At 64.1% G+C, this 49,159-nt stretch carries 47 protein-coding genes, 1 tRNA gene and 1 pseudogene (1 of these 49 running past the window's edge); 17 read left to right on the top strand and 32 right to left on the bottom strand.

Annotation, left to right across the window (positions count from 1 at the left end; genetic code table 11):
* Positions 1–399 precede the first annotated feature (399 nt).
* From ING15_RS15950 to ING15_RS15885, 14 genes are all read right to left on the bottom strand, one after another.
* Positions 400–1,086 (bottom strand): DUF6629 family protein, encoded by a 687-nt coding sequence (locus ING15_RS15950; RefSeq protein WP_206455824.1) that lies wholly within the window; start codon positions 1,084–1,086, stop codon positions 400–402.
* Between the two features lie 215 nt (positions 1,087–1,301).
* Positions 1,302–3,668, bottom strand: a complete 2,367-nt coding sequence (locus ING15_RS15945) for a heavy metal translocating P-type ATPase (RefSeq protein ID WP_206455823.1) — start codon at positions 3,666–3,668, stop codon at positions 1,302–1,304.
* Positions 3,669–3,732: 64 nt separating this feature from the next.
* The gene (locus ING15_RS15940; RefSeq protein ID WP_206455822.1) at positions 3,733–4,074 is read right to left on the bottom strand and encodes an SHOCT domain-containing protein; all 342 of its coding nucleotides are present in this window, start codon (positions 4,072–4,074) and stop codon (positions 3,733–3,735) included.
* A gap of 230 nt (positions 4,075–4,304) precedes the next feature.
* A complete protein-coding gene (locus ING15_RS15935) occupies positions 4,305–5,486 on the bottom strand; it encodes an NAD(P)/FAD-dependent oxidoreductase (protein WP_206455821.1) in 1,182 nt (393 codons plus the stop codon).
* 191 nt (positions 5,487–5,677) lie between these two features.
* A complete protein-coding gene (locus tag ING15_RS15930; protein ID WP_206455820.1) occupies positions 5,678–6,625 on the bottom strand; it encodes a bifunctional enoyl-CoA hydratase/phosphate acetyltransferase in 948 nt (315 codons plus the stop codon).
* Positions 6,618–7,832, bottom strand: a complete 1,215-nt coding sequence (locus ING15_RS15925) for an acetate/propionate family kinase (protein WP_332873847.1) — start codon at positions 7,830–7,832, stop codon at positions 6,618–6,620. The genes ING15_RS15930 and ING15_RS15925 overlap by 8 nt, the downstream gene beginning before the upstream one ends.
* Entirely contained in the window at positions 7,829–8,047 is a 219-nt protein-coding gene (locus ING15_RS15920) for a DUF2933 domain-containing protein (protein WP_206455819.1), read from the bottom strand. Before ING15_RS15920 ends, ING15_RS15925 begins: the two co-directional genes overlap by 4 nt.
* A gap of 57 nt (positions 8,048–8,104) precedes the next feature.
* Positions 8,105–9,334 (bottom strand): saccharopine dehydrogenase NADP-binding domain-containing protein, encoded by a 1,230-nt coding sequence (locus ING15_RS15915; protein WP_206455818.1) that lies wholly within the window; start codon positions 9,332–9,334, stop codon positions 8,105–8,107.
* 3 nt (positions 9,335–9,337) lie between these two features.
* Positions 9,338–11,137 carry a DUF3141 domain-containing protein gene (locus ING15_RS15910; RefSeq protein ID WP_206455817.1) on the bottom strand — a complete coding sequence of 600 codons (1,800 nt, stop codon included), beginning with the start codon at positions 11,135–11,137 and terminating at the stop codon, positions 9,338–9,340.
* A gap of 207 nt (positions 11,138–11,344) precedes the next feature.
* Complete coding sequence (locus tag ING15_RS15905; RefSeq protein ID WP_206455816.1) at positions 11,345–12,154, bottom strand: PRC-barrel domain-containing protein; 810 nt, start codon at positions 12,152–12,154, stop codon at positions 11,345–11,347.
* Between the two features lie 145 nt (positions 12,155–12,299).
* The gene (locus ING15_RS15900; protein WP_232845813.1) at positions 12,300–12,638 is read right to left on the bottom strand and encodes a DUF5676 family membrane protein; all 339 of its coding nucleotides are present in this window, start codon (positions 12,636–12,638) and stop codon (positions 12,300–12,302) included.
* Positions 12,631–12,978, bottom strand: a complete 348-nt coding sequence (locus tag ING15_RS15895; protein WP_206455815.1) for a YHS domain-containing protein — start codon at positions 12,976–12,978, stop codon at positions 12,631–12,633. Before ING15_RS15895 ends, ING15_RS15900 begins: the two co-directional genes overlap by 8 nt.
* A 3-nt stretch (positions 12,979–12,981) precedes the next feature.
* Entirely contained in the window at positions 12,982–13,446 is a 465-nt protein-coding gene (locus tag ING15_RS15890; RefSeq protein WP_206455814.1) for a phasin family protein, read from the bottom strand.
* Positions 13,447–13,569: 123 nt separating this feature from the next.
* Positions 13,570–14,184: an RNA polymerase sigma factor gene (locus ING15_RS15885; RefSeq protein ID WP_206455813.1), complete on the bottom strand. Its 615-nt coding sequence runs from the start codon at positions 14,182–14,184 to the stop codon at positions 13,570–13,572.
* Between the two features lie 274 nt (positions 14,185–14,458).
* On the opposite strand from ING15_RS15885, the gene ING15_RS15880 reads away from it, so the two are divergent.
* Positions 14,459–15,628: a cyclopropane-fatty-acyl-phospholipid synthase family protein gene (locus tag ING15_RS15880; protein WP_332873848.1), complete on the top strand. Its 1,170-nt coding sequence runs from the start codon at positions 14,459–14,461 to the stop codon at positions 15,626–15,628.
* A gap of 44 nt (positions 15,629–15,672) precedes the next feature.
* Here ING15_RS15880 and ING15_RS15875 read toward each other — a convergent pair whose 3' ends face one another.
* The gene (locus tag ING15_RS15875; RefSeq protein WP_206455812.1) at positions 15,673–16,995 is read right to left on the bottom strand and encodes an APC family permease; all 1,323 of its coding nucleotides are present in this window, start codon (positions 16,993–16,995) and stop codon (positions 15,673–15,675) included.
* A gap of 367 nt (positions 16,996–17,362) precedes the next feature.
* Between ING15_RS15875 and ING15_RS19990 the strand changes: the two genes are divergently transcribed.
* From ING15_RS19990 to ING15_RS15860, 3 genes are all read left to right on the top strand, one after another.
* Positions 17,363–17,893: an RNA polymerase sigma factor gene (locus ING15_RS19990; RefSeq protein WP_408628701.1), complete on the top strand. Its 531-nt coding sequence runs from the start codon at positions 17,363–17,365 to the stop codon at positions 17,891–17,893.
* A 205-nt stretch (positions 17,894–18,098) separates the two neighbouring features.
* Positions 18,099–19,016 carry a DMT family transporter gene (locus ING15_RS15865; RefSeq protein ID WP_206455810.1) on the top strand — a complete coding sequence of 306 codons (918 nt, stop codon included), beginning with the start codon at positions 18,099–18,101 and terminating at the stop codon, positions 19,014–19,016.
* Positions 19,017–19,300: 284 nt separating this feature from the next.
* Positions 19,301–19,963: an RNA polymerase sigma factor gene (locus tag ING15_RS15860; protein WP_206455809.1), complete on the top strand. Its 663-nt coding sequence runs from the start codon at positions 19,301–19,303 to the stop codon at positions 19,961–19,963.
* Between the two features lie 31 nt (positions 19,964–19,994).
* On the opposite strand, the pseudogene ING15_RS15855 reads toward ING15_RS15860, so the two are convergent.
* Positions 19,995–20,219: pseudogene (locus ING15_RS15855) on the bottom strand (IS3 family transposase); the annotation flags it as partial.
* A gap of 279 nt (positions 20,220–20,498) precedes the next feature.
* Between ING15_RS15855 and ING15_RS15850 the strand changes: the two are divergent.
* A complete protein-coding gene (locus ING15_RS15850; RefSeq protein WP_206455808.1) occupies positions 20,499–20,777 on the top strand; it encodes a hypothetical protein in 279 nt (92 codons plus the stop codon).
* Between the two features lie 139 nt (positions 20,778–20,916).
* Here ING15_RS15850 and ING15_RS15845 read toward each other — a convergent pair.
* From ING15_RS15845 to ING15_RS15830, 4 genes are all read right to left on the bottom strand, one after another.
* Positions 20,917–20,993 (bottom strand) — tRNA-Arg (locus ING15_RS15845).
* Between the two features lie 109 nt (positions 20,994–21,102).
* Positions 21,103–22,551 (bottom strand): sensor histidine kinase, encoded by a 1,449-nt coding sequence (locus tag ING15_RS15840; protein ID WP_332873846.1) that lies wholly within the window; start codon positions 22,549–22,551, stop codon positions 21,103–21,105.
* Positions 22,552–22,678: 127 nt separating this feature from the next.
* A complete protein-coding gene (locus tag ING15_RS15835; RefSeq protein ID WP_206455806.1) occupies positions 22,679–24,106 on the bottom strand; it encodes a dihydrolipoyl dehydrogenase family protein in 1,428 nt (475 codons plus the stop codon).
* A gap of 1 nt (position 24,107) precedes the next feature.
* On the bottom strand, positions 24,108–24,875 hold the full coding sequence (locus ING15_RS15830; protein ID WP_206455805.1) for a TVP38/TMEM64 family protein: 768 nt from the start codon (positions 24,873–24,875) through the stop codon (positions 24,108–24,110).
* Positions 24,876–25,244: 369 nt separating this feature from the next.
* Here ING15_RS15830 and gcvT point away from each other — a divergent pair, with 369 nt between their 5' ends.
* From gcvT to gcvP, 4 genes are read left to right on the top strand one after another with little or no spacing between them, the layout of a single operon-like run.
* Positions 25,245–26,384: a glycine cleavage system aminomethyltransferase GcvT gene (gcvT, locus tag ING15_RS15825; RefSeq protein WP_206455804.1), complete on the top strand. Its 1,140-nt coding sequence runs from the start codon at positions 25,245–25,247 to the stop codon at positions 26,382–26,384.
* A 12-nt stretch (positions 26,385–26,396) separates the two neighbouring features.
* A complete protein-coding gene (gene gcvH / locus ING15_RS15820; RefSeq protein ID WP_206455803.1) occupies positions 26,397–26,759 on the top strand; it encodes a glycine cleavage system protein GcvH in 363 nt (120 codons plus the stop codon).
* Between the two features lie 3 nt (positions 26,760–26,762).
* Positions 26,763–27,116: a VOC family protein gene (locus ING15_RS15815; RefSeq protein WP_206455802.1), complete on the top strand. Its 354-nt coding sequence runs from the start codon at positions 26,763–26,765 to the stop codon at positions 27,114–27,116.
* 16 nt (positions 27,117–27,132) lie between these two features.
* Positions 27,133–29,985, top strand: coding sequence for an aminomethyl-transferring glycine dehydrogenase (gcvP, locus tag ING15_RS15810; protein WP_206455801.1), 2,853 nt, complete (start codon positions 27,133–27,135; stop codon positions 29,983–29,985).
* A gap of 49 nt (positions 29,986–30,034) precedes the next feature.
* Here gcvP and ING15_RS15805 read toward each other — a convergent pair whose 3' ends face one another.
* Entirely contained in the window at positions 30,035–30,721 is a 687-nt protein-coding gene (locus ING15_RS15805) for a GntR family transcriptional regulator (protein WP_332873845.1), read from the bottom strand.
* Positions 30,722–30,833: 112 nt separating this feature from the next.
* Between ING15_RS15805 and ING15_RS15800 the strand changes: the two genes are divergently transcribed.
* The 8 genes from ING15_RS15800 to ltnD all read left to right on the top strand — a co-directional run bounded on the left by ING15_RS15800 (position 30,834) and on the right by ltnD (position 38,725).
* A complete protein-coding gene (locus tag ING15_RS15800; RefSeq protein ID WP_206455800.1) occupies positions 30,834–31,913 on the top strand; it encodes a 4-hydroxythreonine-4-phosphate dehydrogenase PdxA in 1,080 nt (359 codons plus the stop codon).
* A 101-nt stretch (positions 31,914–32,014) separates the two neighbouring features.
* Positions 32,015–33,001, top strand: a complete 987-nt coding sequence (locus ING15_RS15795; protein ID WP_206455799.1) for a TRAP transporter substrate-binding protein — start codon at positions 32,015–32,017, stop codon at positions 32,999–33,001.
* Positions 33,002–33,086: 85 nt separating this feature from the next.
* Positions 33,087–33,644, top strand: coding sequence for a TRAP transporter small permease (locus tag ING15_RS15790; RefSeq protein WP_206455798.1), 558 nt, complete (start codon positions 33,087–33,089; stop codon positions 33,642–33,644).
* Complete coding sequence (locus ING15_RS15785) at positions 33,641–34,924, top strand: TRAP transporter large permease (RefSeq protein ID WP_206455797.1); 1,284 nt, start codon at positions 33,641–33,643, stop codon at positions 34,922–34,924. The genes ING15_RS15790 and ING15_RS15785 overlap by 4 nt, the downstream gene beginning before the upstream one ends.
* A gap of 148 nt (positions 34,925–35,072) precedes the next feature.
* Entirely contained in the window at positions 35,073–36,338 is a 1,266-nt protein-coding gene (otnK, locus tag ING15_RS15780) for a 3-oxo-tetronate kinase (RefSeq protein WP_206455796.1), read from the top strand.
* Positions 36,328–36,975, top strand: a complete 648-nt coding sequence (otnC, locus tag ING15_RS15775) for a 3-oxo-tetronate 4-phosphate decarboxylase (RefSeq protein WP_206455795.1) — start codon at positions 36,328–36,330, stop codon at positions 36,973–36,975. Before otnK ends, otnC begins: the two co-directional genes overlap by 11 nt.
* Entirely contained in the window at positions 36,975–37,757 is a 783-nt protein-coding gene (locus tag ING15_RS15770; RefSeq protein ID WP_206455794.1) for a hydroxypyruvate isomerase family protein, read from the top strand. Before otnC ends, ING15_RS15770 begins: the two co-directional genes overlap by 1 nt.
* Positions 37,758–37,840: 83 nt before the next feature.
* Positions 37,841–38,725 (top strand): L-threonate dehydrogenase, encoded by an 885-nt coding sequence (gene ltnD, locus ING15_RS15765; RefSeq protein WP_206455793.1) that lies wholly within the window; start codon positions 37,841–37,843, stop codon positions 38,723–38,725.
* Between the two features lie 22 nt (positions 38,726–38,747).
* Here the strand turns inward: ltnD and rfbA are convergent, their stop codons facing one another.
* The 11 genes from rfbA to rffA form a co-directional block, all read right to left on the bottom strand.
* Positions 38,748–39,662 (bottom strand): glucose-1-phosphate thymidylyltransferase RfbA, encoded by a 915-nt coding sequence (gene rfbA, locus ING15_RS15760; protein WP_206455792.1) that lies wholly within the window; start codon positions 39,660–39,662, stop codon positions 38,748–38,750.
* A 64-nt stretch (positions 39,663–39,726) separates the two neighbouring features.
* Positions 39,727–40,560, bottom strand: coding sequence for a class I SAM-dependent methyltransferase (locus tag ING15_RS15755; RefSeq protein ID WP_206455791.1), 834 nt, complete (start codon positions 40,558–40,560; stop codon positions 39,727–39,729).
* 32 nt (positions 40,561–40,592) lie between these two features.
* A complete protein-coding gene (locus tag ING15_RS15750) occupies positions 40,593–40,970 on the bottom strand; it encodes a GtrA family protein (RefSeq protein ID WP_206455790.1) in 378 nt (125 codons plus the stop codon).
* 126 nt (positions 40,971–41,096) lie between these two features.
* A complete protein-coding gene (locus ING15_RS15745) occupies positions 41,097–41,843 on the bottom strand; it encodes a glycoside hydrolase family protein (protein WP_232845810.1) in 747 nt (248 codons plus the stop codon).
* Positions 41,844–42,007: 164 nt separating this feature from the next.
* Entirely contained in the window at positions 42,008–42,670 is a 663-nt protein-coding gene (locus ING15_RS15740; protein WP_206455788.1) for an acetyltransferase, read from the bottom strand.
* A gap of 13 nt (positions 42,671–42,683) precedes the next feature.
* Positions 42,684–43,304 (bottom strand): class I SAM-dependent methyltransferase, encoded by a 621-nt coding sequence (locus tag ING15_RS15735; RefSeq protein WP_206455787.1) that lies wholly within the window; start codon positions 43,302–43,304, stop codon positions 42,684–42,686.
* Positions 43,301–44,308 (bottom strand): glycosyltransferase family 2 protein, encoded by a 1,008-nt coding sequence (locus ING15_RS15730; protein ID WP_206455786.1) that lies wholly within the window; start codon positions 44,306–44,308, stop codon positions 43,301–43,303. The genes ING15_RS15735 and ING15_RS15730 overlap by 4 nt, the downstream gene beginning before the upstream one ends.
* Positions 44,308–44,997 carry a WbqC family protein gene (locus ING15_RS15725; protein WP_206455785.1) on the bottom strand — a complete coding sequence of 230 codons (690 nt, stop codon included), beginning with the start codon at positions 44,995–44,997 and terminating at the stop codon, positions 44,308–44,310. Before ING15_RS15725 ends, ING15_RS15730 begins: the two co-directional genes overlap by 1 nt.
* Entirely contained in the window at positions 44,994–46,049 is a 1,056-nt protein-coding gene (gene rfbB / locus ING15_RS15720; RefSeq protein ID WP_206455784.1) for a dTDP-glucose 4,6-dehydratase, read from the bottom strand. The genes ING15_RS15725 and rfbB overlap by 4 nt, the downstream gene beginning before the upstream one ends.
* A 134-nt stretch (positions 46,050–46,183) precedes the next feature.
* On the bottom strand, positions 46,184–48,229 hold the full coding sequence (locus ING15_RS15715) for a hypothetical protein (protein WP_206455783.1): 2,046 nt from the start codon (positions 48,227–48,229) through the stop codon (positions 46,184–46,186).
* A gap of 44 nt (positions 48,230–48,273) precedes the next feature.
* Positions 48,274–49,159 carry the 3' portion of a dTDP-4-amino-4,6-dideoxygalactose transaminase gene (rffA, locus tag ING15_RS15710; RefSeq protein ID WP_206455782.1) on the bottom strand. The gene runs 260 nt beyond the window's last position, so 886 of the gene's 1,146 nt are visible here — the last part of the coding sequence; its start codon lies beyond the right edge, outside the window; its stop codon occupies positions 48,274–48,276.

The following is a 49,159-nucleotide window of genomic DNA, read 5'->3' as shown; positions in this document are numbered from 1 at the left end:
GAATCGCGAAGCGCCTAAAACCACAAGGCACACTTTCCAACGCCATCATGGTGGCGTCGCCACGAAGGAAGAGGCCAGGAAGCACGATGCATTCGGGCCGCCTGCTCTTGTGCCAATCGCCGCGGACGATGCTCGACTGCGGGGCGTGCGACTATCCTTTAGACCCAGCACCAAAGGGTGTTTCCGGCCCATCGGGTATACAGACGCACGACCCCGCCCGGCGTTACAGCTGTCGCGTCTCTCACAAGGGGCTCGTTTATCGTCCAGATCCAATGGACCATACGGACGACAGGCCGCCGCCCCGCGCGGTCATATTGCCGCGCCGGAGCCGCCTCGAAAAAATCGATCGGAAAGTACGGCAAGAATGGATCCGCGGTTGGAGTCAGCGTTGACGCCAGCTCAAGCAAACAGCAACGGACATTCGCGAGCGCATTTGTTGCGCAGTATGATGTAGATCAGATGCAGCGTCCCGAGCCCCGCCAGAAGGCAGAAGAATGAGATATAGGCATAGCGCAGGAACCAGATATCCACGGCCACGACGGCGATGATGGTCAGCCCGAAATAGCGCATGTGCAGGTAGCGTGACATGAGCGGCGGCGCGATGATCAGGAACAGGTAAATCACATAGGTAACCCAGCGCGGCATCATGTAGTCGAGCAGCATGGTCCCCTCGTAGGCTAGCGAATCGCGGTTGACGGTGACGCTGATCCAATCGGGGTAGATGGCGTGCGGAATGTAGAGCGCCAACCCGAAGGCGACGCCGATCACGGTGAACGCAAGGAACAGACGCTTGCGCGGGCTCTCCGGCGGTTCCAATACGTAGACCGAAAACGGAATCCAGATCGGCCACATGAACCAGGTAAAGAAGATGAACCCCATCGCCCCCCAAAGCACGGTGAAGGAATCGCCGGTGTTCACCCCCCACCAGACATTGCCCTCCATGAACTGCTGGAAACCGGCGAAAAGCGGCATCAGCGCCACCGGCAGATAACGGGTGTTGATCTGAACGGCCTTCCAACTGGCGAAGGCGCCGCCGCCGACCAGAAACACGCTTGCGGCGAAGCTGACCGGGGCTGACAGGCACATGGGCGCATCCCTCCACAACCGACATCATCGAAAGGGCCAAAGCCGACCTGCCGAAGACCTGATACGCTTTTCCCGCGCCTTTTTGCTTGATTCAGCGCAACCTGCCGCAGCGACGGTGCGTCAAACCTCGCGCCTGCGTTCCAAGAGACCGAGGCCGATCAGCACGACCGCGCCGAGCGCCAAGACCCAGAGCATCCAGGTCCGCAGGTTCCACGTCAGATTTTCACACGCCGCAGCCGCAGCGAGTTGAGCACGACGGACAGCGACGAGGCGCTCATCGCGAACGCGGCGAAGATCGGTCCGATCAGGATGCCGAGGAAGGGATAGAGGATCCCCGCCGCCACCGGCACGCCGGCGGTATTGTAGATCATTGCGAAGAACAGGTTCTGCTTGATATTGCGCATGGTCGCCTGCGACAGCCGGCGGGCCCGCACGATGCCGTCGAGATTGCCCTTGACCAGAGTGATGCCGGCGCTCTCGATGGCGACGTCGGCGCCGGTGCCCATGGCGATGCCGACATCGGCCTGGGCCAGCGCCGGCGCATCGTTGACGCCGTCACCGGCCATCGCCACCTTGTGTCCCTCCGACTGCATTTCCTTGATGATGCGGGCCTTGTCCTCCGGCAGCACCTCGGCGCGGATTTCGTCGATGCCGAGCCGGCCGGCCACCGCCTTCGCCGTGCGCTCGTTATCGCCGGTCGCCATAATGATGCGGAAGCCTTGCTTGTGCAAAGCTTTCAGAGCGGCCGGCGTCGTCTCCTTGACCGGGTCGGCGACGCTGACCAGGCCGGCGATCTTGCCTTCGAGCACCACGAACATCACCGTCTCGCCCTGGTCGCGGCGCGCGTCGGCGGTTTCGGACAGGCGCCCGCCATCAAGCTCGAGATCGACCATCAGCTTGGCGTTGCCGAGCGCCACCGCCTTGCCGTCGACGACGCCTTTCACGCCCTTGCCGGTGACCGCCTCGAAATCGTCAGCGCTCACCATCTCGACGCCCCGCTCCTCGGCCCCGGCGACGATTGCCTCGGCGAGCGGATGCTCCGACCCCCTTTCGAGGCTCGCCGCCAACCTCAGCACCTCGGCTTCGTCATGACCGGCTTCCGGCAGCACCGCCACCAGCTTCGGCTTGCCCTCGGTCAATGTGCCGGTCTTGTCGACGATCAACGTGTCGACCTTGGCGAAGCGCTCCAGGGCCTCAGCGTTCTTGATCAGGACGCCGGCCTGGGCGCCGCGCCCGGTCGCCGTCATGATCGACATCGGTGTGGCGAGACCCAGCGCGCAGGGGCAGGCGATGATCAACACCGCGACCGCCGAGACCAGACCGTATGCGAGCGCGGGCTCCGGCCCCCAGATCGCCCAAGAGATGAAAGACAGGATGGCGATGCCGATCACCACCGGTACGAACTTGCCGGCCACCATGTCGGCGAATTTCTGGATCGGCGCGCGCGAGCGCTGGGCATTGGCGACCATTTCGACGATCTGTGAGAGCATCGTGTCGGCGCCGACGCGCTTGGCCTCCATCACCAAGCTGCCAGTGCCGTTAATGGTGGCTCCGGTCACCGGGTCGCCGGGCGTCTTCTCGACCGGCACCGGCTCGCCCGAGATCATCGATTCATCGATCGAGGAGCGACCCTCGACCACCTCGCCATCCACCGGCACCTTGTCGCCGGGACGCACCCTCAGCTGATCGCCAACCACGACCTCTTCGAGCGGAATCTCCTCTTCGGTCCCGTCGGGCCGGATCACCCGCGCCGTCTTGGCCGCCATGTCGAGCAGCGCCCGGATCGCCGACCCCGTCTGTTCGCGTGCTCGCAGTTCCATTACCTGGCCCAAGAGGACCAGCGTGACGATGACCGCGGCAGCCTCGAAATAAACGCCGACCGAACCGGTCTCGGGATCGCGGAACCCGTCGGGGAAGACCTGCGGGAACAAAACAGCCACGATGCTGAACAGATAGGCGGCGCCGACGCCCATCGAAATCAGCGAGAACATGTTGAGGTTCATCGTTTTGAACGACTTGTAGCCGCGCACGAAGAATGGCCAACCCGACCAGAGGATCACCGGTGTGCCGAGAACGACCTCGATCCATAGCGAGATCCGCTCACCGAACAGCTCCCTAAAGAATGTGATGCCCAGATAAGGCGTCATCGTCAGGATCAGCAGCGGCACGGTCAGCGCGGCGCCGACCCAGAACCGGCGGGTGAAGTCGACGAGCTCCGGATTCGGCCCTTCCTCACCAATTGGCACGCCTTTGGGCTCCAGCGCCATGCCGCAGATCGGGCAGTCGCCGGGACCGACCTGTTCGATCTCGGGATGCATCGGGCAGGTATAGATCGTGCCTTCCGGCATTTCCTTTCGCTCGGGCTTGCCGGACAGGAAACTTTCCGGATCGGCTGCGAATTTGTCGTGACATTTCTGCGAGCAGAAATAATAGGTTTCGCCGCTATACTCTCGGGATGGCTTGCCCTGGTCCAGAGCCACCGTCATTCCGCAAACCGGGTCTTTGACCGTCCGGTCATCCGGCGAAACACTGGCATGGCCATGCTGATGGTGACTGTGATCTTGAGGCTCGTGCTTGTTCATCGGGCTATCCTGGCGTCCTGGTCATGACGTTCTTTCTCCGCCGACTGGCGCGTATACGGCCGTCTCAATCAGCCAGCAGGCTCCGGCGCTCCTCGAATTCTTGCCGGTCGATCTCACCGCGGGCGAAGCGCTCGCGAAGGATATCGAGCCCGCGCTTGGTCGACGAAGGCGATCCGCCTCCCTGTGATGCTCCGCTGCCCGCCCAACGGACCGCGAGGACGATCAACACAACCAGGCCGCCCCAGAACAGGATCATCATCAGCGAACCGGAAATCATGTGTCCCCATCCCCCATCCCAACCGGGATCCCAGTAGAGCGACCGATCCGTCGAAGCTTGTGCCAAGGTCGGCAAGGAGGCCATTGCGCCCGCCATTACCGGCAGCGCGATTTTCAGTCGTTCCATCATCGAAATCTCCATCGCCCGCTCGCGGCGGTGCCTATCCCAATCCCCGTTCCGGGGCATTGTGTCTCTACAGACGGATCAGGATTTGCGGCGTTACAGCTTTCGTGACGAATCCGGCGCGAGGGGCGGGCGATCTCTGTCAGGCGAGGCTGTGTTCGTTGGCGATGCCGACAACCAGACCCTTCCGGCCCTTCAGATCGATGACTTCCATTTCGGAGCCTGCTCCTCTTTTGTCAGGATGGGGCGGTCAGACCCGTCGCGGCGTGGCCCACGCCGTGGCGACACCAGACGCAGTTACAGGCCGCATGGTCGCAACTGGGGTCGCCGAGCGGCGCCCGGTAGCGCCAGCGCGCGATCGGAAAGACCAGACGGGTCAGAACCGAGGGGCGGTAGAGCCGCCGCAGCTTCGCGGTCGTATCCACGCGGCTCAACCCCCGCAGCGCCCAGCGCCGGCCGCGCTCGCCCACGATATTGTAGATGAAGCGATTGCTGACGCCGGTCCTGAGCAACGGCAGAAGCTCCCGCTGCCACAGCGGCGTATAATCGACCCCCTCGAGCAGGCTGCGGGCGGCCAGAATGCCGGAGCGCAGGGCATAGCGCATGCCGAAACCGGCCAGCGCGTCCTGAAACCCCGCCTGCTCACCGATCACCGGATGCCCGCCCTGGAGGGCCGTGCGCGGCAGGCGGAAATTCGCGTAGCCGCCGAAGGGACGTGGATTGCGCATCGCCAGCCCGGTCTTGTCGGCGAAGAACGCGACGGTACGCTCGACATATTCCGCCTGGCGCTTGAAGCCCGTGAACATGCAACTCGCCACCGTGCCGCAGCCTTCGTGGATAAGGAGATAGGCGTAGCCGAGCGGCGCCAGCCGGTCGTTGAAGGCGATCCAGTTACCGTCTGGATGGTCGGTCTCGAAGACGTAACCGGTGGCGATGGCATCGGCGGTCCTTGGCCCGATCGCAAAAACGGTCGATCCTGTCGGGTCCTCGACCCGGTCGCCGAACCGCACCTCGACGCCGGCCTCGATGGCCTGCTCCAGAAGGCCCGAATCCAGGGTTCCGTTGTCGCCACCGCGCCGCACAAGATAATGGAAAGGACGGTCGCCGCAGACACGATACGAACTCCCCCAGGCATCGAAGGCGGTGCCGTCATGGATCGGATGACTGTCGAAATTTGTTTCGATGCCGGCCGCGCGCAGTTCGTCAAGGACGTCCCGGTCGTCGCTCCAGTTCTCCAGCCCTTGAAAGTCTCCATGGAATCGGTTGCCGACGCTCTTGTGCCATTCGCGCACGATGACCGGTCGGCCGGCGCGCGCCAGAACGATGGCGCAGGCAAGTCCAGCCGGCCCCGCGCCGACGATGGTTACAGGCGCCTCCGCCGACGCCATCCGAACGGCGGCTTGGTCATGGACGGTCATGACTGGCCCCCGGACGCGCCAGCGGCGGCGAGGCGCGGCGCCGCGACTTTCTGGTGAAGACTGCCGAAATAGATCGTCTTGCGCCACGCGAAGTCGCCCGGCCGCATCGATCCGGCTCGTCCTTCCGCCGACGGAAGAGCGTGACTGCCCGTTAATCGTCCGAGCTCTTTCACCGGCATGGTCGACATTTTTCAGGCTCCGATCGGCCCGCAGGCGGTTTCGGGCTGAGCCGCGCAGTGGATGGCCGACTCCGGCTCCGCGGCGCATTCCGTATCTGGCAGGCTCGGTGCCGACCGATGCGTCAGAACGGCGAGTGCCAGCCCCGCCAGCCGCGCGGCGGGGGGATCCGCGCGCGAACTCAGCACCACCGGCGCGGATAGGCCCATGACGAGACCCGCCGCTGTGGCGCCGGCCAGATATTCCAGGTTCTTGGCCAGGATGTTGCCGGAGACGAGGTCCGGGACCAGCAGGATATCGACGTCGCCGGCAACCTCCGAGACAATGCCCTTTTCGCGCGCGGCGTCCGCCGAAATCGCGTTATCAAAGGCCAGAGGTCCGTCGACGATCGCACCGGCGATCTGCCCCCGCTTGGCCATCAGGGCGAGGCAGGCAGCGTCAAGGGTCGATACGATCGCCGGATTGACCGTCTCGACCGCGGACAACACGGCGACCTTGGGTGTTTCGATGCCGAGGTGCCGGAGAAGCACGATGGCATTTTGAAGAATCTGCGCCTTGGCGTTGAGGTCCGGGGTGATGTTGATGGCCGCGTCCGTGATCGCGAGCAGCTTCGGATAGGTCGGGATATCGACCATGAAAACGTGGCTGACGCGCTGGCCTGACACCCGCAAGCCGTGTTCCGCGTCGAGAAGCGCCCGCATGAAGGCATCGGTGTGAATCCGCCCCTTCATCACGGCATCGGCCTTGCCGGTCCGAACCAGGTCGACGCCGGCTTGCTTGGCGCAAGCAAGGATCGCATCCCGATCACCGATGAGGCGGGGCTCGATCAGGCCGAGTGACGCGGCCTCTTGTACCGTCTTGAGGACGAGCCCCTGCTCGGCGGCAACCACCGCCACACGGATCGGCGCATGCGTCCGTGCCTGCTGGACGAGATCGTCAAGGGTCGCGGCCTGCCTAGCCATGAGCGCGCACTTTCGCTTCGGTGAAGAACACCCGCAGCAAATCCCGGGTCTGTCGCGCGATGATCAGTTCCTCGTCGGCCCTGAAGGCTTCTATCCGAACGCCGCTGGAATCCGCCGAAATGACGCGCGCCTGATTGGCATTGTGGCCGGCGTCGAGCCTGAGACCGAGATAGGCGAGCCCGTCGCAAATGCGGGAGCGGATCTCGGGCGAGTTCGCGCCGATGCCCCCGGTGAAGACAACCCGGTCGAGGCCTCCGAGAGCGGCGGTCAGACAGGCCAGATGCCGGCGCGCGTGGTGGCAGAAGTAGTCGATCGCCTCGGCGGCTTCCGGCACGGCCTGCCGGGCCAGCAGGTCGGCCATGTTGCGGCTGAGCCCGGACAGGCCGAGCAATCCGGACTCTTCGTACAAAAGACGCTGGACGCGCTCGACCGTCATGCCCCGCTCGGTGATCAGGTGGAGGACGATGCCCGGATCGAGGTCACCGCAACGGGTTCCCATCGGCAACCCCGCGACCGTGCTGAAGCCCATCGTGGTCTCGACGCTTCGCCCAGCCTTTACCGCGCACATCGAGGCGCCGTTGCCGAGATGCGCGACGATAATCCGTTCGCGCTCGACATCGACACCATTTCGGCGCAACGCATCGACCGCGTATTCATAGGACAGGCCGTGAAAGCCATAGCGCCGAATGCCCTCGCCGCGGAACTTTCGCGGCAACGCCATCAGTGTCGCCAGCCTCGGCAGACCGTGATGAAACGCCGTATCGAAGGTGGCGACTTGAGGAAGGCCCGGGGAGGCATTCCGCACGGCGGCGATACCGGCCAGATTATGGGGCTGGTGCAAGGGCGCCAGTGGCACCAACTCGCGCAACCGCGCCTCCACCGCCGCCGTCACGACGAGCGGGCAATCGCATTCCGGACCGCCATGGACGACCCGGTGGCCGACGGCGCTCGGAGGCGGTCCAGGCAGGTGCTGCCCGATCCCGTCCAGCAGCAGGCGCAGCGCCGTTTCGTGATCGGCAACATCTTTGCTCGCATCGATCACTGGCAAGCCCCGTGCGTCCACGGCACGAAAGTGGCCATTGGGTAGTCCGATGCGCTCGATGGCGCCCGACCAGAGCCGCTCCATCGGCTCGTCAGCCAAAAACAGCGCGAACTTCACGCTCGACGACCCGCAGTTGATCACCAAGATGGTTGGACCGGGGATCACGGATTCTTCTCCTCCATACCGGCGTCGCCTGTCACGCGGACGCTTTCCCCCGCAGCCGCGGTCGATGGGGCCTCGGGCTCTGAGTCCGGGTTCGTTTGGGAACCTTTGCGGTGGCTCTTACGATGGCCACCATGACCGCCGTGACCGAACATGTGCATAGCGATCATCCCGACCCCGAGCGCGATCCAGATCCAGTTGTCGATTACCCATTGCATCTCGATATCTCCTGTTGCCGAAACGGTTGACCTATGCTGCCGGACTGATCGGCTTCCTCATTGGTGAGACATCGTATGGCTGCCGCCCCGAGCGCCTGTCAGCCGATCCGGACCAACGTCGCGGTGTTCGCCCGCAAATGGATCGAGGGCGACTCGAAGATCACTCAGCTGGCTCTCGAGAGCTGACACAACGGAATCGACCGTGATGATCTGCTCGCTGTGAAATACGCCGGGACCGAACTGTCCCGACAGCATCTGACGCGCGATCTCAGCAGTGACGATCGCGGTCATCAATGCCTCGTTGCGTCCGACGACGCTCACCTCGATCGCTCGGGTTCCCTGCTTGGACTTACCGATGAGGCAAACAGCGACCGCGCAGATGTCGGAACCGATCCGCATGTTTCTCAGCAGCCAGATCGCGACGGTCCGCCAATGAGGCTGGCGCATTCGCCGCCCCAGTCCCGCTCGGACGCCGACCGCGAGGAGCCAAGTCAAAAAGCGGCTATCGAAGCACAACCATGTGGAGACCGAAGGCACGTTCAGCGTCGCCGGCAGAACCTGCTGGTCGGAAAAATTGAAGCGATAGGCCGTACTCGCGAAGCGCTGTCCCGGGAAACGAACACGCCGGCTTTCCGCGAAGCCGCGCACTGATAGACGCCGGCCTGCCTCCCGCACTTCGTATTCTGCGTCGAGGTTATCCAGCATCCAGCCGATGGCGGCCTTTCCATGCCTGTCGCCCAATCCGAGCTGAATGAAGACATCGATCCGATCCGTGCGGTCCATGGCCTTCACGGCGTGCGCCGCCATCAGATTGGTGAGGCCGGGGGCGACGCCGACGCTAAGCGCGGCCGTAGCGCCGTTGCGCTTCGCCAACCCATCAAGAGAACTCACTCGACGCAGGAACTCGTAGCCGGCCGTTACATCGAGATAGTCAACGCCGTGAGACAGGCACTGCTTGGCAAAACCAGTGTCCGCCTGATCGACGCTAACCAGGACCAATGCCACCCCGTCCAGCTGAGTGCCGAGATTCCCCGAATTCACGTCCAATACGCGTCCGGTGACGCCCTCGCCTATTCGGGCCGCACAGGCCGTTGCTTTAGCGAGACTGCGCCCGGCGATAACGAGGCGGTTCGGAAAGCCGGGAGCAAGCTGTTCGGCAATGAGCTGTCCCACCTGGCCGTAGCCACCGATCAATAAGATTTTGGCCGGCGTATCGGACGAGCCACGGTCGATCCGCGCGTCTTCGAAGGAGGTCTGTGTAGATGCCGTTGATTGTCGCGTCGTCATCGCTCAATCCTCGGCAACGCGTTCAGCCGACTGTCCATAAAGCAGGCTGAATGTCTGCTCGTAGACGCGGTCCCGCGCCTCGCGGGCGCCTTCCATCGCCTCGCCAACCTGCGCGATGAACGAGCGCTCGCGGTCGAGTAGCGGATGGTCCGGCGGCAGAACTGTCCGGTTCCTGGCGACGACATCGGCCAGAATTTCAACGCCCCGTATCGATGGATTGAAGGTTTCGGAAAACAGGTACCGGCTGGTCCGCATCGGGTGCAGCCATTTGAGCCATTCGGCGAGCCATGGGTTTGCCGCGACCTGGACCCAAGGGCTGACGAAATTGCGGTAAAGCGCCTCGTTGGCCTCGGACACCGCTGCCACCCGCTCGAACGCCTCGGTCTGTTGCGGGAATCTGAGGTCTGCGACCTGCCGCTCCTCGAACCTGACGGTGAATTGCGGTCTATGGCAGTCCGGATCGCCAGTGGGATTGTCGATCGTCATCTCATAGAGGCCCGGCGCCAGACCCTCGATGTCATCGAGGCTTTCCAGAATGGCCCGGTGTTCGAGTCGAGCAACCTTGGCCGAGACGAAGATGCCGAGATGGCCCACATGCGGATTGGTCATATAGACGATCCGTTGACCGGCCCTTTTGAGATCGTCGGTGTCGGCATAGACGGCCGGAATCCAGTCCAGCGCCTGTTGCGGCGGCGTGATGTTGTCGCCGTAGGAGGCAAAGATGACGAGCGGGTTCCGAATGCGGCGAAGATCGGCGACGCAGCCGTCGCAAATCCGTATGAGCCCCTTTTCCAGCTTGTTGCCGATAAACAGGTTTTCGACGATCGCCAGGATTTCCTCGCGGCTGAGGAAATAGAACCCGTTCCACCAGCGTTCGAACTCCAGGAAGCGTTCGCGCTCGGAGTCGACCTTGTGAAACAGCCCGGCATATTTCTCCCAGATGGCTCTTTCCGGTTTCAGACTCTCGAAATTCTGGGCGAGCCAGGCACCATCTAAACGGCCGTCGCTGAGATCGGCGGTCAAATGCGCGAGCCAGGCGCCGCCTAACAGACCGCCGGTCACCCGCATCGGATTGACGCCGGCCTCTCCCGCCCAATAGGAAAGCGGCGAGCCGTTCAGGACCGCCGGGCCGACGGTTCCCTCGCAGTCGGCCGAGAGCAGGGTAACGGCCCAGCCCGCTTGGCAGTTGCCGTAGAGTACTGGTGGTTTGCCCGGATGACGGCGGGCGACTTCTTCGATGAAGCGTCTGAGCGCGTGCAGCACGTCGGCCAGCGTCTGCCCCGGCGCGGGTTCGGGAAAGAACACCACAAAATACGCGGAATGCCCCTCATGCAGGGCCATCCCGACCGCGGAGTCGTGCTTGAACCCGCCAATCCCGGGTCCGTGTCCGGCGCGCGGGTCGAGAACGACGAGCGGCGGCTTTTCCGGGTCGACGCAATCGTCCCAGCAGTCCTCGCCCACTTCGGTTATGCGCAACAAGGCATAGTTGGCCGGATGCTCGAAGCGGCGCGCATCGAGGATCGTCTCGTATTTGAAATCCAGTAGCGGCGGCAGACCGGCCCGCTCATGCTCCAGCATGTTGTCGGCGCGCTGTCTGAGCGTGTCCCAGAACAGGATCGTCCGCTGCCAGACGTCGATGCCGTAGCCCCAGGCATCATCCGGCAACCTCACGTTGGCCGGCGCCGACGGCACCGGCGCCGTTTGCACCTCTTGCAGGTACGGCTTGGGTGGGTTTGACGGTCTTGTGGAGACCTTGACCGGCCGGCTCCGCTTGAGGGGCGTGACTTTGCTCGCCTGCTGCATGGAAATTCTCCGCTCGCATCTGCCTATCTATCAAGACGCGGACCGCGAGCATCCGTTACACGTCCCCGGACCGCTTGGACGTTCGGTCAGATTACGCGGGCGGCTTGCGATGGACTGGCTCCGCGAAAAGACATGAGGCGTGCGCGAACCCGCCGCGAACGAAGCCGGCGGCTGGTTCGACAGGCCAAGGCCGTGAGGCGTGCGCGCTTATTTCTCCAGGTTCTCGTCCCAGAAGCGATCCAGATCATTCCGCCAGCCTGAATCGGTTGTTTTGTCGAAGTTGCTTCGGTCCACGGTGGGCGCCTTTTCGAAGGCGGACCGCGCGGTGTTCAACACATACAGCTCATGATCCTCGGTGGCCCGAAGATCCTTCCACCGGACCGCCACTAGCTTTTCTCCGATACCGAGGAATCCCCCGCGGGAGGCGAGCACATAGGCGATGTTCTGCTTTTCGGGATCGAGCACGACGTCCTCGATCTCGCCCAGCTTCTCGTCATTCGCCGTGCGAATTTCTCCGCCGATCACGGTATCGGCACGCATCAGGCGCGACATCTGGGTAACCGGCTGCGCGGTCTGGATGTGGGCCCGGCGCCAGGCAACCCGCTGATCCGGATCATCCGCTTCGATGCCACCCAGTATCTGGTGCTTCTCGTAGGTGACGCGCATCGAGTCCAGAACCCGCTGGCAGGATTGCTCGTCACCATCCAGCGCATAGACGTAGGCGGCATCGCGTAGCGCGTAGATTTTCTGGCGCGGCGTTCCCGCCATCCCGTAGGCGGCGTAGTAACCGGGATAGGTCGATGGCGCCGCCATGCCGTAATCGCCGGGGGGAAGCACACCGAATCCAACGTCGGCCAGTTTCTGGTCGAACGCTCGCAGGTTTCCAAGGCACTGGCCTTCGACCTGCCGTCCTTCCGTCTCCTCGCCAGGCAGACTCTCGATATCGGTGGCCAAGGCGCTTGATGAAACCGCGAACGCCAATAGCGTCGCAGGCAACGTAAAACGAAGATTGTCCATCCTTCATTCTCCCATCATCGATTGCTGTGTCGTCTTGCGTGCTTGCGGGCAGAAAGAGCCGGATCGGTATTCCGCTGATCGCCGGCCTCAGGCGCGCCTGATACGCTTCCGATGGAAGCAGACCGACTTGTCTGGTCGCGGCGGATCAGGCACGGCCTCCTCGGCCGCCGCAGGCGGCGAAAAAATTGTAGAGCGGGCCGAAGACCAGGGCCACGTACCAGCCATAGGCAAAGCTCTCGGCCAGCCCCAGGAAGAAGCTCGGCCAACTCAGCCAGGTGAAGCCGGGCAGCAGGCGCAGCCAGCTCTCATACATCGCCTGACCGGGGAACAAGAGGTCAAAACCGACGCAGAGAGTGAACGTGACCGCGAGGAAAAGGCCCAGGCTCGTGCCGAGCGCGACTACCGGGAGTCGCGGCGCCGCGTGAACCGGTAGCGGCGTACCCGAGCGCGGTTTAATCATTGAAGAAACGGTTGCATCAGACATGGCTGTTCTCCAATTGAGGGCGTGAGTCTTTGGCGACGTGCCCGGTATATTGCTCGGGCGCGGCCTCGAAGATTTCGCGGCAATCGCGCGAGCAGAAGTAATAGACGCTGCCGTCGTGGACGCTCGGCTTGGCCCTGTCGGTGCGGACCGTCTTACCGCAGACGGGATCCACGTCCTTCAGCGGCGGAATCCAGCGCAAGCCCTCGGGCGTCGCTTGCCCTCCGCCATCGGAGCTGTCGGGGTTGGCATTGCCTCCGCCCATGACGTGCTTGCCGCAGCCGAGCCGCATCATCAGCACAATGGCCACAGCCCAGATCAGGAAGTAGACGAGCGCTTCCATCGATCACGCCCCCGCCGACGACCGGGCCGCATTCGTCTTCTCGGCTGCGCAACCGGGGCTCGGCGCGGAGTCCGCGCCAGGGGTCTTTGCCGAGGCCCCGGTCATACTTTCGGCCGCTTCGTCGGTCTGGCCCGCGCAGCTTTTGGAGGCGATCTCGACGAGAGCGCCGGCATGGGTGGCGAGCGCTTCAACCAATTCGCGAGAAGCCTCGGTTTGCCGCTCGAAGATGGCCTGCGGACGCGCCGTATCTCTCTTGCATTCGCCAGTCGCGTTCATCCGGGTAACACCGGATTTGAGCAACGCGGCCTGGCGCTCGGTGATCGCTCCGGCACTGTCGAGCATCAAATTGGCCATGCGCCGGATCGCCTCGATATTCCGCATCTGCAAAGCGATCATGGCTTCGAGGTCGAGCCCGCGAAAGCGCAGAACGGCGGGACTGGGCGATTGGGCTACGGATGTGTTCGGCATTGTCGACCCCTTTTCGACGGTCCATCAGGTCGCGAACGGGCGAGATCGCGAACGGGCGGCTTGCCGCCGACGCGATGGAGCGTTCGACCCGTTGGACAGATAGACGGTCGGAAAAGGCGTTCGTTACAGTTCGGTCGGATTTTCCATGATTTCGGCACGAACGATGCTGCCATGGGCGCAGTCGCAGTCGAGATAGCCATGAATCGGGCAGGTCCGGCAGGTCTCTTCCAGTCGCTGCCGAAGTGCCTGGCGGGCGCGGTGCAGACGGACGCGCAGATTGCTCTCGGTAATACCGAGGCCGGCGGCAATGCTTTCGCGGGATTCGCCGATCAGGTCGGCGCGCCACAGAACGTCCGCGTAGTCCGCCTTCAAGGTCGGAAGGAGCTTGTAAAGACACATGCAGACGATGAAATCGAGGTCGTCGCTGCCCTCCCCGCCAAGGCGCACGGATTCCTCAATCCGGTAGTCGGACTCGGACCGCCGTTTTTTCCCTTGGGCGCGATAATGATCGATCAAGGTCGTCTCGAGCACCCGGCGCATCCAGGCCCGAAGCTTCTCCGTCTCGCGCACATCGCCGAACCGCGTGAGCACTTTGACATAGAAATCATGGAGAACGTCGGCTGCCTCGTCCGCGTTGCCGAGCCGGCGCGTGAGGAAGCGCAACAGGTCCTGGTGAATCTCAACCATCACCGCGCGTACGGCGCTGTCCGACGGCTCATCGTCTCTATCGTGCGTCATTTCATCCTCTGCCCTCGACCACCGGCGCACCGCGTTCATTCCGTCCGTCGTCCCAGGCAAGGTCGACGACTGTAACGCGCGACCGAAGACGCCGTCTTTACCGAGCAATCACCGAGAGCGTCCCATCGGCGCCGACGTGATCGTTTCGACGTAACCACACGGTCAAATAGTTCAACTCCGGAACTATGGACCGCAAGGACAGGGCAAGACGATGTGGATGAGATCGCTGTCGTTATTTCTTCGCCGCCTGGTCAGGCGTGGGGCCTTGGTCGTCGTGGACCCTGACGGGTGCTCGGAACGATACGGCGAAGCGGCGTCGGATCCGGTCACCGTCCGGCTTCATACACGATCCCTACCGCGCAGGCTCCTCGTCAATCCGGATCTCGTCCTGGGCGAGGCCTATATGGACGGAGCGCTGACCGTCGACGGTGACGACATATACGGCCTGATCGAGCTGCTGCTGATCAATCTGGCTCAGCAGCCCGACGTTTGGCATTATCGGTGGCTCGCACGCCTTCGGCAATTGTCCCGAAACCTGGCGCAATTCAATCCCGCCGAGCGCGCGGGGCGCAATGTGGCGCATCACTACGACCTGTCCGGAGCGCTCTACGACCTTTTTCTGGATGCCGACCGACAATATTCATGCGGGTATTTCCGACATCCGGGCGACAGTCTGGAAGCGGCGCAGCAGGCCAAGAAGACGCTCATCGCCACCAAGCTCCTTTTGGAACCAGACCAGCGCGTCCTCGATATCGGCTGCGGTTGGGGCGGACTTGGGCTCCAACTCGCGCGAGACCACGGTGCCCGAGTGACGGGCGTCACGCTTTCGCGGGAACAGCATCGAATCGCCGAAGAGCGGTCACGGACGAGCGGTTTGGCCGATCAGGTCCGGTTCCGCTTGCAGGATTACCGCCAGGTCGAGGAGAGCTTCGACCGGGTCGTGTCGGTCGGCATGTTCGAGCATGTCGGCGTGCCGCATTACCGGGAGTTCTTTGACACCCTGCGTCAACGCCTGTCGGAAGACGGTGTCGCGCTGCTGCACACCATCGGCCGCGCCGACGGACTGAGCGCGACCAATCCGTGGCTCGCGAAATACATCTTTCCCGGCGGGTACAGCCCGGCGTTGTCGGAACTGCTCGCGGAAGTGGAACGGTCGGGACTCTACGTGACCGATATCGAGATTTGGCGTCTTCACTATGCCGAGACCCTTAAGGCCTGGCGCCAGCGGTTCGAAGCCGAACTGGACCGGGTGCGCGAGATCTATGACGAGCGTTTTTGCCGCATGTGGCGCTTCTACCTCGTCATCAGCGAACTGGCGTTTCGGCAAGGTGGCCACGTTGTCTTCCAGATCCAGCTTGCCAGGAAGCAGGACGCGGTCCCACTGACACGGGACTACCTGGCTTTACCGGAGATCCGCGACGACTCCGCCAGCAAGGCCGCATAGCGACGGTGCAAATGTCCCGGAGACCAATTGCGGCGGCTGCGATCCTATCGCGCATCCGGGCCGCCATGGTCTCCCGTGGCCGTCCAGCGCGACAGGAAGACGCGCTCATAGGCGAAGACCGCGGCGATGGCGGCGACAGCGATGGCCACGATGAGCGGGTCCGATTGCAGCTTCAAGGCGCCGAAGACGCCGAGCACGAGCGCGTCCAGGGAGATGGCAACGATCAGCACCCAGCCGCTGGCGCCGATCTCCTGGCGCAGGCGGCGGAACACGCCCCAGTGAATCAATATGTCCATCACCAGATAGAAGAAGGCGCCCAGCGACGCGATGCGGCTGAGGTCGAAGAACACTGTCAGAAACCCCGCTACCACCACCGTGTAGACCAGGGTGTGTTCGCGGATTGGACCAGACATGCCGAAATGGCTGTGGGGGATCAACTCCATTTCCGTCAGCATCGCCAGCATGCGCGAGACGGCAAAGACGCTGGCGAGCAGGCCCGAGGCGGTGGCGACGACAGCAAGCGCGATGGTGAAGTAGAAGCCATAGGGACCAAACGCCGGCTTCGCCGCCTCGGCCAGCGAATAGTCCTTGGCCGCGACGATCTCGTCGAGCGAGAGGCTGGAGCCGACCGCGAACGCGACGAGCAGATAGACCACCACGCAAATGGCTATGGAAAAGACGATCGTGCGACCGACATTGCGGTGCGGATCAACGATCTCGGCGCCGCTGTTGGTGATCGTGGTGAAGCCTTTGAACGCGAGGATCGACAGCGCGATCGACGCCGTGAAGCCGGCGATCGGGATAGCGTCCGACGATCCGGATGCCGGCTCGAAGCTGAATCCGCTTGCCGCGAGCGCGGCGATGCCGAAGACCGCGATGCCGCCGATCTTCAGGAACGCCATGACGACCGAGAACAGGCCGACGGAGCGGTTACCGGAAATGTTGACCAGATAGGCGAAGACGATCAGCCCGACGCCGAGCACCGGCACAAGGACATTGCCCGCGTCGAGATCGAACGGCCTCAGGACGTAGGCGCCGAAGGTGCGGGCGACCAAGCTCTCGTTGATCACCATGGAGAGCGTCATTAGCAGCGCCGCGGCCGCCGCGATGGCCCCTGGGCCGTAGGCCTTCTGCAAGATCATCGCGATCCCGCCGGCGGACGGAAAGGCGTTCGACATCTTCACATAGGTATAGGCGCTGAACCCGGTCACGATCCCGCCGGCGATGAAGGAGAGCGGGAACCAGGGTCCCGCCAGTTCCGCGATCTGCCCGGTGAGCGCGAAGATTCCCGCCCCGATCATAACGCCAGTGCCCATGGAGATGGCGCCGGTGAGGGTGATGCTGTTCGCTTGGTAATCAGATTTCATCATCTGCTCTACAGGGCCAATAATTTCTTTTCGTCAAGGCGGCGACGGCAGCCGGGCAACACATCGATCCGTGCTTTGATGGTCGTCTCCCCCGGTCGAAGGGGCCGGTCTGTCTCATATTCCGGAGTTTTGTGGCGGACGGGCGAGTGAGCTGCGCGACGGTATGTCGACGAGGGCTTGTCCTTCTGATTTCGCCAGGGGCGCGTCGCGCCAGCACCCCAAAGACGAGATCGGGTCGAGCGCGTTATAGCCGGTGTCCCGTCTGGCTGACCGCCGAGCCAGAGCGCTGCGCTGTCGCGCCTCCTGGCAGCGGCGAGGCTCGAGGTTCCGTGTAACGAACGCCTGTGTGTCTACGTCTTTGGTTGCGATGAAAAATTCCAGTAATCGCATCGATCCATCCGAACCACGGCTCGGAACAGACATCTTGGCTGCAAAGCCCGCGCAAGAAACCCCGATCGCTTCAAGCCTGAGCGACATCGCGAGTGGTCACGAATTTGATTCTGATCGAGCCGGGCATCAAATCGCGGAACCCTTGCCGTGCTATTGGCGACAGAACGCGTCTGCCGGCGGGCCGGACGGTGATCGCTCGACGGCAAATCGGGACATCGGCGGGCGACACGACAGTGGCGGCGGCAGCGGAGGCGCCGGGAACCCGGACGGGTTCGACGAGGCCGATTTGGAGGCCGACCTGCGACAGTTCGTCGAAACGCTTATCGATCTGTTGGATCCCCTTTACGCCGAGGTCGTCCGTCGCGCGGAACTCCTGGATCAGCCGCCAGCCAAGATCGCCCATGAGATGGGCGTCAGCGAACGGACGGTCGCTTCCCGTCTCGGGGCGGGGCGCCGCGCCCTGCTCTATCTCGTCATGCTGACCTTGCAACCGCCTTCGGACGCCTGAGCCAGGAATGGATCGCGCGGCAGCGGCCGCCAGGCCTCCTTCCGAAGCCGTCCATGCCGATGCGTCCACCCGGCTTTCAATGATCGAGCGCGCACGGGCCGGCTTGCGGCAATCGTTCACGGACCAATCGTCGTGCATCGGAACAACAACAAAATGAAATGGTGAACGAGTGACCGTCAGGACGATCGCGCAGATCATTTTCGTCATGCTGCTTTGGGCGGCTTGCTATCCTCTGATTACCATCGGCATCGAGTTCGCTCCGCACCTGACGTTCGCCGCGCTACGCGCGATTTTAGCGGGGCTGGCGCTGACCGGTCTGGCGATCGCGTTACGACGGCCGCTCCCCAGAGGACGGCGGGTCTGGGCAATGATCGCCGTCATCGGCGTCGGAGCCACCAGCCTTGGGTTCCTGGGCATGTTTCATGCCGCGGAGTTCGTCTCTCCCGGAATCGCCACGGTGATCGCCAACACCCAGCCGCTCTTGGCGGCCGTCCTGGCGGGTCTCGTTCTCAACGAGCGGCTGACGCCGCTCGGCAAGTTGGGGTTGATCCTCGGCTTTGTCGGGATCCTCGTTATCGCCTCCCCCCAATTTTTCGCGGGCGGACAGGCCAGTTACTTGATCGGCATCGCCTACATCATCTTGGCCGCGTTCGGCATCACGATCAGCAATGTGGTGATCAAGCGGATCGCGGGCGAAGTCGATGTTCTCATGGCGATGGGACTTCAAATGCTGATCGGCAGCCTTCCACTGGTTATCGCGGCCTGGAGCTTGGAGGACCCGACATCGATCCAATGGTCGTTTACATTCGTCGAAGCCCTGATTGTTCTCAGCCTGTTCGGATCCGCCCTGGTGTACTGGCTGTGGTTCTCGATCCTGCAGAAGGCCCCGCTCAACCGGGCGAACGCGTTCAGTTTCTTGATTCCCATCTTTGGTCTCACCATGGGCGCGCTGTTTTTCGATGAGCCTCTGGGCTGGCCGCAGTTCGTTGGAATCGCTCTCGCCATCCTCGGAGTCGGCCTGGTCACGCGTCACGGGACGCGATCCGAGACGTCCAGCAGACAGAATGCGCCGATTGGTCTCCAAGTTTCAGGCGGCGGCAGGCGCGAACCGCAGCAGACGTGATCAACCGTCGACGGGCTTCGGCGGCGTCCGCATCGGAGACCGCCACGGATATCGCCACCCTTTGACAGTCCTCGGGCTGCTTTTTTTCCGATGCGGCAGGCAGTTTTGATCCAGATCAAAGCGCCGGCATGCAATCTTCGCATGATCAATCTGAAATTGGTGCTCGGAATGCCTGCCCGGTCGCAGGAGAAATCCGGATCGCTTCTTGAGCGCTGATCCGAAGAGACTGAAGCGGAAAACGGCCATGTCCTCCCGACGCAGCAAATCAGGAAAGGCTTTGGAAGATGTTCGCAGCGGATCGCCGAAGTCTCGCACCCAATGTGAAGCCGGTTCAGCCCAATGATGCTTATGTGCCGGTAATGCCGGTCGTTACCGCTGCGCTGGCTGATCATCGTGGCGAGTTTCTGCGCTATCTCCTGCGCCGCCTCGGGGACAGGGATACGGCGGAGGACGTGCTTCAGAACTTCTGCTTGCGGGTAGTTTCCAGCAGCGTCGCCCTCAGAAAGAGGGAAAGCGTCATAGCTTGGCTTTATACGGTGCTGCGGTCGGTCCTCACGGATCACTACCGACGGGAGGCCGCGCGGCGGCGGCGGGAAGACAGCTATGTGCGGGAGCAGACCACGCTGGGCGAAAATCCTGACGAAATCGATCTCGAAGATATCCCTTGCGAATGTTTTCGCGAACTCCTTCCCGCACTGCGGCCGGACTATACGGAGATTCTGCGACGGGTCGATTTGGCCGACGAGCCCCGCGGAAAGGCCGCGGCGAATCTCGGCATTACACCTGGAAACGCCAGAGTCCGGCTGCATCGAGCACGCCAAGCTTTGCGCGAAGCAATGCGTGAGTGCTGCGGCAGTTGTTGCGAACATGGTTTCAACAGTTGCACATGCGGCGACCGTCACCACTCGACTGGCGCGACAGCGATGAGCCAAGTCGCCTTTTCCTGACCGATTGGATCGCCTGCTTCGGCCGTAATACCGCGGGCGCTTTGAACTGACGGTTCACCCGGTCGAGCGGACAGGGCGTGGCCTTGTCGCTGATCGTCGTCTTCACCGGCTTGCCGCGAATCACGCCCTTCAGACCTATCTGGCGCATCAGCCGAGCGACCGTGCAGCGGGCAACGTCAATGCCCTCGCGCTTCAACTGACGTCAGACCTTGCGAACCCCATAGACGCCGAAGTTCGCCTCGAAGACGCGGCGGATGTGTCGCCGGCACCCGCTACAACAAGACAGACCGGCCGAAGACGTCCGACCCCAACGTCACCCGCAAGGATTTCCGCGACGGGTCGTTCGACGAGCACGATCCGGGCAGCGGCACGCGGACGATCGAGATCTCGGGGACACTGATCCTGAAGGTCGGGGCCTCGACCATCACTATCACCGGCGGCGAGATCACGATCGCCACGCCCAAGCTGACGGGCGTGAAGACATAGGGACCCGTCAGCGACGTGGCGAAGCAAGGAGCTTAAGGATGGGACAGAGATGATGAGCTTCGGGATCGCGGTGAAGGCGCTCGACGTCGCCGGAGGCGCGCAGCTCGCCGGCCCGGCCGCGCCCTGGACGGTCGCGGGCCAGACCATCGTCACCCTCGGCGATCCCATCGAGCCGCATCCGCCAGCCCCGCCGCACACCGTCACGCCCCGGATGGTGGAAGGGTCGGGCTGGTTTACGGTCGATGGCGTGCCTGTTTGCCGCCAGGGGCATCTGGCCAGTTGCGGCCACGCGACGACGGGCCGGGACTGGTGGACGCTGCCGGAGTGAATGCGAACGATCAGCCCCGACATCAGCTTGCCTCAAGCCTCGCGCCGCGCCACAGCCGCGCCACACAATCTTCCGCAGACTAGACCGCAGACTAATTCGAAGCGCTAGTCTGCGGCATCTATCTAAGTCCTTGAAAAAATGGTGCGCCCGAAAGGATTCGAACCTCTGACCCCCAGATTCGTAGTCTGGTGCTCTATCCAGCTGAGCTACGGGCGCATACGAGGACGCCCGGAAGGGCGGCTCGCTCGTGTGGGGCTAGGTAGACGCTCGGGCTTTGGAATGCAAGCCTGCACCGGCCGCAAATTTGCAGCGGGAGGTCCCATCCTCAGACAACCGGCACGTCGGCTGCGGCCGCGCCGAGCGGAGAACGCCCCGGTAGCCGGATTTCGAAGCGGGCTCCCGGCGTCGTGCCGTCGGTGAGGGTGATGCGACCACCATGAGCTTCCACGATCTCCGCCGCGATCGCGAGCCCGAGGCCGGTCCCGCCGGAACGCACGGACCCCGTGAACGCCTTGAACAGGTTTTCCCGGGCCCGCTCGGGCAGTCCCGGCCCGGTGTCCTCCACGACGACCAGCGTCCCGCCATCGGCCTCCTGCCGCGCAGCGATGGTGATCCGTCGCACCAGCGAAGGCTGGCTCGCTTCGCTGCCCTCCAGCGCCTGAACGGCGTTGCGGCAAAGATTGACGAGAACCCGGTGGAATTGGTCAGGGTCCACCTCCACCTCCAGCGCGTCTCCCACCGCATTGACGAAATCGATGCCGGATTCGGGAGCCACCGCGATCCCCTCGAAGACGTCGGCAACCAACCGTTTCAGCCGCACCCTGCGCTTGACCGGCGCGTTTTCGACAGCGCGTCCGTAGGCCAAGACCGACTGGGTGTAGTTCAGGGCCCGGTCGAGGCTGCGCAGCAACATGGGCGCGACCCGCTGGACGCGCGGATCATTGAGGGTGGCCAGGCGGTCCGAAATCATCTGCGCCGAAGCCAGGATATTGCGCAAATCGTGATTGATCTTGGAAACGGCGAGGCCGAGATCGGCCAGATGCCGCTGTTGGCGCAGCGTGTCGGCGAGGCGGATCTGCATACCGGCGAGCTCCGCCTCGGCGACGCCGATCTCGTCGTCCCGTTCGGTCGGAAGGATGATCCGAGCGGGATCGGAGGGTTTCTCCCCGAACCGGATCATCGAGCGGGTCATCGCCTGGATCGGCCGGATGAGATAGGCGCTGATCGCCCCATAGACGAGGAGCGCGGCGAAAGAGGCGATCGCCAACGACAGAAGCAGGATATTGCGCGAATAGATCAGCATGTCGCGGCGCAGCGGGTACTCTGACATCACCACCTCGCCGACCAGCGATCCGTCGCCCACCGGGCCGAACACCCGCATTGTCCGGTCGCCGCCGGACAGAAGTGTATTAAGCGCGCCGGTTACCATCCGGAATGGATTCTGGTCACGGAGATCGATCTGCAGGTCGACGACGTCGAGGGTCTCCTCGCGGGCAAGCAGCCGCGAGACGTCGCCCTCGACGATCGCCACGAGTTTGGCATCAAGGGCCTTGAGCAGGCTCGCCTCCTGGTCGGGGCCGAGCACCACGTCGCCTTGCGGATTGTTCTGACTCGAGGCGAGGCCGGCGACCGCTGCGGTCTCGATCTTCGCCGAAAGCCACTCCTTGCGGAAATTGGCGATCGACGGAACGAAGATCAGCACTTCGGCGAGCATCACCGCCAGCATGGTGATGAGCAGAAGCCGCGTCGAAATGCGCCGCCGGACGACCGGCACGCGCGAAACCTCCGTCGATCGCTGATCGGCAGGTCGCTTCGGCTCTTCCGGCAATGCGATGCTAGTTCCTCTCGTTGCGGCCGCGCGGCGACGCGTGCGGGCCATGTCCCCGTCTCGCACAAACCGATCAGCCGAATCGGCTCAGCAAGCCGACGGCGCGGCGCACCAACGGACGCCGGGTATAGGGATGATAGTAGGAGGTAGCGACCCGTTTGCCAATTTCGGCGAAGGTCGGATAGGGCGAGACAAAATCGCGCAGGTCGGAAAGCTTGAGGCCCTGGCCGATCGCCAGGGAGAACAGATTGGTGAGTTCGCCGGCCGCCGCGCCGACGACGCCCGCCCCCAGCAGCCTGCCGCCGCGGCCGGCGACCAGCTTGACCAGGCCTTCGGTCTGTCGCTCGGTCTGGGCACGGTCGTTTTCCTCATACGGCCAGCGCAGTACATCGACCGTGAGCCCGCGCGCCGCGGCCTCAGCCTCGGTCAGGCCAACTTGACCCAGCTCCGGGTCAGTGAAGGTCACGTGCGGGAGCTTGCCGTGATCGGTCTTGATCGGCAGACGAAACAGGATCGCCCGGATGACGAGCCCAGCGTGGTAGTTGGCGACATGGGTAAATTGCGGACCGCCGGCAATGTCGCCGACGGCATAGACCCGTCGGTTCGAGCTGCGCAGATCGGCCCCGACCTTGATGCCGCGACGATCATGGTCGATACCCGCCGCGTCGAGGCCAAGGCCCTCGACATTCACCGCCCGGCCGACCGCGACCAGGAGATGGCTCCCCGCGATCGTCGCTTTCTCGCCGTTCTTGCGCGCGACGGCCAGCCGCACCGCCCCCTCATTTCCGTCGACACCCACCACCTTGGTGTGTTCCTCGACGACGACGCCCTCCGTGCGGAGGCGGTGAAGGACGACGGCGGCGAGTTCCGGATCGTCGTTTCCCAGCGCCGTCTCGCCTTCCACCACGGTGACCCTGGCGCCGAGCCGGCGATGGGCCTGCGCCATTTCCATGCCGATCGGGCCGCCGCCGATCACCAGGAGATGGTCCGGCCGCTCGGTGAGGGAAAAGATCGTCTCGTTGGTGAGATGCGGCGTCTCGGCCAGCCCGTCGATGGGCGGAACCAGCGGCGAGGAACCAGCCGCGACGACGAAGCGTCGGGCGCGAATCAGCTGGCCGCCGGCATTGACGGTATTCGGATCGATGAATTGCGCATCGGCCTTGATCACCCGGACGCCGAGACCCTCGAAGCGCTCGACCGAATCATTGGGTGCGATCGCCCCGATCACCCCGTCGACATGCGCCTTCACGGCGGCAAAATCGACCGTCGGATCGCCGGCCGATACGCCGAACAGCGGCGCGGCGCGGATCGCGGCGGCGTGCTTGCCGGCGGCGAGCAGCGCCTTCGAGGGGACGCAGCCATAGTTGAGGCAATCACCGCCCATCAGGCCGCGCTCGACGAGGACCACCGGCACGCCGAATGCGGCGGCCGCCGCGGCCGTGGTCAGGCCGCCCGACCCACCTCCGATGACGCAGATGTCGGGTGTCAGGATCTCGGTCATGTCAGCCTCCGCGCGGCTTCGCTTCGGCGGCGGTCGGGCGCCGTCCACGAAAATAGGTCTTCTTCAGGACCAGACCGAGGATCGCGAAGGCGGCGAGCCCGAGCAAGGCGATGGTCATCTCCGTCGTCAAGAGATCCGCGAGCTCGACATCCCCCTCGCCGACATTGACGAACGCCTGATTGATGCCGCTGCCGAGGAAGGCATAGACCATGGAGCCTGGAATGATGCCGATCAACGTCGCCATGACGTAGGTTCTGAGCGGCACGTCGAAAAAGGCTGGCGCGACGTTGACAGCGACGAAGGGCATGACCGGCGTCAGCCGCAGGACGAGGAGATAGGCGAAGGCGTCGTCACGAAAGCCGTCGGCGAAGCGCGCGATGGCGCCACCGGCGCGCTTGCGCAGCAGATCCCCGAAGGCGTAACGCGCGGCGAGGAAAATGAGGGTGGCGCCGATCGTGGCGCCGATGATGGTGAGGATTCCACCGAGAAACCAGCCAAACAGGAAGCCGCTTGCGACGGTGAAGATCGCCGCTGCGGGAAAGGCGAAAGCGACAAGAACGGCGTAGCCGACCACATATCCGACCGAGGCGACAGCCGTATTTTCCGAGACGAAGCGGCCGAGCAGCTCCCGGCTGGCGAGGAAGGACTCGAGCGACAGGTAGCCGTGCAGATCGAGGCTATAGGCAAGCAGCAGTCCGGCCGCGATGATCGCGAGAGGAAGGTAGCGCTTGATCGTAGACATCCACCCTGCGCCGCCGTCCGTTTCCATTCCGTCTCCTCATTCGCGCCGTCTGCCAAACGCACACGGCTGACACGTCGCCGGCCACCAATTTGCCGGTGACGCCATGTCATTTGGCGCCAACATTGCGCGCCACAGCCCATTCGCAAAGGGAAAAGACTCGATCACGTGACATCTCACGCCGTGTTGAAGACCGATAATGCCGATGACACCCCATCCGGTCCGGTTCACACGTGATAAATCGCCCGCGCCCATCCGCATGGACGGCCCCCGACAGGCGTATGGTGACACGGAGAATTTTCGGTTGGGCGGACCCGCCACGTTGCTGGGAAACGGGTAGCGAAATGGCGCCGATCCCGGCTATAGTGGCATCGGGTTCCAGGGCCGGAGGCAAGGCGTTTGAGTGAAACGGCACAATTGTTGAAGACGCCGCTGTTCGACCTCCACCTGTCGCTCGGCGCGCGGATGGTGTCGTTCGCGGGCTATGAGATGCCGGTGCAATATCCGACCGGCGTGATGAAGGAGCACCTGCATACGCGTGCCGCCGCCGGCTTGTTCGACGTCTCGCACATGGGGCAGGTAACGATCACGCCACGGTCTGGCGACATGCGCGATGCCGCGCTCGCACTCGAAACGCTGGTGCCGGTGGACATCGCCGGCCTCAAGGAGGATCGGCAGCGCTACGCGCTGTTCACCAACCCGGCCGGCGGCATTCTCGACGATCTGATGGTCGCCCATCGCGGCGACCATTTGTTCCTGGTCGTCAACGCGGCCTGCAAGGCCGAGGACATCGCCCACCTGACCGCCAACCTGTCGGACCGCTGCGAGGTCGCGCCGCTGACCGACCGCGCCCTCATTGCGCTGCAAGGGCCAAAGGCCGAGGCCGCGCTGAGCGCACTATCCACCGATGTCACCGCAATGCGCTTCATGGATATCAGGGCCGTTCAGCTCTGCGGGGCTGAATGCATCGTCTCGCGTTCGGGCTACACCGGCGAGGACGGATTTGAAATCTCCATCCCGGCGGACAGCGCGGAAGCGGTCGCGACGGCGCTGCTCGCCCATGAGAAGGTGGAACCGATCGGGCTCGGCGCCCGCGATTCCCTGCGGCTGGAGGCCGGTCTTTGCCTCTATGGCAACGATATCGACACGACCACGACGCCGGTCGAAGCCGCGCTCGAATGGGCGATCCAGAAGATCCGCCGCACCGGCGGCGAACGGGCCGGCGGCTTTCCCGGGGCGGACACCATCCTGCAACAACTCACCGATGGCGCGTCGCGTCGCCGCGTTGGTCTGTGCCCCGAGACGCGAACGCCCGTGCGCGGCGGCGCAGCGCTGTTTGCCGACGAACAGGCCGGCTCGCCGGTCGGCGCGGTGACCTCCGGCGGATTCGGCCCCAGCGTCGAGGGGCCGATCGCGATGGGCTATGTCCCCTCGCGACTCGCCGAGAGCGGAACGCGCCTCTTCGCCGATGTCCGGGGTAAACGTGTTCCGCTTATGGTCACCCCGCTTCCGTTCGTCGCCGCCAACTTCAAACGTTAAAGGACAGCCTGGATGCTGAAATTCACCGAAGACCATGAGTGGCTGCGGCTTGATGGCGATATCGCCACGGTCGGGATCACCACCCACGCCTCGATCCAGCTCGGCGACCTCGTCTTCGTCGAATTGCCGGATGTCGGGGCGAGCTTTGCCAAGGGCGACGACGTTGCCGTGGTGGAATCGGTCAAGGCGGCGTCGGAAATCTACGCTCCTCTCGACGGCGAGATCACCGAGGTGAACCCGGCGATCGCCGACGATCCGTCCGTCGTCAACAACGACCCGATGGACGCCGGCTGGTTCTTCAAGATGAAGCTCAAGGATGCATCGGCGGCCGATGCCCTGATGGATGAGGACGCCTACAAAAACCTCATTGCTTAGCCGATGGCCGTCATACGTATCGTTTCGAACATTGCCGTCGAATCCCCGGAGGCGGCGCGAAACTTCTATGTCGAGCTTCTCGGCCTAGAGGTTGTGATGGACCACGGCTGGATCGCCACATTGGCCGGCGAAACGCGTGCCGCGCCTCAACTGAGCGTTGCGTACGAAGGCGGATCGGGCACACCGGTGCCCGATCTTTCCATCGAAGTCGATGACCTCGACGTCGTTCTGAACGCGGCCCGCCGGATGGAATTGCCGATAGTCTATGGCCCCGTGACCGAGTCCTGGGGCGTGCGCCGCTTCTATGTCCGAGACCCGTTCGGCAAGCTGCTGAACATCCTGTCCCACGCTGAATGACCGCAGGGAGGCCTTCTTGCCCTTCACGCCGACCGATTACGACCCCTACGATTTCGCCAACCGGCGACATATCGGCCCCTCCCCGGCCGAGATGGAGGCGATGCTGGCGTTGCTCGGCGCCGAAAGCCTCGATGCGTTCATCGACGAAACGGTCCCCGCGTCGATCCGGCAGGAAAAGCCGCTCGAATGGGGGGCGGCGATGACCGAGCGCCAGGCGCTGGACGCGCTGCGCGAGACCGCCAATCGCAATCAGAACCTCGTGTCGCTGCTGGGCCAAGGCTATCACGGCACGATCACACCGCCGGTCATCCAGCGCAACATCCTGGAGAACCCCGCCTGGTACACGGCCTATACGCCCTATCAGCCGGAGATCAGCCAGGGCCGGCTGGAAGCGCTGCTGAACTTCCAGACGATGGTCTCGGACCTCACCGGCCTCGATGTCGCCAATGCCTCACTGCTCGACGAGGCGACCGCGGCGGCCGAAGCGATGGCGATGGCGCAACGGCTGTCGAAGTCGAAACGCACCGTTTTCTTCGTCGACGAGAACTGCCACGCCCAGACGATCGCTGTGATCCGCACCCGCGCCGAGCCACTCGGCTGGCAGGTCGAAATCGGCGATCCCTTCCAGGATCTGAAGCCGGATACAGTGTTCGGCGCTATCTTCCAATATCCCGGCACCTACGGCCATGTGCGCGACTTCACCGACGTGATCGCGGCGCTGCATGGCGAAAACGCCATCGCTGTGATGGCCGCCGATCCGTTGTCGTTGGCGCTCTTGAAGACGCCCGGCGAGATGAACGCCGACATCGCCGTCGGCTCGACCCAGCGCTTCGGCGTGCCGATGGGCTATGGCGGCCCGCACGCCGCCTATATGGCGGTGAAGGACGCGCACAAGCGCTCAATGCCCGGCCGTCTCGTCGGCGTTTCGGTGGATACGCGCGGCAACCGCGCCTACCGTCTGGCGCTGCAGACCCGCGAACAGCACATCCGCCGCGAAAAGGCGACGTCGAACATCTGCACCGCGCAGGTGCTGCTGGCCGTCATGGCGGCGATGTACGCCGTATTTCACGGTCCGGAAGGGCTGAAGGCGATCGCCCAGCGGGTTCACCAGCGCGCCGTGCTGCTGGCAAAAGGGCTGGAGAAGCTCGGCTACACTGTCGAGCCAGAGGCGTTCTTCGACACCATGACGGTCGAGGTCGGGCGGCTGCAGGGCGCGATCCTGAAATCGGCCGTCGCCGAGGGTGTCAATCTGCGCAAGGTCGGTACAGACCGGATCGGCCTCAGCATCGATGAGCGGACGCGCCCGACCGTGATCGAAGCCGTCTGGCGGGCCTTCGGCGGCGAATTCACGGTCGACGATTTCGACCGCGATAACCGCCTGCCGGAACCGCTGCTGCGCAAGACCGATTACCTGACCCATCCGGTCTTCCACATGAACCGCGCCGAAAGCGAGATGACCCGCTACATCCGCCGCCTGTCGGATCGCGATCTCGCCCTCGACCGCTCGATGATCCCGCTCGGCTCCTGCACCATGAAGCTAAACGCCACGGCCGAAATGCTGCCGATCACCTGGCCGGAATATGCCGAGCTGCATCCCTTCGTGCCCCCGGATCAGGCGCTCGGCTACAAGGCACTGATCGACGACCTGTCCGACAAACTGTGCCAGATCACCGGCTACGACGCCGTTTCGATGCAGCCGAACTCCGGCGCGCAGGGCGAATATGCGGGTCTCCTCACCATCCGCGCTTACCATCATACCAATGGCGATGATCACCGCGATATCTGTCTGATCCCGACCTCGGCACACGGCACCAATCCGGCTTCGGCGCAGATGGCGGGAATGAAGGTCGTGGTTGTGAAGTCGGACGAGAACGGCGACATCGATGTCGACGATTTCCGCGCCAAGGCCGAGATGCACAGCGACAATCTCGCCGCCTGCATGATCACTTATCCATCGACTCACGGCGTCTTCGAGGCCAGCGTCACCGAACTCTGCGCCATCGTCCACGAGCATGGTGGCCAGGTTTATCTCGACGGCGCCAACATGAATGCCCTCGTCGGTCTGGCCCGGCCGGGCGACTTCGGCGCCGATGTGAGCCATCTGAACCTCCACAAGACCTTCTGCATCCCGCATGGCGGCGGCGGTCCGGGCATGGGGCCGATCGGGGTCAAGGCGCATCTGGCGCCGTATCTGCCGGGCCATCCAACGACGGGCGGAAGCGAGGGGCCGGTCTCCGCCGCGCCCTTCGGCTCGCCCTCGATCCTGCCGATCTCCTGGAGCTACTGCCTGATGATGGGCGGCGCGGGTCTTACCCAGGCGACCAAGGTCGCGATCCTCAACGCCAACTACGTCGCCAAGCGTCTCGAGGATGCCTACCCGGTGCTCTACAAGGCCAGGAACGGCCGGGTGGCGCATGAATGCATCGTCGACACCCGCATCCTGCAGGAGTCCGCCGGCGTCAGCGTCGACGATGTCGCCAAGCGGCTGATCGACTGCGGCTTTCACGCCCCGACCATGAGCTGGCCGGTGGCGGGAACCTTGATGATCGAGCCGACGGAATCGGAGACCAAGGCCGAGCTCGACCGTTTCTGCGACGCCATGCTGGCGATCCGGGAAGAAGCCCGCGCCATCGAGGATGGCCGGATCGACAAGCAGAACAATCCGCTGAAGAACGCCCCGCACACCGTCGAGGATCTCGTCGGCGAATGGGACCGGCCCTATACGCGGGAGCAGGCCTGCTTTCCGCCGGGCGCGTTCCGGGTCGACAAATACTGGGCGCCGGTCAACCGCGTCGACAACGTCTATGGCGACCGCCACCTCGTCTGCTCCTGTCCGCCCGTCGAGGACTATCAGGAAGCGGCGGAATAACCCGAAGCCCTCACCATTATACGCCCGCTTCGAATGTGGCGGGCCGCGATCACACCACGTCCTTGACCCGGTCCCAGGTGTTCATCAGGTGCCGGGCGAGGATCGCCCCCAGCCGGTCGCCATCGCGGACCCGGAGCGCCTCGGCCATTTCCTCGTGCTCGGCCACGGCGTTCGCCCAAGCCTCGGGTCCCTGATTGCCGAGGAAGCGGATACGCTTCAGCCGCGACTGGATATTCGCCTGCACGTCGATCAGCATGTTGTTGCGTGACAGACGCGCGATGCTGGCGTGGATCTCCTGATTCGCCTTGTAGTAGGTCAGCCGGTCGCGCCTGGCGTAATAGCCCATCATCGCGTCGTGGATCGCGAGGAGATCGGCAAGGTCCTTGTCGCTGGCGCGCTTGCATGCCAGCCGGCCGGCGAGCTTTTCCAGTTCCGCCAAGACCTCCAGCATCGAGAACACATCCTCGGGCGTCAGCCGCCGGACGATGCTTCCTCGCGCCGGCCGGATATCGATCAGGCCCTCGCCCGCCAGAGTCCGCAGCGCCTCTCGAAGCGGCGTCCGCGAGACGCCGAGCGAATCGACCAACGCCGCCTCGTTGATCCGCGCGCCCGGCCTGAGATGTCCCTCGATGATCATGTCGCGGATGCGTCCGGCCACCTGCTCGTGCAGGGTCTGCCGCTGGATCAGGGGAGCGTCCGGATAGGCGATGTCATCTTCGACCGGCAGTTCTGTCACGGCGGCGCTCCAGCGATTGCAACGGACCCCTCATAACAAAAAAACCGCTTGCCCAGGCAAAAAGAAATATCGTATGCAATATTCAGTATCCATGTTGGGGCGGGGAAAACGCATGCAGGAGAAGTTGGTGGTCGCCTTCGCGATCGGAGACCCTGCCGGATTGAGCCCGGAACTGGCGGCGCGCCTGCTTGCCGAGGATGTGGGTGCGCCCGCGGTGAAGCTGGTGATCGGCGACCGCCGCGTGCTCGACATGGGTGCGAACCACGCCGGCGTGAGCCTCGACCTGCCAACCGTTTCTCTCGACGCATTGGGATCGGACAGGCCGGCGCGCTCGTGCTTCGTCGATCTCGGAAACTGCGATCCCGCCGCCATCGAACTCGGCACCGCCAGCGCCGATGGCGGGCGATCGGCACTGGCGAATTTCCGCTGCGCGCTGTTGGCGGCCCATGCCGGCCATGCCGACGCGGTGTTCTTCACGCCCTTCAACAAGCACGCCATGCGGCTGGCCGAATCCGATTACGTCGATGAGATCGGCTTCGTGAACCGCACCATTCACGCGACGCGTAACGGCAGCGAGTTCAACGTTCTCGACGAAGTCTGGAACGCCCGCTGCACCTCGCATATCCCGCTGTCCGAGGTTGCCGGCGCGCTGAGCGAAGAGCGCATCTTCGAGAGCCTGCGCCTGACCGTCGAGACCATGCAAGGAGCCGGGTTCGCGCGGCCGCGGATCGGCGTTGCGGCGCTCAATCCCCATGCCGGCGACGGCGGCAATTTCGGCACCGAGGACGACGCGATCATCCTGCCGGCCGTCGAGCGGGCAGTGTCCCACCAGATGGCGGTGACGGGACCGATCCCCTCCGACACCGTGTTCGTGCGGGCCCTGAAGGGCGAGTTCGACGCCGTGCTAACGATGTATCACGATCAGGGACAGATCGCGATGAAGCTGGTCGGCTTCGATCGCGGTGTCACGCTGATCGCCGGCTACCCGTTTCCGATCGTCACGCCGGCGCACGGAACCGCCTACGACATCGCCGGCCAGGGCATCGCCAATGCCGGCGCCGGCCGCAAGGCGATCGAGCTCGGGCTGATGCTCGCGGCCCGCAAGAATGAGGCGGAGGAGAATCCACCGCCGCCGCATCAGACCCTGGCCGCGCTTTTTCGCCAGGCTCTCGAACCATCGGCCGCCGCCTGAGACGCACGGCCCAATTCCACGCGCAAGAACGGCCGGAAAAGGCCGCGCCCCGGACGACCAGACCAAACGACAGTTTTTCAACGCAGATGGGAGGAAAGATTATGATGCACACCACGTTGAAGGCGCTTCTCGCCGGCGCCGCATTGCTGGCTACCAGCGCCGCCGCGCAGGCCCAGGAAGAGATCATCTTCGGCATCAGCGCGGCCAATGGTTCGCTGCAGGAGCGGACCGCCAGCGAATTCGCCAAGCGCGCCAACGAAAAGCTCGGCGACAAGGCCGTGGTCAAGGTGTTCGACTCCTCGCAGCTCGGCAAGGACAAGGACATGCTGCAGAAGATCAAGCTCGGCACCATGCACCTGACGCTGCCGTCCTCGACGATGCCGGAAATCGCCCCGGAATACGCGCTCTTCGACCTGCCTTTCATGGTCAAGGATCGTGACCACCTGGCGCGGATCGACGAAACCCTGTTCAAGGATGTGCTCGTCCCGGCCGCCGAGGCGCAGGGCTACCGCCCCCTGGCGATCTGGGAAAACGGCTTTCGCCAGATCACCAACAATGCCCGGCCGATCAATACGCCGGCCGACCTGGAGGGGCTGAAGATCCGCACCCCCAACTCGTCCTGGCGAGTGGCGATGTTCCAGGCCTATGGCGCCAATCCGACGCCGATGTCGTTCTCCGAGGTGTTCGTCGCCTTGCAGACCGGCGTCATTGACGGCCAGGAGAATCCGCTCACCAACATCGCCGCCGGCAAGCTCGACGAAGTACAGAAATATCTGTCGATGTCGGGCCATGTCTATTCACCGGCATACCCGACGGTCGGGATCGCGACCTTCGAGAAACTCGATCCGGAGGTCCAGACGGTGCTTACCGAGACCGCCAGGGAGGTCGCGACATGGGCGCGCGAACAGGGCGCGAGCGCCGACGGCGAACTCCTGCAGAAGCTGAAGGATGGCGGCATGGAAGTGAACGAGGCCGACCGCCAGGCCTTCGTCGACGCCTCCAAGCCGCTCTATGAAAAGTTCGCCTCCGAGGTCGAGGGCGGCCAGGAGATGATCGACAAGGCGCAGTCGCTCGCCGACGGCTCCTAAGACCGCCAGGCAATTCGGGGGCCGGCGGAGTCGGCCCCCTTTTTCGATCGCCCAGCCACCCACGCGCATCGTTGGAAAACCGCCCATGTCCCGGCTCGCCCGCTGGCTCGACATCGCCCTTCAAGCCGCGACTCTGTTCCTGCTCATCGTCCTCACCGGGGTCGTTCTCTTGGGCGTGACGTTTCGCTATTCCGGCAATTCGCTGATCTGGTACGACGAGGTCGCCTCGGTGCTGCTCGCCTGGATCACCTTTTCCGGCGCCGCGCTCGCCACCATGCGCAACGCCCATCTCGGCTTCAGCGGTCTTTTGTTCGCGCTGCCGCGGCCGAGCCGCACGATCCTGTTCACCCTCGTTGAGCTGATCTTCCTGGTCGTCTTCGCGATCATCGGTTGGGCAGGCTGGGCGATCCTCGATATCTTCGGCAATGAGACGCTGATCTCCGTGCGCTTCATTCCCCGCAGTCTCGTGCAGAGCATCCTGCCGGTCAGCGCCGGGCTGATCGTCCTGGCGCGTATCCTGACCCTCCCCGAACGTTACCGGGACGTTCAGGAAGGCCTCGATCCGGAGCAGCGCGAAATCGAGACCGAGATCGCCCGCGCCGAAACCGAACTCAACGCCATGCGCGCGGGAGAGCCGAAATGACCGAGGCGCTGATACTCCTGTTGATGTTCGTACTGATCGCCATCGGCCTGCCGATCGCGGTCGCGATTCTCGCCAGCGCCCTCGTGGGCGTGTTCATGCTGAACGGCTATCTCGGCTTTCTCAACGCCGCGCTATCAATCTTCGATGGCGCCACCAGCTTTCCGCTGATCGCCATCCCCCTGTTCATCCTCGCCGGTGCGCTGATGAACACCGGCGGCATCTCGCAGCGGCTGATCACCTTCGTTTCGGCGCTGATCGGCTTCCTGCGCGGCGGTCTGGCGATGGTCAATGTCGGCGTTTCGCTGTTCTTCGCCGAAATCTCCGGCTCGGCCGTCGCCGATGTCGCGGCGATCGGCTCGGTGCTGATCCCGGCGATGAAGAAGAAGGGCTATTCGCCGCGCTTCGCCGCCGCTATCACCTCCTCCTCCGCATCGCTGGCCATCATCATCCCGCCGTCGATCCCAATGATCCTCTATGGTGCCTTGTCGGATACCTCGATCGTCCGGCTGTTCGTCGCCGGTATCGTGCCGGGGCTGCTCGGCGGCTTTTCGATGATGGCCCTCTCCTATTATTTCGCCGTTCGCTATGACCTGCCGCGCGAGGAGCGCTTCAGTCTTCCCCGCCTCTGGGCGGCGACGAAGGACGCGGGCTGGGCGCTGATCCTGCCGGTGATCATCCTCGGCGGCATTTTCGGCGGCTTCGTCACCGCGACCGAAGGCGCCGGCCTCGCCGTCGTCGCGGCGCTGCTGATCGGCGGTTTCGTTTATCGCGAGATCAATCTGAAAAAGCTCTATCTGGCGCTGATCGACGGGGTGATCCAGACCGCCGTCGTCATGCTGCTGGTCGCCACGTCGGCGGTGCTCGGCCTCTATCTGACCGAGACCGAGATGCCGCAGCGCCTCGCCGCCAGCATCACCACCCTGACGACGGACAAGTTCCTAGTCCTGATGATCATCAACGTCTTTCTCCTGTTCGTCGGCATGGTCCTGCACGGCGCGGCGGCGATCATCCTGACGGTGCCGATCTTCATGCCGCTGGTCCACGAGATCGGCATCGACCCGATCCAGTTCGGCATCCTGTTGACGCTGAATATCGCGCTCGGACAGCAGACGCCGCCGGTGGCCAGCGTGCTGGTCACGGCGTGCTCGATCGCCCGCACCGACATCTGGAAGACGACGAAGACGAACCTGCCGTTCATCGGCGTGCTGGTCCTGATCCTCATCCTCGTCACCTATGTGCCGGCGGTGTCGCTGTCGCTGGTGGATGTCTTCTACGAGTAATGAATCCGTCGCCTGAATTCGTAGAAGGGCCGCTCCGATCCGGCCGTCGCACTTCCTTTGCTGAAAGGCTTGGCACCAGCAGCAAAGACGCGGTAGTTAGCCTCGCTGCGGTATACATTACCGAAGCTGGCGACAGAGGAGAGGGACGATGCTGCTCGGCTGCATAGGGGATGACTTCACCGGCTCGTCCGACCTCGCCAACACCCTCGCCAAGGGCGGCATGCGGGTGACGCAATACAGCGGGGTGCCGGGCCGACCCGCCGAGCCGGACGTCGAGGCCGGGATCGTCGCGCTGAAATCGCGCACGATCCCCCCGGCCGAAGCAGTGGCGCTGTCGCTCCAAGCGCTCGACTGGCTGGTCGGCCAGGGTTGCCGGCAGTTCCTGTTCAAATACTGTTCGACCTTCGATTCGACACCGGCGGGCAATATCGGCCCGGTGATCGATGCCCTGATGCAGCGCCTCGGCGCCGATCGAACCATCGTCTGCCCTGCCTTCCCGGCAACCGGGCGCAGCATCTATCAGGGACACCTGTTCGTCGGCGACCGGCTGCTCAGCGAAAGCGGCATGGAACACCATCCGCTGACGCCGATGACCGACGCCGATCTTCGCCGCTGGCTGGCGCCGCAGACGAAACAGGGCGTCGGGCACGTCGCCGCGACCACGGTGTTCCAGGGTGGCCCGGCGATCCTCGACGCGATCGACGGCGAAGCGAAAGCCGGGCGTCCGGTGGTGGTGGTCGACGCGATTCGCGACGAGGATCTCCTTGCGATCGGGCACGCCGCGCGCGATCTGCGGCTTCTGACCGGCGGCTCGGGCATCGCCCTCGGCCTGCCCGACAATTTCCGCGCCGAGAATCTGCTGGCGTCTGAGCCGTCCGCCTGGACCGGCTCTGACGGCCCGGCGGCGATCCTGTCCGGCTCGTGCTCGACGATGACGCGGACGCAGGTCGCGCGCTATGCGGAGACCGCCCCTGCCCTCGAAATCGTACCGGATAAGGTGATGGTGGGCGAGCAATCGCCTGACGGCGCCGTCGGTTGGGCGCTCGAACAGACCGACGGTGTTCCGCTCATCTACTCCTCGGCCGACCCGGAATCGGTCAAGGCGGCGCAGCAGCGTTTCGGCCGGGACCAGCTCGCCGCTCGCCTCGAGGAATTCTTCGCCGAAACTGCCCGCCGATTGTGCGCCGCCGGCGTTACCCGGTTGGTCGTGGCGGGCGGCGAGACGTCGGGCGCGGTCGTCGAGGGGCTCGGCCTCTCTGCCCTTTCTATCGGGCCGGAAATCGCGCCGGGCGTTCCGGCCGTCAAGGCGTCGGACCGGCCGCTCTGGCTGACCCTGAAGTCGGGCAATTTCGGCGACGCGGATTTCTTCCAGACCGCGCTGGGCGTCCTGAAAGGCGAGCATCATGACGGCTGAGGCACAGCTTCGCGAGACGGTCTGCGAACTGGCGCGCTCGATCTACGATCGCGGCCTGACCCACGGCGCCTCGGGCAATATCTCGGTCCGGATGCCCGATGGCGGCCTGCTGGTGACACCGACCGGCTCCTCCTTCGGCCGGCTCGATCCGGCCCGGCTCAGCCGGTTCGACGCGGCCGGGACGCTTGTCGAGGGCGACAAGCCGACCAAGGAGATGCCGCTGCACCGGGCGTTCTACGAGACCCGCTCCACCGCCGGCGCGGTGGTGCATCTCCATTCGACCCATTCCGTCGCCCTGTCGATGCTGCCGGACATCGACCCGGACAACATGTTGCCCCCCCTCACCGCCTATTCGATCATAAGGGTCGGCAAGGTGCAGCTATTGCCGTATTTTTTGCCCGGCGACGCGGCCATCGGCAACGCCATCCGCGGCCTCGCGGGGCGCCGCTCGGCGGTCATGCTGGCCAACCACGGTCCGGTCGTCGCCGGCAAGGATCTGGAATCCGCCGTTTATGCCGTCGAGGAACTGGAAGAGACGGCCCGGCTCGCGCTTCTCACGCGCGGGCTGCAACCGCGTGTGCTGACGCCTGAACAGATCGCCGGCGTCGTCACCGCCTTCGACGTGGAGTGGTCCTGATGATCCGCCTGTCCGCCAATCTCGGCTTCCTGTGGACGGAACTGTCGCTTCCCGCAGCGATCATCCGCGCCAAATCGGCCGGCTTCGACGCCGTCGAATGTCATTGGCCCTATGACGAGGACGCCGGAGCCGTACGGCGGGCGCTGGAGGAGACCGGCCTGACCATGCTCGGCCTCAACACCCGCAAGGGCGGCGCGACCGATTTCGGCCTTGCCGCCGTTCCCGGCCGCGAGACGGAAGCCCGGGCGGCGATCGACGAGGCCTTCGATTACGGCGCCGAGATCGGTGTCCGGGCCGTCCATGTCATGGCCGGAAAAACCCAAGGGGTCGATGGAGCGGGCGAGACGTTCGACAAGAACCTCGCCTATGCCTGCGACCGCGCCGCCAAACACGACATGACGGTGCTGATCGAGCCGATCAACCACCGCGATGCGCCGGGCTATTTTCTCTTCGAAATCGAGCAGGCGGCCGCGATCGTCGCGCGTCTCGATCGGCCCGAGCTGAGGATCATGTTCGACTGCTATCATACCCAGATCATGCAGGGCGATCTGACCCGGCGCTTCGAGCGCCACCGCGCCCTGATCGGCCATGTGCAGATCGCCGCCGTCCCGTCCCGCGCCGAGCCAGACGAGGGCGAACTCGCTTTCGAGCGGCTGCTGCCGGCTCTTGCGGCGCTCGGCTATGAAGGCTTTGTCGGCGCGGAATACCGGCCCCGCGGCTCGACCGACGAGGGGCTCGGCTGGATGGCGGCGTACCGCGCCGGCGGATCTGGCGAGCGTTAGGCGGCAGTCCTGAATTGCCGAAAGCGGAACCTGTTGTCCGCCAAGGCGCATGAAACAGAAGATGGGAGGGCGCTTTGGCGGCAATGAAGGTAGGTTTCATCGGCCTCGGCTCGATGGGGATGGGAGCGGCCTTGTCCGCCCTGCGGGCCGGCCTGACGGTCTACGGCGTCGATTTGTCCCCAACCGCCTTGCAGCGGCTCGAACAGGCGGGAGCCGCCGGCGTCGGCCAGGACGCCTCGGCCTTTGCCGGCGATCTCGACGCGGTCGTGCTTCTGGTGGTCAACGCCGCCCAATGCCGCGACGCCCTGTTCGGCGCCAACGGCATCGCGCCGCTGCTCAAACCCGGAACGCCGGTCATGGTATCCGCCACGATCTCCCCCGACGATGCCCGCCGCTTCGATGAGGATCTGCGCGCGGCCGGCCTGAAAATGCTGGATGCACCGGTCTCCGGCGGGGCGGCGAAGGCCGAGACCGGCGAGATGACGATCATGGCCGCCGGGCCGCAGGACGTCTTCGACACGCTGGAGCCGTTGCTCGATGCGATCGCGGCCAAGGTCTACAATATCGGCGAGACGATCGGGCTCGGCGCGACGGTGAAGATCGTCCACCAGCTTCTCGCCGGGGTCCATATCGCGGCCGGCGCCGAGGCGATGGCCCTTGCCTCCCGCGCCGGCATCGCGCTCGATCTGATGTACGACGTCGTCACCAACGCCGCCGGCAATTCCTGGATGTTCGAGAACCGCATGAAGGGGGTGGTCGAGGGCGACTACACGCCGATGTCGGCGGTCGACATCTTCGTCAAGGACATGGGTCTGGTGACCGAGACCGGCCGCTCTCTCAAATTCCCGCTGCCGCTCGCCTCGACGGCCTACGCGATGTATCTCAACGCCAGCAATGCCGGCTACGGCAAGGAAGCCGACAGCGCCGTCATCAAGACCTTCGCCGGCATCGACCTGCCGAAGAAGTAAGGCGCCTAGATAGAACGAAAGCCTATCCTGCCCGCTCTCCCGGTCCGCCTCTCGTCATGACGGTCGCATGATCTCGGGCCTCGATCGCGACGGTCTCCAGATAGTATCGGTATTCGCAATCAGGCATGACTTGAACGAGGGCCGCGAACGCCTCCAGGCTCAAGAACCCCCGCTGCAGCGCCGCTTCCTCAGGACAACCGAACTTGATTCCCTGGCGCCGTTCCACCGTCTCGATGAAGGCGGCCGCCTCCTGCAGCGCGGCGCTCGTCCCAGCGTCGAGCCATGCGAAGCCGCGGCTAAGGCGATGCACCTGCAGACGTTTCGCGTCCATATAGGCGCGGTTGACGTCGGTGATCTCGAGTTCGCCACGGGCCGACGGCTTCAGCCCGCGAGCGATCCCGACGACATCGCCATCGAAGATGTAGAGGCCCGGCACGGCATAATGGGAGCGCGGCTCACGCGGCTTTTCCTCCAGCGACAGGACCCGTCCGTCCGCATCGAACTCCACCACGCCATAATCCCGCGGATTGGTGACACGATAGGCGAAGATCAGGGCGCCGTCCCGGAACTCCGCCAGCGCCCGCGGAATGGCGTCGCCGCCGACGAAGATATTGTCGCCGAGCGCCAGCGTCACCGCCTCGCCGGCGATGAAGTCATCGGCGATGAGGAACGCCTGGGCAATTCCGGCCGGACGTTCCTGCACCCGGTATTCGATCGAAATGCCCCACTGCCGGCCGCCGCCGAGCAGCGCCTGGAAGCGCGGCCGGTCCTCCGGCGTTGTGATCACGCAGAACTGCCGTATCCCGGCCGCCATCAGCACCGTCAGCGGGTAATAGATCATCGGCTTGTCGTAAACGGCCTGAAGCTGCTTGCTGGCGACGAGCGTCAGCGGATAGAGGCGCGAGCCCCTGCCGCCGGCGAGAATGATGGCTTTCACTGACTCATATCCTTCCAGCCCGCCCGCCCGATCCGGCCGAAACGGGGATTTCCGTGCCGAGCCATCACCCGGGCCGGCGTGCGACGATCAGCCGCGAGCCTCCGGCCGGCGCATCGACTCCGGCCCGCAGCAAGGCGCGCTCCAGCGTTAGAAACGCTTCCAGCCCCCGGTTGACGGCTGGCGGCAGCCGTAGTTCGGCGGTTGGATCATACGCCTCTACCGATTGCCGCTTGAGGCGCGACAACGCCATCAGCGGCAACAGCAGCGATACGAAGGACGTACTTCGCACCACCGAAAAGCCCGCCGCCTCCACCTTCTTGCGAAGCTCTCTTGCCGAATAACGCCGCTCGTGCCTGGCATAATCGTCGGCGGCGCTCCACAGCCAACGATGCTGGGGTACCGTCACCATCAATCCGCCGCCCGGCTTCACTGCGCTATAAAGGTTCGAAAGAACGCCCTCATCGTCGTCGATGTGCTCGATGACATCGAAAGCTCCGACCACGTCGAAGGCCTCACGATAGGGCATCGCGCGCGCGTCCATCTGTACGAACTCGGCCTGCGGCACCCGCTCGGCGGCATGCTGGAGGCCGTCAACGAAAATCTCGCTGCCCGTCAGCCTGGCTGCGGGAAAGGCTTCGGCGATCCCCCTGAGCACATATCCCGTGCCGCAGCCGACCTCGAGAAACGAGGTCATGGCGGGAAAATACGTCTTCAAGGCCCAGACGAGCAGCCGATTGCGGGAACGGAACCAGAAATTCCGATCCTCCAGCTCGGCGAGCAACGCAAAATATTCTGCCTCGAACCCGCCGCCGGCCCGGGCCATGGCGGGCGCCCAAGCGCGAAAACCGTCGATCACCTCCGGCGTAAATCCGCATTGCGGGCAGGCGCCCCCATCCATCTGCCCAAGGGCTCCACAACGCGGGCAGGCAATCATGTATGTGTCTCGTCTTTGGGTGCCCGGAACACAAAGAGATTGAAGCACAGGAACAGCACCAGCGCGACGATCAGGATCGCCGCGGCCTGCACGATTTGGTGCGGATAGCCCAGGCGATCGACGAGGATGTACAGAAGCATGAAGTTGGTGCCATACCCGATCCCATGGACCGCCCCGTAACGCCAGAGCGCGGGCCAGACGCGACCATGATCCCGGAACGTCCAGACCCGATTGCCGAGAAAGCCAATGCCCGCACCCAGAAGATACAGGAGAGACATGGCAAGCTTCGGTTCCCACCCAAACGCCGTGATGATTAGATAGATCGCGTATCCGATTCCATTCGCGGCAAGGCCGACGAGGCCATAGCGCAGCAATTTCGAAGCGATATCGGCAGTCCGCGTTCGCCAGATTTCGCCAGTCGACGACAACCGGTTTAGGGCAGTTTCAGGCATCGGAGGTCCGATCCGCATCCCAGGTCCATTCTATCCGTCCAGCCCATTCTATCCGTCCAGCACAGCCAGCCCGAAACCCGAGCGGCCATAGCCGTTGCCATTGTAGAGCATGTATCGTTTGCCATCGTGGTCGAACACGAACGGATAACAGGTCATCTCCGAATCCCAACCGCTTTCGGACACGTCTATGACGGCACCCTCAAGATCCAGCGTCCATTCGCAGCCGTCCCCGCTGGCCGCGTGGCCGATCCGGTAGCTTCGCCCGGGCGCCCCGCGATAGGAGAACCACATGTCCCACTCGCCGGAATCGCGCCGAAGAACAGTCGGGCGAGAGAACGCCTGTGCCTCGCCCAGGCTGTACGGAACCGCCTGCCCCTCGCGGGCCCAGACCAGGCCGTCCGAGGACCTCGCGCGGTTGAAGACATGCAGCATCTCACCGTTGCCTGCGTCCCAGGCAACCGTCGAACCATACCACATGATGAAGCCCTCGCGTGTCGAGACGACCCACGGATAGGACAGGCTGATCGGATCCTGCGGGCTCGCGCCCAGCAGCGGAACATCGTCGGCCAGCAACAGTGTACCATTCTCCAGCCGGAGGCGCCCGATATCCCCCCGCCAATGACCTCCGGGCGGATTCTGCCAGCCCATAAAGAGCACGTAACTCTGGCCGTTCGCTTCGTACACGCAGCCGACGCTGACCCCGGCGGCGTAGAAGCTCTCGGGCGGACCATGCACGAAGAGCGGTTCGTCCGATGCGTCCACGACCCGTCGTTTGCGGATGTCGATGTCGACCATACCGACGGAGGACCGATTCTCCGCATCCCTGCCACTGTACAGGATCCGGAAAACGTCGCCGTCAAGGTGGATCGCCACAGGATTGGCGGCATGGCTTGCCAGCTTCGGATGACGCGATGTCGGCGCGTATAGACGCCCGAGTTTGGTCCAGCGCACGGCGTTTCTCAGATCTTCCGCAGCCGGCTGCTGGGGACGCGTGACCGGTCCGTTCCTGCCGCCATGTAGACGCCCCCTGGTTCGGCATCCGCCAGAATCAGCGCCCCTGCCCCGATGACGCAGTTGGCCCCTACGGCGACGTGGTCCCGAAGCGTCGCGTTCACGCCGACGAAGCAGCTTGAGCCGATCGTGACGCCGCCGGAGACCACGATATGGGACGCAAGGAAGGCGTGATCCTCGATTCGCGAGTGATGGCCGATGTGGTTGCCGCTCCACAACGTCACGTTGTTGCCGATGCTGACAAAGGGCTGGATCGTGTTGTCCTCCAGGATGAAGCAGTTGTCGCCAATCCGCCCCTCATTGAGGATGCTTGCGCGACTGCTGACATAGGAGGCCACGGTGTATCCCCGCGCCTTCGCGGCTTCGTACTTGTCCCGCCTTACGGCATTCAGCCTAGCATAGCTCAGCGCGACGAATAGCTGATACCGATCCGCAGGGAAAGCGCTCTCGATCTCTTCGAAGGCGACGAGGGGACAGCCGCAGAACCGATCGGCGCCCAGATACTCGCCATCGACCGTGAAGCCCACCACCTCATGGTCGGAATCCGTAGCGAAATAGTAGTGGGCGAGCTCGGCGATTTCGCCAGTGCCGAAGATGACGAGCTTGGTCATGAGATGCCGCCTGTCATGGTTGCCTGACGATGATCGTGAACTCGTAGAGCCCATAGTCATGAAGCAGGGCAACGTGTCGGGAGAACCGCCGCTTGCAGAGATCGAACAGCGCGCACGGATCCGCATAGTAGAGATACCCGCGCATCTTGTCGGCGTCGGAATAACTGGTCAGGCAATTGAAGGCGAAGCCGCGAGCACTCGTCCGATCCATGTGCTCGAGCGTGGTCTCGACGTAGCGCGTCCAAGCTTCATCCGTCTGATCCAGACGGACGTTGAAGATACCGCTGGCAACGGTGAAGTCAGCGATCCGGTCCGGCACGGCCGCGACTTCGAAACGCGTGGCGGGCATCCCGGCGAAACGGTTACGCGCGGCAACCACCATCTCGGGCGCGATGTCGTATCCGGCATAGTCGCAGCGGGGACAGCTGCCCGACAATTGATCACGAAGCGCTCCGTAGCCGCAGCCGAGATCGTTTAGAGAAAACGCACCCTCGGTATCGACAACCTTCAGCAACTGGCCAAACCGCAGGGTCTGACTGGTTTCACCGTTCCAATCCACACCCTGGGCGCGCTCGCCATGGACGGCGAGCTTGCCGGCATAGTAGTGAGCGATGGCACCGAGGTCATTCGTCATTCGGCGGCCCTCGACTCGCACATGTCGACCTTGGGCGAAGAGTCCGGCGCCAGGCCTTCGCGACTGTTGGAAGGCGCGGCCAGTCCGCCGCGATGGACGCTGCGGACAAGCGTGTAAGGCCGCCGCTTGGCTTCGGTATAGATCTTCGAGAGATAAATCCCGATGACCCCCATGAAGGAAATGATCAACCCGCCGATCAGCCAGATCGAGGCCATCACGGAGGTCCACCCGTCCGCGACCGTCCCAATTACCGCCCAGATCACGACAAGATAGGCGATATAGGCGGACGCCAGCATAAAAATACCAAAACCGAAATAGAAGATTCCGATCAGAGGTGCATTGCTGAAGGAAGTGATGGAGTCGATCAGGATGTGAAACTTGCGGGTTACCGAATAGGTGGTCGGACTCAGGCTGAGCTTGTCGATCCTTATCGATCGCTGGTCGAAGCCGACGATATGCCAAATTCCAGCCAGGAAGAGCTCTCGCTCATCGTATTGCAGCAGTGCGTCCACATAGCTACGGCGCATAAGCCGCGCCGTGACGATGTTGTGCGGCAGGTCGACGCCGGTCGCGGTCCGGAAGATGCGGTAGAACCAGTCCCCGGACCAACGCTCGAATATATTGCCCTTACGCTTCTTCTGGACGCCGAAGACGACATCGCAGCCGTCGTCGCACAGCTTCCGGGCAAAACTTTCGAGCCACTCCGGCTGCTCCTCCAGATCGCTATCGATGAGGAAGACGAGGTCGCCCCGGGCGTGCGCGAGCCCGGTCATCATCGCCTTATGGTGACCGAAGTTGCGCGACAGGTCGACGACGCAGACGCGCGGGTCTTCGTCGGCGAGTTCCAACGCAATCCGCAGGCTGTGATCCGGCGAACCGTCGTTGACGAGGACGATCTCGTAGTCGTCGCCGGCGAAGACGTGTGCCGCCTGCGTCGCCCGGCGATGAAACTCACCGATGTATTCGGCGGATCGATAGAGAGTGGCAACGATCGACAGTCGCATCAGGCCGTGGCCTTCATGAAGTTACGCGCCTCCGGTCCGCAGTTGAACAGGAGATCGAGCATCGTCACACCGTGGACGAACTCACCCCACAACTGCGGATATTCAGGGTAGCGGGAATAGTCGAACCACTCCACGCGCATGCTGCGCCGACGGAATTCGGCCTCGTCGAGGTATTCCTTTGCGGCCGGGCCGCTGACATAGATGTCCGCACCAGCCTGCGCGCAGATCGACGCCAGTCGCTCCGTCCGTTCCTCGGCGAGTTCATAGTCGGCCGAACGGGTAAGGCGCGTCGTGATGCCGAGATGGTCGCAGATCGCCTGCAGGAACGTCCGGTTGAGGTCGGACAGGTTGGATGCCGGGACGGCATAGAGCGGTTCAATAAGCGAAGCCACTTCGTCAAAGAAGGGCGCGCGCCTGTAGTTCGACCGCAGCGACTGGAAATGCGTAGCCGCCCAGTCGACCCCCTCGATCGCCGTCTCGCGGATCGTCTGATGGTATCGCCCCTTGCTCTCGACGGGAATGGTGAGCCAACGCACGCCCTGGGGGGTCTTGATCAGGTTGCGGTTGCGCCAGTCGCGGCGGGTAAACTGAACGTCGTCGTAGAGCACGAATTCGTCGACCGAGGCGATCAGGTCGAAATAGCCTTTCCACGGAATGTAGTTCGACTGGACGATCGCCACCCGCTTCATGCCACCGTCTCCGCACGAGCGGAATCAAGCCGGGCCTGCGCCTCGGCCACCCATTGGCGATTGTCGAGATACCACGCCACCGTCTGACGCAATCCGTCCGCGAAGCTCCGCTCCGGCCGCCAGCCCAGCGTTTCGCGCAGGCGGGCGGCACTCATGGCGTAGCGGAAATCATGCCCCGGCCGATCCGCCACGCGCGTCAGCAAGGTCCGGCGTGTCCGGCCTTGCGGATCGGGAGCAAGCGCGTCCACGCAGTCGCAGATCGCCGTGGCCAGGTCGATGTTGCGCCGCTCGCATTCGGCGCTGACATTGTAGGTCGTTCCAGGTTCGCCGCGTTCCATAATGAGGCGCAGCGCGGCACAGTGATCGGCGACGTGGATCCAGTCACGGACGTTCTTGCCATCGGCATAGATCGGCACCGGCTCGAACGCGAGGGCACGCTCGATGACCACCGGAATGAACTTCTCAGGAAACTGCCGCGGCCCGTAATTGTTGGTGCAGTTGGACGTCAGCACCGGCAACCCGTAGGTGTGGAAATAGGCCCGCACAAGATGGTCCGAGCCGGCCTTGGAGGCCGAATAGGGACTGTTGGGCGCCACGATGGAAGCCTCGGTGAACGGGGGGTCGTCCGCCTGGAGGGCGCCGTAGACCTCGTCGGTCGAGACGTGCAGAAAGCGGAAGCCAGCGGCCGCCTCGTCGGCCAGTGTGCCGTGGTAGGCGCGGGCGGCCTCGAGGAGGTTGAAGGTCCCCACGACATTGGTGAAGACGAAGGCCTCCGGCCCGGCGATCGACCGGTCGACATGACTTTCGGCGGCGAAATGCACGATCGCCCGCGGCCGGTGCTCGCGCAGGATCGTTTCGATCTGTTCACCGTCGCGGATGTCGCCCTTGATGAAACGATGGCGCGGATCGCCCGAAAGCGCGGACAGATTGCCGGGATGGCCCGCATAGGTCATCCGGTCGAGATTGACGACGGCTTCGTCAGACCGGGCCAGCCACTCGTGGAGAAAATTCGCGCCGATGAAGCCGGCTCCGCCGGTGACAAGGATGGTCATCGCGCGCTGCAATAGTCCTTTTTCGCTAAGATCGGCGCATGCTTGACGCTGCGCCCCCATATGCCGGATGCGGCGCGGCATGACAAGGCGCGGCCGGTATGCGCCGATAGCGCTCGGAACCGCGTTGCACCCCCTCAGGGACTGGTGGGAAAGCCGCCGAAGCCCCGCAGAAGCCACATGTCGCGCCATCCGGTCGGAAGCGAGGCGGTCAGCAGCGGCGGCAGAACCGAATTCCCCTCGCTTCGCTCGAGCGTCGCCTCGCAGCCCTGCGGCAGTGGATCGACCGCGATCGTGGCAAGGTGCTGGGTCGGGCGATAGAAGGCCGGCAGCAGAAACGTCACGGACCCCTTGCTGCCGCGCGCGACCGACGCCCGCAGGTCATGGTCGAAAGGCTGCCAGACATTGTCGGCCGTCGCATACCCGACCTGAGCGACATATTCGCCCGCCGGGCAGTTTTGCAGGGTGAGAACAAGCCGATCCGCCGCTGCGCGGACATCCCACTGCAGGCCCATGGTGGGCATCGCATCGGTCATGCTGTCAGGCCTTGCCGAAACCACATCGCGATGCCGCGGCGGCACCGGCACGGTGAAGACTCCCCGACGCCGCCCATCGACAGTCTCGACCCGCCAATTGGCTGCGACCGGCGCTCTTGGCGCGGCCAGCACCTCCTCCAGCTCGCCGCTCAGCGCCTGCTGCTGATACAGCAAAAGCGCACCATAACTGATGGCGGCCAAGGCGACGACGCCGGCTGCAAAAGCCGCGAACCGCCCGCCGACGCGCTTCAGGCCGCTCCAATCGAACGCGGCGGCGAAGAATGCCAGGATCGAGGTCACCCAGACAAACTCCAGGTGGAACACATGCCGAATCGAGAATTGCACCACCGGGAAGGCCAGAACCAGCGCGAAGATCACCGCAACGCCCAGCGTCTCATTGGGCCGGATAGCCATCTCCCGCCACAGAAACACCGCCAGGCCGGCAATGGCGAGAGGGATGAGCCACGCCTGACCCAGCGCATCGTATAGAAACGCCATATAGCGGCTTGCCGCAGGACCGTTGCGCACCGGGCCACCCGGGTCGAGGCCGGTGCGGTCCGTCGCCACGAGGACCGGAAAGGCCGTGACCCAGGCCGCCGATTTGAGGCCCTGGGTGGCGAGATCGCCCAGGAAATACGGCAGCCACCGGACCATGTTTGTGGTTGAATACTGCATGGCTTGCGAGACACCGTAATAGGGCAGCGATTCGCGATTATCCCACTCCGGATGAAGCGGTCGTTCGGCCGCGGCGATCGAGGACAGCGACAGCTCGTCGGAATAGCGATCGCCCAATCCGTAGACGGCCGGTTCGATCGCCAGGTAGGATCGGAACGGCTCGCTGAGGCCCTGGAGGACCAGCGAGCCGGCCCCGCCGACACCCGCGACCGACAGGACGGGCCAGGCCGACAGGATCATCATCGCGACCATCGCCGCCGCCCCCGCGCCGCGACGCGCCAAGGGCCGCAGCCCTGGGGCCACGAGGAGCGCCAGGACACCGATCGGCGCGAGGATGATGACATCGCCGCGAAAGCCGATACCGATGCCGATCGCCAGGCCGGCGAGCATGCCCCATCCCAATGCCCCGCGCAGCGATCCGGCGCGCATCGTCAGGATGACGAAGACAAGTGTCCAGACGAAGAAGGGAGCCTTGGAATAATCGCGGAACGAGGTAACCAGCGACAGGGCCACTGGCGAGGCGGCAAGCACGCCGCCGCCTACCAGCGCCAATACCAGCGGGAAAAACAGCCGAAGCAGGACGAAGGCACCGGCCGCATAGGCGCCGGTCGCAATGGCCACCAGCGGCCACAGCTCGGCATAGCCCAATCGCGGCGGATGCCAGAGCGCGCCGACCGCGTAGACGAGATAGAGCTGCAGGCGCGCGAACAGGCCCGGCGGCCCTATCGCTGCAGCCGCACCAAGAGCTTGGCAGTCGAACTCCCTCGCGCGCACGAGGACGAACTCTTTGAGCACATCCGAGACCGCGCCGGGATGGCCAAAGCCGAGTCCGCACCCCGCATAGACGACCTCGGGCGTGAAGTTCTGATAGAAGAAAAGATAGCCGGCCTGCCGGAGCGTGAGGACGCCCAGCGTTGCGCCAAGAGCAGCGATCAGGAGGGCCGCGATCCAATCCAGATAACGATGTGTCAAGGATGCGGGCGCGGGAGACGCTGTCCCTTGCCCCTGCGTCGCGATCAATCCAGCGCCTCACGCAGCAGTGCGGCGATCCGCCCAAGGTCGGTGTCGGCTAGGCCCGCGTGAAGCGGCAGCCGCAGCAGTTGCCGCGACGCCTCGGCGGTCACCGGCAGGTCCCCGACCGCTCGACCGAAGCGCTGTCCGGCTGGCGAATCGTGCAGCGGCACATAGTGGAAGGCGGACCGCACACCGGCCGCGGCCAGATGATCGATCACCGCCTGCCGGCCCCGATCGCTCGCCAGCATCACATAATAGATATGGCCGTTGGGCGTGCATTCCGCCGGCACGCCAGGACGGGACAGCGCACCCGAAGCCTCAAGCGGCGCCAGGAGTTCATCATACATCCGCCAGAGCCGGACGCGGCGCTCGGTGATGGCCCGGGCCTCTTCCAGCTGCGCCAACAGGAATGCCGCGACGATCTCGCTGGGCAGAAAGGACGATCCGATGTCCTGCCAGGTGTACTTGTCGGTCTCGCCGCGCAGGAAGCGGCTGCGATCGGTTCCCTTCTCGCGCAGGATCTCGGCGCGGTGCGCCAGCGACGCGTCGTTGACCAGCAATGCCCCCCCCTCGCCCGACACCACATTCTTGGTCTCGTGGAAGCTCAGGGCTCCGAGGGCACCGATGCTCCCGAGCGCCTGCCCGCGATAGGTCGCCAGCAAACCCTGCGCGGCATCTTCGACGACCGCGAGACCGTGTCGCGCCGCAGCCGCCATGATCGCATCCATCTCGCAGGCGATGCCCGCATAGTGGACGACGGCGATCGCCCGTGTCCGAGGTGTGATCGCCGCTTCGATCAGTCTCTCGTCGAGGTTCAGCGTATCGCGCCGAATATCCACAAAGACCGGGACACCGCCGCGCAGGACAAAGGCATTGGCCGTCGACACG

Source organism: Aurantimonas marina, from assembly GCF_017183135.1.
Lineage (GTDB): Bacteria > Pseudomonadota > Alphaproteobacteria > Rhizobiales > Rhizobiaceae > Aurantimonas > Aurantimonas marina.
This window is presented reverse-complemented; position numbering and strand designations above follow the sequence as displayed.

Coding starts and splice junctions, on each gene's coding strand:
- ING15_RS15950 (WP_206455824.1), bottom strand. CDS start 1,086: ATGTGCCTGTCAGCCCCGGTCAGCTTCGCCGCAAGCGTGTTTCTGGTC.
- ING15_RS15945 (WP_206455823.1), bottom strand. CDS start 3,668: ATGAACAAGCACGAGCCTCAAGATCACAGTCACCATCAGCATGGCCAT.
- ING15_RS15940 (WP_206455822.1), bottom strand. CDS start 4,074: ATGATGGAACGACTGAAAATCGCGCTGCCGGTAATGGCGGGCGCAATG.
- ING15_RS15935 (WP_206455821.1), bottom strand. CDS start 5,486: ATGACCGTCCATGACCAAGCCGCCGTTCGGATGGCGTCGGCGGAGGCG.
- ING15_RS15930 (WP_206455820.1), bottom strand. CDS start 6,625: ATGGCTAGGCAGGCCGCGACCCTTGACGATCTCGTCCAGCAGGCACGG.
- ING15_RS15920 (WP_206455819.1), bottom strand. CDS start 8,047: ATGCAATGGGTAATCGACAACTGGATCTGGATCGCGCTCGGGGTCGGG.
- ING15_RS15915 (WP_206455818.1), bottom strand. CDS start 9,334: ATGACGACGCGACAATCAACGGCATCTACACAGACCTCCTTCGAAGAC.
- ING15_RS15910 (WP_206455817.1), bottom strand. CDS start 11,137: ATGCAGCAGGCGAGCAAAGTCACGCCCCTCAAGCGGAGCCGGCCGGTC.
- ING15_RS15905 (WP_206455816.1), bottom strand. CDS start 12,154: ATGGACAATCTTCGTTTTACGTTGCCTGCGACGCTATTGGCGTTCGCG.
- ING15_RS15900 (WP_232845813.1), bottom strand. CDS start 12,638: ATGTCTGATGCAACCGTTTCTTCAATGATTAAACCGCGCTCGGGTACG.
- ING15_RS15895 (WP_206455815.1), bottom strand. CDS start 12,978: ATGGAAGCGCTCGTCTACTTCCTGATCTGGGCTGTGGCCATTGTGCTG.
- ING15_RS15890 (WP_206455814.1), bottom strand. CDS start 13,446: ATGCCGAACACATCCGTAGCCCAATCGCCCAGTCCCGCCGTTCTGCGC.
- ING15_RS15885 (WP_206455813.1), bottom strand. CDS start 14,184: ATGACGCACGATAGAGACGATGAGCCGTCGGACAGCGCCGTACGCGCG.
- ING15_RS15875 (WP_206455812.1), bottom strand. CDS start 16,995: ATGAAATCTGATTACCAAGCGAACAGCATCACCCTCACCGGCGCCATC.
- ING15_RS19990 (WP_408628701.1), top strand. CDS start 17,363: ATGAAAAATTCCAGTAATCGCATCGATCCATCCGAACCACGGCTCGGA.
- ING15_RS15865 (WP_206455810.1), top strand. CDS start 18,099: ATGCTGCTTTGGGCGGCTTGCTATCCTCTGATTACCATCGGCATCGAG.
- ING15_RS15860 (WP_206455809.1), top strand. CDS start 19,301: ATGTTCGCAGCGGATCGCCGAAGTCTCGCACCCAATGTGAAGCCGGTT.
- ING15_RS15850 (WP_206455808.1), top strand. CDS start 20,499: ATGATGAGCTTCGGGATCGCGGTGAAGGCGCTCGACGTCGCCGGAGGC.
- ING15_RS15835 (WP_206455806.1), bottom strand. CDS start 24,106: ATGACCGAGATCCTGACACCCGACATCTGCGTCATCGGAGGTGGGTCG.
- ING15_RS15830 (WP_206455805.1), bottom strand. CDS start 24,875: ATGGAAACGGACGGCGGCGCAGGGTGGATGTCTACGATCAAGCGCTAC.
- gcvH (WP_206455803.1), top strand. CDS start 26,397: ATGCTGAAATTCACCGAAGACCATGAGTGGCTGCGGCTTGATGGCGAT.
- ING15_RS15815 (WP_206455802.1), top strand. CDS start 26,763: ATGGCCGTCATACGTATCGTTTCGAACATTGCCGTCGAATCCCCGGAG.
- ING15_RS15800 (WP_206455800.1), top strand. CDS start 30,834: ATGCAGGAGAAGTTGGTGGTCGCCTTCGCGATCGGAGACCCTGCCGGA.
- ING15_RS15795 (WP_206455799.1), top strand. CDS start 32,015: ATGATGCACACCACGTTGAAGGCGCTTCTCGCCGGCGCCGCATTGCTG.
- ING15_RS15790 (WP_206455798.1), top strand. CDS start 33,087: ATGTCCCGGCTCGCCCGCTGGCTCGACATCGCCCTTCAAGCCGCGACT.
- ING15_RS15785 (WP_206455797.1), top strand. CDS start 33,641: ATGACCGAGGCGCTGATACTCCTGTTGATGTTCGTACTGATCGCCATC.
- otnK (WP_206455796.1), top strand. CDS start 35,073: ATGCTGCTCGGCTGCATAGGGGATGACTTCACCGGCTCGTCCGACCTC.
- otnC (WP_206455795.1), top strand. CDS start 36,328: ATGACGGCTGAGGCACAGCTTCGCGAGACGGTCTGCGAACTGGCGCGC.
- ING15_RS15770 (WP_206455794.1), top strand. CDS start 36,975: ATGATCCGCCTGTCCGCCAATCTCGGCTTCCTGTGGACGGAACTGTCG.
- ltnD (WP_206455793.1), top strand. CDS start 37,841: ATGAAGGTAGGTTTCATCGGCCTCGGCTCGATGGGGATGGGAGCGGCC.
- ING15_RS15755 (WP_206455791.1), bottom strand. CDS start 40,560: ATGGATGGGGGCGCCTGCCCGCAATGCGGATTTACGCCGGAGGTGATC.
- ING15_RS15745 (WP_232845810.1), bottom strand. CDS start 41,843: ATGGTCGACATCGACATCCGCAAACGACGGGTCGTGGACGCATCGGAC.
- ING15_RS15740 (WP_206455788.1), bottom strand. CDS start 42,670: ATGACCAAGCTCGTCATCTTCGGCACTGGCGAAATCGCCGAGCTCGCC.
- ING15_RS15735 (WP_206455787.1), bottom strand. CDS start 43,304: ATGACGAATGACCTCGGTGCCATCGCTCACTACTATGCCGGCAAGCTC.
- ING15_RS15730 (WP_206455786.1), bottom strand. CDS start 44,308: ATGCGACTGTCGATCGTTGCCACTCTCTATCGATCCGCCGAATACATC.
- ING15_RS15725 (WP_206455785.1), bottom strand. CDS start 44,997: ATGAAGCGGGTGGCGATCGTCCAGTCGAACTACATTCCGTGGAAAGGC.
- rfbB (WP_206455784.1), bottom strand. CDS start 46,049: ATGACCATCCTTGTCACCGGCGGAGCCGGCTTCATCGGCGCGAATTTT.